Source organism: Flavobacterium algoritolerans, from assembly GCF_030010385.1.
Classification (GTDB): Bacteria; Bacteroidota; Bacteroidia; order Flavobacteriales; family Flavobacteriaceae; genus Flavobacterium; species Flavobacterium algoritolerans.
In genome coordinates, this window is sequence record NZ_JASCRZ010000010.1 from 1 (window position 1) to 50,323 (window position 50,323).

At 34.9% G+C, this 50,323-nt stretch carries 32 protein-coding genes; 13 read left to right on the forward strand and 19 right to left on the reverse strand.

What is annotated here, in order from left to right; translation table 11 throughout:
* The 3 genes from QLS65_RS15810 to QLS65_RS15820 form a co-directional block, all read left to right on the forward strand.
* Positions 1 to 592 (forward strand): type I restriction-modification enzyme R subunit C-terminal domain-containing protein (locus QLS65_RS15810; protein WP_282718637.1); only part of this gene is annotated, 592 nt, incomplete at its 5' end.
* A 197-nt stretch (positions 593 to 789) separates the two neighbouring features.
* Complete coding sequence (locus QLS65_RS15815; RefSeq protein WP_282718638.1) at positions 790 to 1,887, forward strand: nucleotidyltransferase-like protein; 1,098 nt, start codon at positions 790 to 792, stop codon at positions 1,885 to 1,887.
* Positions 1,887 to 2,594, forward strand: a complete 708-nt coding sequence (locus tag QLS65_RS15820; RefSeq protein WP_282718639.1) for an STING domain-containing protein — start codon at positions 1,887 to 1,889, stop codon at positions 2,592 to 2,594. Before QLS65_RS15815 ends, QLS65_RS15820 begins: the two co-directional genes overlap by 1 nt.
* A 280-nt stretch (positions 2,595 to 2,874) precedes the next feature.
* Here the strand turns inward: QLS65_RS15820 and QLS65_RS15825 are convergent, their stop codons facing one another.
* The gene (locus QLS65_RS15825; protein WP_282718640.1) at positions 2,875 to 3,750 is read right to left on the reverse strand and encodes a macro domain-containing protein; all 876 of its coding nucleotides are present in this window, start codon (positions 3,748 to 3,750) and stop codon (positions 2,875 to 2,877) included.
* Between the two features lie 2 nt (positions 3,751 to 3,752).
* Complete coding sequence (locus QLS65_RS15830; RefSeq protein WP_282718641.1) at positions 3,753 to 4,250, reverse strand: TIR domain-containing protein; 498 nt, start codon at positions 4,248 to 4,250, stop codon at positions 3,753 to 3,755.
* 208 nt (positions 4,251 to 4,458) lie between these two features.
* Between QLS65_RS15830 and QLS65_RS15835 the strand changes: the two genes are divergently transcribed.
* Together QLS65_RS15835 and QLS65_RS15840 are read left to right on the forward strand one after the other, a co-directional pair.
* The gene (locus QLS65_RS15835; protein WP_282718642.1) at positions 4,459 to 4,848 is read left to right on the forward strand and encodes a toll/interleukin-1 receptor domain-containing protein; all 390 of its coding nucleotides are present in this window, start codon (positions 4,459 to 4,461) and stop codon (positions 4,846 to 4,848) included.
* A gap of 123 nt (positions 4,849 to 4,971) precedes the next feature.
* A complete protein-coding gene (locus QLS65_RS15840; RefSeq protein WP_282718643.1) occupies positions 4,972 to 5,496 on the forward strand; it encodes a hypothetical protein in 525 nt (174 codons plus the stop codon).
* Positions 5,497 to 5,889: 393 nt separating this feature from the next.
* Here the strand turns inward: QLS65_RS15840 and QLS65_RS15845 are convergent, their stop codons facing one another.
* On the reverse strand, positions 5,890 to 6,645 hold the full coding sequence (locus QLS65_RS15845) for an NUDIX hydrolase (protein ID WP_099713527.1): 756 nt from the start codon (positions 6,643 to 6,645) through the stop codon (positions 5,890 to 5,892).
* A gap of 325 nt (positions 6,646 to 6,970) precedes the next feature.
* Between QLS65_RS15845 and QLS65_RS15850 the strand changes: the two genes are divergently transcribed.
* Positions 6,971 to 9,301, forward strand: a complete 2,331-nt coding sequence (locus QLS65_RS15850) for a glycoside hydrolase family 3 C-terminal domain-containing protein (RefSeq protein ID WP_282718644.1) — start codon at positions 6,971 to 6,973, stop codon at positions 9,299 to 9,301.
* A 219-nt stretch (positions 9,302 to 9,520) separates the two neighbouring features.
* Here QLS65_RS15850 and bglX read toward each other — a convergent pair whose 3' ends face one another.
* The 10 genes from bglX to QLS65_RS15900 all read right to left on the reverse strand — a co-directional run bounded on the left by bglX (position 9,521) and on the right by QLS65_RS15900 (position 25,365).
* Entirely contained in the window at positions 9,521 to 11,746 is a 2,226-nt protein-coding gene (gene bglX / locus QLS65_RS15855) for a beta-glucosidase BglX (RefSeq protein ID WP_282718645.1), read from the reverse strand.
* Between the two features lie 69 nt (positions 11,747 to 11,815).
* The gene (locus QLS65_RS15860; protein WP_282718646.1) at positions 11,816 to 13,555 is read right to left on the reverse strand and encodes a cellulase family glycosylhydrolase; all 1,740 of its coding nucleotides are present in this window, start codon (positions 13,553 to 13,555) and stop codon (positions 11,816 to 11,818) included.
* Between the two features lie 32 nt (positions 13,556 to 13,587).
* A complete protein-coding gene (locus tag QLS65_RS15865; protein ID WP_282718647.1) occupies positions 13,588 to 15,045 on the reverse strand; it encodes a glycoside hydrolase family 30 protein in 1,458 nt (485 codons plus the stop codon).
* 20 nt (positions 15,046 to 15,065) lie between these two features.
* Positions 15,066 to 16,472, reverse strand: a complete 1,407-nt coding sequence (locus QLS65_RS15870; RefSeq protein ID WP_282718648.1) for a glycoside hydrolase family 30 protein — start codon at positions 16,470 to 16,472, stop codon at positions 15,066 to 15,068.
* Between the two features lie 60 nt (positions 16,473 to 16,532).
* Complete coding sequence (locus tag QLS65_RS15875) at positions 16,533 to 17,378, reverse strand: endonuclease/exonuclease/phosphatase family protein (RefSeq protein WP_282718649.1); 846 nt, start codon at positions 17,376 to 17,378, stop codon at positions 16,533 to 16,535.
* Positions 17,379 to 17,493: 115 nt separating this feature from the next.
* Positions 17,494 to 18,582: a family 16 glycosylhydrolase gene (locus QLS65_RS15880; protein ID WP_282718650.1), complete on the reverse strand. Its 1,089-nt coding sequence runs from the start codon at positions 18,580 to 18,582 to the stop codon at positions 17,494 to 17,496.
* Between the two features lie 73 nt (positions 18,583 to 18,655).
* The gene (locus tag QLS65_RS15885; protein WP_099713531.1) at positions 18,656 to 19,612 is read right to left on the reverse strand and encodes a hypothetical protein; all 957 of its coding nucleotides are present in this window, start codon (positions 19,610 to 19,612) and stop codon (positions 18,656 to 18,658) included.
* 7 nt (positions 19,613 to 19,619) lie between these two features.
* Positions 19,620 to 20,717 carry a hypothetical protein gene (locus QLS65_RS15890; protein WP_282718651.1) on the reverse strand — a complete coding sequence of 366 codons (1,098 nt, stop codon included), beginning with the start codon at positions 20,715 to 20,717 and terminating at the stop codon, positions 19,620 to 19,622.
* A gap of 14 nt (positions 20,718 to 20,731) precedes the next feature.
* Positions 20,732 to 22,240, reverse strand: a complete 1,509-nt coding sequence (locus QLS65_RS15895) for a RagB/SusD family nutrient uptake outer membrane protein (protein WP_282718652.1) — start codon at positions 22,238 to 22,240, stop codon at positions 20,732 to 20,734.
* Between the two features lie 14 nt (positions 22,241 to 22,254).
* A complete protein-coding gene (locus QLS65_RS15900; protein ID WP_282718653.1) occupies positions 22,255 to 25,365 on the reverse strand; it encodes a SusC/RagA family TonB-linked outer membrane protein in 3,111 nt (1,036 codons plus the stop codon).
* A 337-nt stretch (positions 25,366 to 25,702) separates the two neighbouring features.
* Between QLS65_RS15900 and QLS65_RS15905 the strand changes: the two genes are divergently transcribed.
* The gene (locus QLS65_RS15905; protein WP_282718654.1) at positions 25,703 to 28,576 is read left to right on the forward strand and encodes a triple tyrosine motif-containing protein; all 2,874 of its coding nucleotides are present in this window, start codon (positions 25,703 to 25,705) and stop codon (positions 28,574 to 28,576) included.
* 63 nt (positions 28,577 to 28,639) lie between these two features.
* Here QLS65_RS15905 and QLS65_RS15910 read toward each other — a convergent pair whose 3' ends face one another.
* Complete coding sequence (locus QLS65_RS15910) at positions 28,640 to 29,926, reverse strand: UDP-N-acetylmuramoyl-tripeptide--D-alanyl-D-alanine ligase (protein ID WP_282718655.1); 1,287 nt, start codon at positions 29,924 to 29,926, stop codon at positions 28,640 to 28,642.
* 63 nt (positions 29,927 to 29,989) lie between these two features.
* Positions 29,990 to 31,675, reverse strand: a complete 1,686-nt coding sequence (gldJ, locus tag QLS65_RS15915) for a gliding motility lipoprotein GldJ (protein WP_282711842.1) — start codon at positions 31,673 to 31,675, stop codon at positions 29,990 to 29,992.
* A 220-nt stretch (positions 31,676 to 31,895) separates the two neighbouring features.
* Between gldJ and porU the strand changes: the two genes are divergently transcribed.
* The 5 genes from porU to QLS65_RS15940 all read left to right on the forward strand — a co-directional run bounded on the left by porU (position 31,896) and on the right by QLS65_RS15940 (position 40,299).
* Positions 31,896 to 35,732, forward strand: coding sequence for a type IX secretion system sortase PorU (porU, locus tag QLS65_RS15920; protein WP_282718656.1), 3,837 nt, complete (start codon positions 31,896 to 31,898; stop codon positions 35,730 to 35,732).
* 38 nt (positions 35,733 to 35,770) lie between these two features.
* A complete protein-coding gene (gene porV / locus QLS65_RS15925; protein ID WP_099713539.1) occupies positions 35,771 to 36,940 on the forward strand; it encodes a type IX secretion system outer membrane channel protein PorV in 1,170 nt (389 codons plus the stop codon).
* Positions 36,941 to 37,014: 74 nt separating this feature from the next.
* Positions 37,015 to 37,497 carry a cytidine deaminase gene (cdd, locus tag QLS65_RS15930; RefSeq protein WP_282718657.1) on the forward strand — a complete coding sequence of 161 codons (483 nt, stop codon included), beginning with the start codon at positions 37,015 to 37,017 and terminating at the stop codon, positions 37,495 to 37,497.
* Between the two features lie 143 nt (positions 37,498 to 37,640).
* Positions 37,641 to 38,639: a pyruvate dehydrogenase (acetyl-transferring) E1 component subunit alpha gene (gene pdhA, locus QLS65_RS15935; protein WP_282718658.1), complete on the forward strand. Its 999-nt coding sequence runs from the start codon at positions 37,641 to 37,643 to the stop codon at positions 38,637 to 38,639.
* Between the two features lie 7 nt (positions 38,640 to 38,646).
* Complete coding sequence (locus tag QLS65_RS15940) at positions 38,647 to 40,299, forward strand: pyruvate dehydrogenase complex dihydrolipoamide acetyltransferase (protein WP_282718659.1); 1,653 nt, start codon at positions 38,647 to 38,649, stop codon at positions 40,297 to 40,299.
* A gap of 56 nt (positions 40,300 to 40,355) precedes the next feature.
* On the opposite strand, the gene QLS65_RS15945 is transcribed toward QLS65_RS15940, so the two are convergent.
* A complete protein-coding gene (locus QLS65_RS15945) occupies positions 40,356 to 41,597 on the reverse strand; it encodes a glycosyltransferase (protein WP_282718660.1) in 1,242 nt (413 codons plus the stop codon).
* 110 nt (positions 41,598 to 41,707) lie between these two features.
* Here QLS65_RS15945 and QLS65_RS15950 point away from each other — a divergent pair, with 110 nt between their 5' ends.
* Positions 41,708 to 42,289 carry a MiaE family protein gene (locus QLS65_RS15950; protein ID WP_099713544.1) on the forward strand — a complete coding sequence of 194 codons (582 nt, stop codon included), beginning with the start codon at positions 41,708 to 41,710 and terminating at the stop codon, positions 42,287 to 42,289.
* A gap of 84 nt (positions 42,290 to 42,373) precedes the next feature.
* On the opposite strand, the gene QLS65_RS15955 is transcribed toward QLS65_RS15950, so the two are convergent.
* The 3 genes from QLS65_RS15955 to QLS65_RS15965 all read right to left on the reverse strand — a co-directional run bounded on the left by QLS65_RS15955 (position 42,374) and on the right by QLS65_RS15965 (position 50,052).
* Positions 42,374 to 44,239, reverse strand: coding sequence for an OmpA family protein (locus tag QLS65_RS15955; RefSeq protein WP_282718661.1), 1,866 nt, complete (start codon positions 44,237 to 44,239; stop codon positions 42,374 to 42,376).
* A gap of 19 nt (positions 44,240 to 44,258) precedes the next feature.
* Positions 44,259 to 45,176, reverse strand: a complete 918-nt coding sequence (locus QLS65_RS15960) for a PorP/SprF family type IX secretion system membrane protein (protein ID WP_282718662.1) — start codon at positions 45,174 to 45,176, stop codon at positions 44,259 to 44,261.
* Between the two features lie 61 nt (positions 45,177 to 45,237).
* Positions 45,238 to 50,052 (reverse strand): T9SS type B sorting domain-containing protein, encoded by a 4,815-nt coding sequence (locus QLS65_RS15965; RefSeq protein ID WP_282718663.1) that lies wholly within the window; start codon positions 50,050 to 50,052, stop codon positions 45,238 to 45,240.
* Between the last annotated feature and the right edge of the window lie 271 nt (positions 50,053 to 50,323).

Consider the following 50,323-nt stretch of genomic DNA (forward strand, 5'->3'; position numbering starts at 1 on the left):
TCGTGATTTAATCCAATTCCTAAAAGATGAAAAGAAACTCGATCCTGTTTATACTTCATTCACAGATGAACTTTCACAAGATGGCGTTGAAGAAGTAGATCTTTTGGCTACTTACACTTCACTTCAAAGTTATAAAGACCGTGTGGAAGCCTTTATAAGAAAAAACAAATCTCATTTAGTAATTGATAAATTATATAAAAATTTGCCCATTACTATGAATGAATTGGAAGTGTTGGAACAATTTCTGTTGAAAGAAGCTTTGGAAAGCAAAGACCGTTTTATTAAAGAATACGGTGAACAACCGTTAGGTAAATTTGTTCGAAATATCATTGGTTTAGACATCGAGGTCGCCAATCAATTATTTGCCGACTTTATCTCTAAAGGGAATTTGAATGCTAACCAAATTACATTCATTCATAAAATAATCCATTACCTCAATCAAAAAGGAGTAATAGAAAAACAATTACTGACACAAGCCCCTTTTAATGAACATCATGATCAGGGTGTTTTTGGTATATTCCCGGAAGAAGATAAAGTCATGAAAGTGATTCAAGTAATCAATCAAGTTAATGAAAACGCTATGTTTGCATAGTAATGATCTAGTTTACAAAAATATTTCCCTTCCCATTTGGACAGCCTTTTCATAGTGAAAAGCAATAGCGCTACTATTTTACAACACACATTTAAATCTTTACAAAACAATCTGTTTTGTATTTTACATAGAAGTGTGCACATACAATGCATAAACCTATTTCATCTTTGCAGTAGTAAACTTTAAAACTGTAACAGATGTCCAAAAACTATTACCAATTAATAAACAGAGTAGATCAACGTAGTAATCCTGATTTATTTCAAATGAAAGCTTTGTATGCAGAGGAAAATGCTACATCAAAACTTTTTGAAAACAAGAAATTAGCAAATGCTGTGGTATATATATACGTACAAAAGGCAATGAAAGGAGTTGCACCAGATTATACCACCAATAGCAAAATAGCAGCAAACCAAGTAGAGGCGCATTTAAAAAAGAGTCATGGTAAGGAGGTTCATTTTGAAAGGCAAGGTTCTGTAATGACCAATACGCACATCTTGAAAGACAATGACATTGATTTAGTGCAAATTACAAACAAATCAAAAGGTGTTGATCATGTAAGACTTCAAAGTACTTTAGCAAATCCCAGTTTATTAAATCCAATAGAACATAAAAATCTAAAAAAACATTCAGATGATTTTAGTCAATATGCAGGCAATCAATTATCTGATCTAAAGAATATACGAACACAATCGGAAATCATTCTACATTCAATATACAAAGAAGTTGATATACAAAAGGAAAATTCAATTTATGTATTGGTTAGTTCTCCCAAACGTGATGTAGATGTGGTTATCGCAACCTATTACAAAGGAATTGATTACATGAAAACCAATTTGGACCATCGAAGAGGTATTCAGATCTACAATAAAAAATTAGATAGCCTTTCAAACGTAGATTATCCATTTTGGAGTATAAAACGAATTAATGAAAGAAGTATCCTTACTAATGGGAGATTGAAAAACATGATACGCTTTATGAAAAATGTAAAATACGATTGTGATACTATTGATAATAAAGGAGCAATACGTAGTTTTCATATTAATGCAATTTGTTACAATATTGATGTGAAAAGGTATCAATACGCTTATTTTCTTGATCTTCTTCCAGTAATCAATGACGAATTAATTCAAATATTGAATAATAAATCATATCGCGACAATATAAAATCAGTAGATGGTACTGAAATAATATTTGAAAAAGACTGTGATAAAAAACTACTTGAAATTAGCTTTTTACAATTCGAAATCAGTCAGATACTAACAGATTTAGACCTTAAAAATAAAAATTTTATATAATGAATAAATTACAAAATTACATTTTAGAGTTAGCAATAAGTCATATCAAAATATTTACTTATTTCAGTTATATTTTAAACTTTTTAACAGCAACAATAATTTTGTTCTGGCTGTTAAAAAAGAGTATCCCAAATTTGGAGCATATAGATTTAGAAGCATTAGTTACTATCGTTTCATTTTTAGCAGTCACCTTAAACCAGTTAAATAGAAAGCTTTTTGAGAAAACGGAGTATTCACCGGCTGATGTTTTAGCATTAGGATATGTCAATAATTTTCTCGTTCCAGTCATAACACAACTGAAAGAAGATGGGATAAAAAAACCTAGTTTATGTATTTACAAACCCTATAAAATCAATGAACTTGAAGGTAGTAATATCGATGCTATTAAAGCTGAACTTAGAAATAAAGAGTATTCGTTGGTAGAGGTAAAACTAAATCTTAAACAAGCCAGAGCGAGAGATATTTTGACTATTCAGAAAAACGATAGTAACCAAATTTATTTTGATTTTCCAAATACGTTGCTATCATTGATAAGTTATATTGATTATAAAGCAGAGTCAAAAGCGAATACTTCGACAGACAAAATAAAAACAGAATTAGGAGTAAATCTAATTTTTGAATTTTATAAAAAAATAGAAGAACTTACTAAAGAAAAAAGGATCCATAAAAACATTAAATTTTGTACTGCAGATTTAAAACAATTTTAAAAGTTGGCCAAAAGTTGTTTTTTTTAAGTCTTGATAATTATTTTTTACACTTGACACTTTTATTACAGAGTCATTTATTTAATTAAAATCTTTTTTAGATGTTTATAATAATTGATATGGGTCACTTCTGAAATTTAGATTATTTTAAACTTTCAAAAAAGGTCAAAACAGGTATAATGTGTTCGATTCTAGCCCCTGACAGCCCACAGAAAGACAAACAAAGCCACTGGAAGACAGTGGCTTTATTTTTTTTTTAAATTTGTTTAGGATTGCCCATTATTTAGGGGAGATAATGATGTAATAAGTCTTTTACTTCGAATAGATTAAGACCTGATTTTTCTACATCTCCAGGATGTATTACTATAACTAATTTATCCGAAAAGATATTTTGTTCAGATGCATTAATAAATGATTGAGCAATAATGGCGATGAGCTTTTTTCTGCTTGTAGTTAACCTTCCTAAACCTGAGCCTATAAGCGGTATAACTGTATCAAGTTTTTCTCCTTTGGTTTCGATATAATCCCACAATCCATCAAGCGATTCATAAACATTTTTAAGAGTGGTTTTAGCTGTATTACTGTGATTGAGATCTGCCATTGCAAACCAATAAAATAGTTGGCCTGAAAGATTTAATTTTACAGTGGTACCGTAATTATAACGTTTAGTTTTACCAGCCTCTTTATTTATAATTGTGTGTTGCAGATTGGAAAGTTGCCGATCCAGCTCAACGTCTAAAGCAGGTAAATTTCCGGGATAAAATTTTTCAGTAAATTGCCCTTGTAAGCTTCTACTTGAAATTATACCAGATGCAATATCGGTGTCAAAAGTCGTATTGGTGCTTATTACCTTTTGCCCCGGTACTTCGAACAAATCCCCTATGCAAACTTCTATCTTAAGATCCTGTCCTGGATATTTATAAATGATCTTTTTTACTGGCCTTCTCGTAAAGACAACCACTAAAATCCCTAAAATAGCCAACGGGATTAATACCCAAAGTGATAACTTATCCTTTTCTATTATTTTTATTGTACTGAGAATATCAACGAAAAGCCAAATACCGCCTACAACAGCCATAAATGTTTTGACAGAGTCAACCGACAATAAAGCATACACCCAGTATGATTTGGTTTTAAATGATCTGAAATAATAGTTCATAGTTATAGACCTAAAACACTATAGACGGAGTCCTGGTAATAATAAGGACCGGATTCACCGGCAACTCTATGTCTTGATGCGCTCGAAGGCCAATTTTTAATTGCATAGTCAATAATCTTATGACCAAAAGGAACATGAATCGCTAATTCATTTCTTAGTATTGGTGGACATAGAACTGAGTTCATCCGCCTCTTTTTGTCTAAGTTGACTACTATTATGGAAAGCCCTAACTCAATAGAAACTTCTATTTCCCAGCGTACAAATTTATAGAGGTTCCTTGTACTTTCTCCTACCAACACAACTAAAACATCACTTGCTCTAAGTCTAGTTCTTAAACTTCTCTTTATCGTTTCTTCCGTACTTGAGTCGCGAGACTGCGTCAAATCGTGAGCGTTTATAAATGTGAAGTCAAATTTTTCATTTACATGCCATGCTTGCATCAAACGATAATAATGAATGTCGCTGTCGCCATCGAAACAGGCGTAACATGTTGTTGCCATTTTAGAGATTTATTAATTAACAAATTTTTCACATTCCTTTAGAGGCAAATATATTAATTTGCCTCTACTAAACGTCTGAAATTTCTTTTTTTTTGACATTCTGTCACATTAATACCTCCTTATTTTATCAAATATTTATCTTACATTTCTGATGATTCGGGAATATTCATTAATTACTTTATATTTGTCTAACTTATCAAATTTAATAATGAAAATCTTTATTTCTCATTCGTCGAAAAACGCGAACTACGGACAAGCAATCGTAGATTTGTTAGTAGCGGTTGGTGTTAACAACGAACAAATTATATTTACCAGTAATGACGCCTTTGGTATTCCTACTGGTCAAAACATATTCAATTGGTTGAGAGCCAGAATTACTGAAAAGCCACATGTCGTTTATCTGCTGTCTTCGGAATATTATTCCAGTGTTGCCTGCTTAAATGAGATGGGAGCCGCTTGGATTGTCGAAAACGAACATACAATTATATTCACGCCGGAATTTAAAGCCTCAAGCCATGAATTCCAAAGCGGAGCACTCGACCCTAGGGAAATGGGATTCAAAATAAATAATCACGATAGAGTAACAGGCTTTATTTAAACTCTTCGCGATTTATTTCCAATTTCGACCAAAACCGTTTTCGTAAGTCAAAAAATACGGGAATTTATCGAAAAGGTCAATTCGTTCGAAGTTCCCAAACAAAGTTTACCAGTTACCCAAATTGTGAAAAATGACAAACCCACAAATCCAATTATATTAACCAAAATAGAGGAAAAAATAATAGTTGAAGATTCTCCAAAAAAAATAATTGAAACCAATAGCAAAACTTCGCAAGTAAATAAGTTATTCAAAGATCTGCAAGAAGGAAAATTAAAGGATGAGGAAATAATCTTACTTCACTATTCTATAGAAACAGCGAGATTCAAACTTGGAGTTGGATGGAAAAGTTCAGGTGAAATTGAAAATATCAAAACTTGGGAAGATGTTAATTCATTAAATTCAAAGTTATCATCGGGATATGACGAAGTTATGCGTCGATTCGACTTAAAGAAGTTGACTGAAGTTACGGAGTTCACAAGTAGTAATAATCCGAGAGAGGTTGCGCTTATATCAGATTTAACAAATTTGTTACTTGAACTTCCTGAAGAAGCTAATTTAAAGATTGTAGAAGCTTTAGCAAGAAATGAAAAGATAATTCCAGAATCGACATGGAATACTTTGGAAGAAGATGATGATTTACCATTTTAAATAGAGACTGTCTCTAACATCACCTAATCAAAATTGCTTGTTTTGCATATATTAAACCAGTCTATTTAATAACTTCGTTCTTTGTGGTGGATAAAACTCTGCTTCGATCCCCACAACATCGGTTAGTTGCGAAACGTTACAATTACATCATTTTATATTCTCGAAAAATGTCAAGACAGGTATCAGGTGTTCGATTGCAATCCCTGACAGCCCACAAAAAACTCCATTAGAAATAATGGAGTTTTTTTATGTCAAATATTTTCCCCTCCTGTAATAGGATCAAGCTCAAAAGTTGGAGGTCATACAAAAAGATTAGATAACCTCAACAAAAAAATAGCAATACACAAAAAACTCCATTATTTCTAATGGAGTTTTTTATGTTTCTTTTTCAGATTACCAACCCTGCGTCAATCCGTTCTTAACGACTTCTTCGTATTTTTCTTTATCGAAACTATATAAATTTGGAGCTTTGTGCGCTACATTACTCTTCTTCTCGTCCAACTTTGTCAAGATTCCGATTGCCATAATCTTTCGCAGAAAATTTCTACGGTCGAGTTTTCGTCCCAATATGGTTTCATATAATTTTTGTAATTCCGGAATAGTAAATTTTTCGGGAAGTAAATTATATCCTACCGGCATCAAATTCAATTCCATGCGAAGGGTTTCCAATGCTGTATCCAGAATTTGTCTGTGATCCAAAATCAATTCCGGTACCGAATTATGGTCAATCCACTCCACAATTTCATTTTTGCCTTCAGGCTGCGGAACCGTTTGTAAAAAATCGACTAAGGCATAATACCCAACCGTTACAAAACGACTAGCATACCATTTCCCTTCGTCTAAAGGGATTCCGTAAAAATCCAGAACAGCATTACTAACATCAACACTACACCTTCTAGCAGCTCCGAAGGTAGAAAACTGCCTCAGAAAAATTCCTTTCAATCCTGTTCTGCCATGTAACACAGTTACAGCAGCCTCATCAATATCTTCATTTACAGGTACAAAACCGCCAGGCAAAGCCCATTTATCGCTGTACTTTGTTTTTATCAATAACACTTTGAGTTGATTGTCATGAAATCCGAAAATCACACAATCTATTGATAAACCCGGCTGATATTCTTCCTTGTTATCTAAAATGGTTTTTAACATGTGATTTATTCTAGTAATTAATATACCCTTTGAAAGACGCAATTTAGTTTATTTTTTTTAAGAAAATAAAAGTGCGCTCAATTTTGAAAACTCGTTATTCTTGCTTTTTGGTTTAAACCAAAAAAATATTTCGGCAAAGAAACAAATCCATTAAACAAGAAAACATATTTACACAAAAAAATAGTAAAAAAAAATCATTTACAAAAAAAATTGTGAAATTTTATAGTGAATGCATTGTGAATCAAAAAAAGATGTACATTGCGTCAAAATAACACATAAGATTATTATTTAAAATAGTTACCAAAAAACAACCAAATTAAAGACTATGAAAAAAATCATTTTACTACTTATTGGACTTGTATTGTCTTCACAATCGTATGCCCAAGCAGTAGATTATCGCGCTAAGGCAAAAAAATTAGTTTCTCAAATGACCTTAGAAGAAAAAGCTTCTTTGTGTTCCGGTGAAACTGCTTGGTCCACAAAAGCCATAACCAGACTAGGAATTCCTTCTATTTTTATGACTGACGGGCCACATGGTTTACGTAAAGCAGAAGGTTTTGACTTTACCAACAGCGTTCCTTCTACGTGTTTCCCAACAGCATCTGCACTTGCTTCCTCATGGAATCCTGCTTTGGCACAAAAAATGGGAGAAGCTTTAGGAATCGAATCTCAAGCTAACGATGTTCAAATATTATTAGGACCAGGAGTAAATATGAAGCGTTCCCCTCTTGGTGGAAGAAACTTTGAATATTTTTCTGAAGATCCAGTTCTAGCCGGAAAAATTGCTATCGGTTTTATAAATGGAGTTCAAAGTCAAGGTGTGGGAACTTCCATGAAACATTTTGCAGCAAACAGTCAGGAAGCTGAACGTATGTCTAATAGTTCTAATGTTGACGAACGTACCTTGAACGAAATCTATTTTCCAGCCTTTGAAATGGCCGTAAAAGAAGCACAACCTTGGACGGTAATGTGTTCATACAATAAACTTAATGGAACATACGCATCTGAAAACTCCTATTTATTGAATCAAATGCTAAAAGAAAAATGGGGCTTACAAGGTTTTGTAGTTTCTGATTGGGGCGCAGTAAACGAAAGAGCTCTAGGAGTTGGTGCCGGATTGCATTTAGAAATGCCTGCAAGCGGAGGCTTCAATGATAAAAAAATTGTTGAAGCGGTAAAAAAAGGAACTTTGGCGGAAGCCAGATTGGATGAAATTGTAACTGATTTACTTGCCATTACTTTAAAAGCAAAAGACAGCCACAAGAAAGGAATCGTTGTGGACAAAGTAAAACACAATGAATTAGCCAGACAAGTAAGTGGCGAATGTATTGTTTTATTGAAAAACGACAATGCTATTTTACCACTAAAATCAGCTTTAAAAAAGATAGCTATTGTTGGTGATTTTGCAAAAAATCCTCGTTATCAAGGAGCAGGAAGCTCACAAGTGAGACCTACACAAATTGTAAATGCACTGAATGAATTACAAAAAATGGCAAAAGGAACTCAATTTTCCTTTTCAACAGGGTATAATACTGCCGGAGAAACAGATGATGCTAAAATTGCTGAAGCAGTTCAAAATGCAAAAAAATCAGAATTAGTGATTGTTTTTGCTGGTTTACCGGACAGTTATGAATCAGAAGGTTTTGACAGAAACAACATGGACTTGCCTGCAGGTCACAACAAATTGATTTCAGAAGTAGCAAAAGTTAACAAAAACATTGTAGTGGTATTGATGAATGGCGCTGCAGTTTCTATGCCATGGAAAAACGATGTTGCTGCAATTGTCGAAGCGTATCTTGGTGGTCAAGCCGGTGGTGGAGCAATTGCTGACGTATTAACTGGAAAAGTAAACCCTTCCGGAAAATTATCTGAAACCTTTCCTGCACGCTTGGAAGACACTCCAACTGCAATGGATTTCCCTTCAAAAGATGGAAATGCAAATTATGGTGAAGGGATTTTTATTGGATACCGTTATTATGACAAAAAGAAAATCGAACCTAACTTTCCTTTTGGATACGGTTTGAGTTACACCTCTTTTTCGTATTCTGATATTAAAGCCAATACTACATCAGCTAAAGATTCTGATGCAATCACCATATCAGTAAAAGTAAAAAACACAGGTAAAATTGCGGGTAAAGAAGTAGTTCAACTCTATGTTCATGAACAAGAAAGCGAAGTGGCAAGACCCGAAAACGAACTGAAACACTTTGAAAAAGTAGCATTGCTAGACGGAGAAGAAAAAACAGTTACATTTCAATTGACTTCACGTGACTTTGCTTATTTCAATTCAAAATCTCATGATTGGGCTATAAAATCAGGGAAATTTGACATCCTTATTGGAAGTTCCTCTCGTGATTTGCCTTTAAAACAAACCATCACTATTGAATCTACAAAAGCTGCAAAAATAGTGCTGACACGTGAATCATTATTTAAGGAATTCAAAAAATCTCCAAACAGTCAAGCGATATACGAACAACTGGTTCAAAGTTTCACTGGTGCCAATAAAAAACCAGAAACGGAAGATGAGAAAAAAGCAGCTTCATTTTTAGAGGCAATGTTAGCCGATATGCCAATCAATAAATTTCTTTTATTATCAGGAGGAAAATTCACAGAAGAAAATCTGGATGGTATTTTGAAAGCTGTCAACCAAAATTAAAAATTGTTATTAATTGTTGTTAAAAAAGTATTGAAAAAGAATTTAATTGGATATCGTCTATAGAGCACATCTAAATTAAATTCCCTCTCATCAAGTCTATTTCCCTAATTAAATACCATAACTACAAGTTCGTTAGGCAATAGATGTAGAGTCAATACTTTTTTTTATTTTAGAACTCAATCGACAGTATTTCTAAGAATACTGTCGATTGAGTTTTTTTTATTTTACAAATTCAAAAGTCGTTTTCAAACGAATATCTGAAGAAGAAGAACCAATCATCAAATCAAAATCTCCTGGCTCAGCAATCCATTGTAGTGCAGCATTGTAAAAAGATAACTTTTCTTTGTCAATGATAAATTTGATGGTTTTTGTTTCACCCGCATTCAGTTTTATCTTTTGAAAATCTTTCAATTCAATTATTGGTCTGACAACTGATCCTACTTTGTCTCTCAAATACAGCTGAACTACTTCTTCACCAGCTACTTTTCCAGAATTTTTCACGTTTAATGAAACCGCGATACTTTCCGTACTCTTGATTTTATTTTTGGATAACTTCAAATCTGAATATTCGAAAGTGGTATAACTCAATCCATAGCCAAAAGGAAATCTAGGACTATTTTTTAAATCAGTATATGCAGAAACATAATTGAAAGCCGTTTCATTTGGAGCTGGTCTTCCTGTATTAAAATGATTGTAATAAATAGGAATTTGTCCTTCTTCCCTTGGAAAAGACATTGGTAATTTTCCCGAAGGATTGTAATCGCCAAACAAAACATCAGCAATAGCATTACCTGCTTCGCTTCCTAACCACCAGGTGTAAGCAATTGCTGGGACATTATCTGCAGTCCAATTAAAAACAAGCGGTCTTCCCGCGTTAATCAAAACCACGACAGGTTTCCCGGTTGCTTGAATCGCTTTTACTAGTTCTTCCTGAACTCCAGGCAAATGAATATTACTGCGACTTTTAGCTTCGCCACTCATATCTGCTCTTTCACCAATACTCAAAATCACAACATCGGCTTGATTGGCAACAGCAATTGCTTCCGCAAAACCATCTTTGTTATCCCCTTCAATTTCACACCCTTTGGCGTAAAGCAATTTAGTTGAATTCCCTATTTTATTTTGAACACCTTCCCATTGCGAAACCACTTGTTTATCATAATCCAGCTCAGGCAATTCTACTGCCCAAAAACCCATATTTTGTTTGTGTTCTTTAACCAAAGGCCCAATAAAAGCGATTGTTTTTGTGTCTTTGGAAAGTGGTAAAATGTTTTTCTCATTCTTCAATAACACGATACTTTTTGCCGCAATATCCCTTGCTGCTTTTCTGTGCTCCGGATTGTTCAATGCCGCTTGTTCTCTCTCCGGATTCGAGTATTTATAAGGATTATCAAAAAGTCCTAATTCAAATTTTTTGTGTAAAATTCTTTTTACGGCATCATCAATCAAGGCAATTGGTACTTTATTTTCTTTAACCAACTCCGCTAAATGGTATCGATACGCATTGCTTTCCATATCCATATCACTTCCTGCAGTTATGGCTTGTAACGCGGCTTCTTTATTGTCTTTTGAAAATCCGTGATTCACCATTTCTCCTATCGAACCCCAATCAGAAACTATAAAACCTTGAAAGTTCCATTTTCCTTTCAGAATGTCTCTTTGCAGGTATTTATTTGCTGTAGCCGGAATTCCGTTAATGTCATTAAACGAATTCATAAATGTTGCGGCTCCTGCATCTAGCGCTGCTTTGAAAGGAGGCAAATACGTTTCCCAAAGCATTCTTTCGCTCATATCAACCGAGTTGTAATCTCTCCCGCCAACAGCGGCTCCATAAGCAGCAAAATGTTTCACGCAAGCCATTACCGAATTGACATCACCTAAATTCCCCTGAAAACCTTTGACTCTGGCGTAGGCGATTCTCGAACCTAAATAAGTATCTTCTCCAGCACCTTCCATCACTCGTCCCCAACGCGGATCACGAGAAACATCAACCATGGGCGCAAATGTCCAGTGAATCCCACTTGCCGATGCTTCTATAGCTGCAATTCTTGCTGAAAGTTCCATCGCTTCTAAATCCCAACTTGCAGCTTCCGCCAAAGGAAGTGGAAAAGTAGTCTTGTATCCATGCACCACATCCTGACCAAATAACAATGGGATTTTCAATCGAGATTGCATCGCTAATTCTTGATACTGACGGGTATATTTAGTTCCTAAAACATTCAACATCGAACCAATTAAACCTTTTTTAATTTCGGTTTCCTTATTTGGATTTATGGTTATAGGTCCAGTCGCTTGATTGTTTCCCGTATATTGATTAAGTTGTCCAATTTTTTCTTCGAGTGTCATTTGCTTTAGCAAAGCATTCACTTTTTGGTCAATTGTTTTTTGTTGGGAAAACCCAATAAAACAAACCAATAAAAGAATTGTAGTTTCTATTTTTTTCATTTCAAATTTCTTTGTTGTTTCACTAGCTATTTAGAATAGTATGAAACGAGTTTATAGTCTTGTATGCTTTTATTTTTTTGCCTTTTTAAATTCCAAAAAGTTCAAATTGAAATTTCCTTTTTCAAAACGCACTTTTACTTTATTCGTTCCTTGTTTTAAAAGTACATTTTTTAAAATCACCGTTTTCCAATTATCCTTTCCGCCTGAAGATGGAATTGTTATTATTTCAGAGATTTTCCCGTTTTCATCTTCTAAATAAAGTTTTCCACCTGAAGCCTCACTCGCATAACGAATAGCAACATCAAAAGTAGTTTTAGCTTTCACCTCAACGGTGTATTGCAACCATTCACCATCTTCAATAAAAGCAACCTGAAATCCATTTGTCATTGTATCATTGCAAGACTCAATATCAACTCCATCATTTCGCATCATTCCGCCTTTGTTCCATTTAGTAAACTTTGTCCCGTCATAATTAGCGACATCTTTATCCAAATAAGCATATCCGTTTTGTCCTAAATCATATTCAGTTGCGAATACTTTCCCTGGCAAAGAATGGTTTTTGTATTTCTTAGTATCGGTTGTTTGAACTTGTCTGAACATGGCATCAATCACATCATATCTGATGGTCAGATTTTTCATTTTGAAGTTTTCAGCGATATCCATTACTCCTTTTTTGGCAAAATCTACAGTAGGCTTAGCTCTTTCATTATTCCAATATTTCAACAATTGATCGTATTCCGGAGTTTTTGTAACCGAAGTAACTCCAGCTAAATTTTCAATTTTTTTCATTGGCCAAAAAGCCCAACCAATATTATTTGCCTCCACTAAAGAAATAGCTTCCTTAAACCAAACATTAGAATTTTCACCACTTTCTCCCAACCAAATTGGCACATTGTATTGGGTTCTGTAATCCAACATTTTTTGTATCGAAGCTGTGTCATTTTGGTTCCAATATTTGTGAAAACTCAACGCCATATTTTCATCCCAAAGCGGAAACATTCCGTTGTAATTATTTCCCCAGCAATTCCCTTCAATGAAAATCAAATGATTTTTATCGATGGCTCGAATGGCATTTGTAACTCTAACCTGCAAAGCTCTTAAAGGCGCATTCGATGTTTCATCGCAACCATTTTGATTTGTTCCCGTAAAATCCCAATTGGGTTCATTGATAATATCATAAGCTCCTATCCAAGGATTGTCTTTGTAACGCTCTGCTAATTTTTCCCAAAGCGCCACCATTTTATCCTGATTGGCCGTACTTTCCCAAAGTGATGGTTTTGCAGAATCATAATCAGAGATATTAGCGTCTTTTCCTTGTCCACCCGGAGCTGCATGCAAATCCAGAATCAGATATATTTTATTGGCAGCACACCAGTTTAATAAATCATCGGTCATTTTGAAACCTTCCTCCAGCCAAGTATTCTGACCAGAAACCGCTTCTTGTTCAAGAGGCAATGTGTATAAATTGTAATGCATTGGCAAACGAACAGAGTTGAAACCCCAAGCCGCCAATGAATCAATATCTCTCTTTGTTATTCCATTTGCTTTATAGGCATCATAAAATTCTTTGGTGTTTTTGGCACCAATTAAATCCGTTATTTTTTGCTTAATTATATGTTGAGGGCCTGCAAATGAACCGGTTTGAAGCATATATCCTTCCTGAACCATCCATCCGCCCAATCCCAAACCGCGCAACACAATATTTTTCCCGTTTCCATCGACAATTTCTTGTCCATTTCTATGTAAAAATCCCTGTCCAAACGAGGCAATTGAAAAAGAAATAAAGACCATTAAAACTATTTTCTTCATAAAGTAGGTTTTAGAATAAGACCGTTTAAAATTTAATACACTAATGTTTGAATCCCATGAGCAGGAATTACAACAACCGTTTTCTCAGTAGCAATAATTAAATTATACGTAACACTTTTATCGCTATGATTCATTACTACAGTAACCATTTTTCCATCTTTATTCAGGAATGAAGTACTTATCAAACTGCTTCGGCTTACTGCTGTACTGACTCTTTTAGCATCTGGTCGAATGAATTTTGAAAAATGTCCGATGTAATAATACGAAGGTGTGTAAATTAATTCTCCTGAATTAGTATCTGCATGAATGGGTGCAAAACAAAAATTCCCTACGTGATTTGGTCCGCCATTTTGGTCCAAAAGAATATTCCAATCCGTCCAACCCACAGTTCCATTATTAAAATCATTAATCATAGAAGTTCCATATCGTTCTCCGTTTGCCCAAAATTGGTATTTCTTAGCATCAAATTTTTCGACGCAACCTTCGGTAAACATTAAATTTTTAGATGGATAGGCTTCGTGTACTTTTCGAACATTATCAAACATTGGTTCACCTCCTGCCCAAGTTTCGTACCAATGAAATCCCATTCCCCAAGCATATTTTGAAGCTTCCGGATCAGAAAAAATAACATTGGCTCTCTGGTTCATCAAATCACGGTTGTGATCCCAAACCACAATTTTTTTACTTCCTAAACCTTCTTTTTTCATTGTTGGCCCAAGGAAATTCTTCAAGAAATCTCTTTCGGCTTCTGCAGAATACACACATGATTCCCAGGTTTGGGTTGCCATAGGTTCGTTTTGAACGGTCAATCCCCAAATTGGCATTCCCTCTTTCTCATACGCTTTGATAAATTTCGTATAATAATTTGCCCAAGATTGATAGTATTCCGGAAGTAACGTTCCTCCTTTTAGCATGTTGCCATTGCTTTTCATAAAAGCGGGAGGACTCCATGGCGAAACATAAAGCAATAATTTCCCGCCAGCCGTTTTTATGGCTTCTTTAAGCATTGGAATGCGATATTGTCTGTCATGATCAATATTGAAAGTTTTTAAATCTTTGTCTCCGTCTTTGATATAGGTATAGCTTGCGCTCGAAAAATCAGAACTATGAATGGTGGTTCTCAATAACGAATATCCAATACCTTTTTCTTTATCATAGTAGGCATTCAAAAGTTCTTGCTGTTTCTCTTTGCTCAATTTTGCAAAAACCTCAGCACTTGCATCCGTGATTGCTCCACCGATTCCCATGAAGTTTTGGAATGTTTTAGTTGGTTCCACAAAAACAGAAATCTCTGTTTCTAAAGGCTGTTTGGAGCTGCTAAAACTCAATTTATCGGTTTGTGTTAATCGCAACTTTGTATTTTCTGCTGTAGTATAAACGGTAATCGTTTTGTCTTTTGTAGAAAAAGATTTGAGTTTAGCTTGGCTTTTTTGCTGAGAAAAAGCAAAAAAAGATGTTGCCAAAAGTACTACTGTCGTTATTCTTTTCATGATATTATTATCTATTTTATTTACCAGATATACGTTCCTACCGAACCTGCTTCGAGGGAAGTTTTTACCCAGTTTCCATTGTATTTGATATTGAAAATTTCGGAAGTATTTCCATCATTTTCAACAATTAAAACTTTTTTCCCACTAGGCGTTTTAAAAGCCACATTGTTTAAATTTCCACTAAAGTTACTCGAAATTCTCACAGAACCCGCAGGAACAAATTTAGAAGCGTGGGCAATGATATAATATCCTATATTTCTTGTGAAACTATCACTGCTGTTAATCGTCAATGCACCTTTACAAGTGGTACAACCGCCCGGAGTATTTGGTCCAAAAGAAGCATTATTGGCTAAGTTCCATTCTAATGCTGTTTTACTCCAATTACGCATCGAGCCGATAATTACATTTTTCACATGCCATTTCAAATCCCCTTCAAAACTTCCTGTTGAAGACGTGTATTGCTCCGTGAAATAGATGTTTTTATTGGGAAAAGCACTGTGAACTGTAGACAAAGCACTTATATCTCCTTCGTACAAATGAAATGCAGAACCATCAACATAAGGATTTGCTCCTGGATCATTCAGCACTGCAATAGGATATTCCGGTTTGTTGCAATTATGGTCGTATGCCACAATTTTAGTCGATAAGTTTGCAGTTTTGAAAGCAGGACCTAAATGATTTTTTATAAAATCAGCCTGATGCAATGCAATCATCAACATACTTGGATTGTTGCCCGGATGCAAGGGTTCGTTTTGAGGCGTAACAGCATCAATAGCAATTCCTTCGGCTTTCATAGTTTGAATGTATTTTACAAAATATTTTGCATAAACCGCATAATATTCCGGCTTCAAGCTTCCGCCAACAAAACCATTGTTGTCTTTCATCCAAACTGGAGGCGACCACGGAGTTGCCATTATTTTAATATTTGGATTGATTGCCACAATTTCTTTCAGCATTGGAATCAAATCCGTTTTATCTGGTGCTAAACTAAAATTATCTAGATTCATATCCGTTTGCCCGCTTGGTAAATCATCATACGTAAATGGCGCGGCATTCAAATCGGATGCGCCAATGCTAATTCTTAAATAGCTTATTGCGATAGAATTGTCATTAGTTCCAAATAATTCTTTTAATAATTCTTGCCGCTTTTGGGTATTTAATTGATTTATAACCTGAGCGCTTCCTCCAGTTAAGGTATATCCAAAACCATCGATTGTTTGAAACACTTTAGAATCGTCAACCTCAATATTAGCATAGGTATTATAGGCTGTGCCAAATGATAAAACTGATGTTTGTTTTTGAAGTGTTACGCTCTGATTGCCTTTTGTCAACCAAAAATCCATTTCATTTGTGACTGCCACTGGCGGAGTTGGCGTAGGTGCTGGAGCCGGATCAACAGTATCTCCAGACGGAGAACACTTTGACATAAGCAACGTAAGGGTTAATACAACTAAAAATTTCATAGTGTTTTTTATAGTGTTCATAATTTATTTAAAGTTTACTTCAACATAAACCGGCAAATGATCTGATGGATATTTCAAGTCTTTTGAGTCGCTCAAAACGGCATATTTTTTTACTTTCAAAATGCTATTCTTCGAAATAAAAATATAATCAATCAATTTAGTTACGGGTTCGTTGTGTTTAAAATTATTAAATGTTCCATAAGGCCCGAAAGGTTTCTCTTTCGAAACTTCTCTAGCGTCATCCATTGCTTTTTTAAGCAGTATTATTCTGTCCTCTTTAGGCTCTGAATTTAAATCACCCATAAGAATCACAGGATATTTTTTTGTGTTTAGTTCCTTAATTTTAGAAAGAATTAATTGGATTCCTTTGGTTCTGGCTTCTTCGCCAATGTGATCCAAATGTGTGTTAAAAACCCAAAAGAATTGTTTTGTTTTCAAATCTTTGAACAGTGCATACGTACAAACTCTATTGTAGGCAGCGTCCCAACCTTTTGAAATTGTATTGGGTGTTTCAGAAAGCCAGAACGTATTGCTTCCTTTAACTGTAAATCTTTCTTTTTTATAAAAAATATTGGACGATTCTCCTTGCCCAATTCCGTCTCTTCCAATACCTACATTATTATATTCCGGAAGTGAAGTTGTAATATCAACAACCTGATTGGGTCTTGCTTCTTGGACTCCAAAAACATCAGGATTGTAAAATTGAATTTGAGAAATGAAATAATCTTTACGAAGACTCCAAGCATTCTCTCCGTCACTGGCAACATCTAAGCGAATATTATACGTCATCACTTTCAATGTTTGCCCATTAGAAAAAATTCCCATTAGCAGAAAAACTACCGAAACAATTATTTTTTTTACCTGATTCATGTATACTATTTTTTGATGAATTAATATTTGATACCAAATATAACACTTCATTAGAGCTTCTATCCAACTTACAAACAGAAGCTCCCAATGAAGACCTAACTAAACAAAAATATAATTAATTGTAAACCCTAATATAATCGACTTCAAAAGTAGAAGCCGTAAAATTAGGATCTATTGCTCCGCCAAAATTCCCTCCCATTGCACAATTTATGATTAAGAAAAAATTCTGATTAAAAGGAAGACTAGCCGAGTTTGCAAACGTATAAAACAATTGATTGTCAACGTAAAACTTAATTGATGTAGCTGACCAATCTATAGAATAAATGTGAAACTCTGTTGAAGCATTAGGAACCATAACCGTGCTTGTATCAGGTGTATTTCCTGAACGCCCGGGAGAATGCAAAGACCCATGAACCCTGTTTTGGCTGTTGCCAACATGTTCCATAATATCAACTTCCCCACATGCGGGCCAAGCAGTTGTGCTTATATTACTTCCTAACATCCATAAAGCAGACCAAGTTCCAGCACCCAAAGCCAGTTTTGCCTTAATTTCCACTCTTCCGTATTTGAATGAAAATTTATCTTTTGAAAGAATTCGAGCCGAAGTATAATTGCTTCCGCTAAAACTTTCTTTCAGCGTTTTAATTTTTAACAAACCATCCTGAACAATTACATTTTCCAGCCTGTTCGTGTAATATTGGGATTCATTGTTTCCCCAGCCACCAGCACCTAAATCATAACCCCATTTTGAACTATCGGGAGCGCCATTGACATTAAACTCATCTGACCAAACTAAAGCAGAATCCACAAAAACCGTTACTGAAATAGTGGAAGAAACAAATTGCCCTGAATTATATGCTGACACATATATAACATAGGTATTTGTACCCGCTGTTGTATAGGTATAAGTAAAACTTCCATTTGTTAGCTCTTTAGTTTCTCCATTACCAAGTAAAATTTTATAAGAAGTCGCATTAGTTGCACTGATGTTAAAATTTACTGTTCCGCTTCCATCGCCGTTTGGATTTTGTGCAGTTGCACCAGCTACTGTTGCTGAAACCGAAAGGTTTGAAGGCGCAGTTACCGTTTCTTCTTCGGTATTATTAGTACCACTGCATGAAAACAACATGAAAAAATTAGCCAAAGCCAATAAAAACATATAATTTTTATTTTTCGAAAATTGAAGTACCATATTATTTCCCATCCTTTAAAAGCTTTTTATGATTAAAATAAAGCTCAGAATTTTTGACAATTCTGAGCTTACATTTTATAATTTATTAAAGTGCCGGTTTCAATTTTAGATACCAAGCATTTCCAGTTTCGGTTCCTTGTACTCTAAGATACATGTAAGTTGATGTAATAACCAAGATTTCATATTCTTTTTGAACTGCACCATATCCTATGAAAGTATCTACACCTGACAATAAAATACTCGTTTGGGTAGACGTTGAATTATCAGCATTAGTAACGACTACCGGTGCACCTGATGATGCGGGTACAAAACTAAAAGCAGAAGTTCCGCCTCCGTAATTATAACATCCTTCATCTCCTGAACCCGGAATACCCGGAAGAGTTGTTAGTGAACCTGTTTTTGTAAATGCACCGTCCGGAGTAGTAACTTGCAAGGAGTATGTTCCCGAAGCTGCAACTTTAGCAAAAGTAAAAGTGGCTGTGTAAAAACAATTTGCAGAAGCTACTTTTTCATTAACACCACCGGCCCACCATTCTGGCCTGATAGAAGCTACATTCCAAGGACCAACGCCAAGATGACCTGCTACACTTTTATCTACTACCCACCTTTTTGAAGCATTATTCGTTAATGCAGTAACAATTTCAGGAGCAACAGTAAAATCACTTCTTACAGTAACGTCTTTAGTAACATTAGTAGAAGATCCTCCTTTGCCATAAGCTACAACAGTTATTCTATAAGTGTTTACCCCAACAGAAGTGTATTTCTTAGTAGCCTTACCCGTTGGTAAATAAACTAAATCCAATGGAGTACTTGCATCATAATCGATTTTATACGAAAGAGCATTGTCTCCTGTCACCGAAATTTTTACACTTCCAGAACCATCACCGTTTGGATGCGTTGCATCTACTCCGACAACCTCAGCATTTATGACAACATTTGCTGGTGCCGATAATTCGCCCAAACTATACTCTTCTTCGTTGCAGCTAATAAATGTTAGTGCTACTATGAAAAGCCCTAAAATGTATTTGATATTTGTTTTCATATTTTTTTTAATTAGTTAATCTAATATTGTCTATATAAATTACTTCTCCTGATCCTTTTGCTGAATCATCGTATCTAAATACAAGTTGAGTAAATTTGGCATTAGCCGGAATTGCTGCAATTGTACTGAAATCAAATACTAATTCTTGCCAAGAATCAGCAACAGTATTGGCTACTTTTAAAACTGCAACACCATTTGCAGGAGTTCCGCCTACAGCCCATTCTAATTCTACATTTAGATTTTTACCCACTTCGGTTGCATACATCAATAATTTGATTTTATTTCCAGTTGCAAAATCTATTGGAGAATCCAAAGGAGTATAAGTTCCACTCCAAGTTTCTGCTCCTGTTGATTTTGTATATTTCCAAACTGTAGCACTAGTGTTCAATCCTGTTGGAAAAGGATTTGCTATTACTGCAGTTGAAATTCCACCAAAAGTTCCACCAACTCCATAATTTTGAGTTGTTAATTCATAGGTAATTGGTAACCCGTACGCATTGTAAATAATAGTTGGTGTCGTTTTTTCCGTTTTGGCAGCGCCACCGCTTAACGCAACAACTTTTACATTATACGTTCCGGCAACGGCATAATCATGAGCAACTTCTCCATCAGTAGCTAATGGTGTTCCAACCTCATTAGGAACATCTCCAAAATAAACTAAATACGATTTTGCATAATCCGCTTTGGCTTTTACTTTTAAATTGTGAATGTTTTTATTTAAAGTAACAGCTAAGTTTTCTGGCGCTCTATACACAACATCTAACGGGAATGTTTGCTCAGTTGTCGCTCCAGAAATTGATGTCGCAGTAATTTTTATCGTATATTTTCCTTCTGGATAAACATGGGTTGTACTTGCTCCAGGAGCTACTTTAACTGACGATACTGTTCCATGTCCGTATTCTACTTTGAAAGAAACAGCACCATCTGCAGTAGGAGTTATTGTTACTTTTCCTGAATTATCAGTGCTGATATCAAATATCTTATTGAGATTAGCCGATGATTCCGCACCTAAAAGAGCAGTATCTTCGTTGATTCCCTCCACAGTACAACTTATAGCTACAAACAGTACTAGTATAAAGCTGAAAATTAATTTTATCTTTTTCATAATTTTATCTTTTATTAATTATAGCCAGGGTTTTGTTTCAATTTAGTTCCTTGAAGTTCTCTTACTGGTATAGGAAAAATTTCATCTTTACCGGCAACGAAACCTCTGTTTGATAATTTAGACGCTGCATCACCCCATCGAACAAGATCAAAAAATCGGTGTCCTTCACCTGCAAGTTCCATTCTTCTTTCATTTTTAATGGCTGCAAGTGTAACCAGAACAGAAGGCAAACCAACTCTTGATCTAACTGCATCAAGTAAAGCTTGAGCTCTTGCTCCTGAACCTAATGCTTCGGCTTCCATCAAATAAGTATCTGCTAATCTAATGATATAAGAATTTTGTCTGTAATTCAATTCTGCTGCTCCACCACCAGTTCTTACATCTTCTTTTCTAGGAAGGAATTTGTTTAAGAAATATCCTGTATCTTGATATCCACCAATATAATCAGCTTTACCAGCTGCTTTTAAAGCTTTTAAATCTAATATTGTAGCACCAAATCTTGGGTCCAACTTAATGGCGTCATATAAATCTTGAGTGATAACATTAAAACTCCATCCTGATGGTAAATCAGGTGCTGTTGAACCTGATGGTCTTGAATAACTTCTAGGACCTACCATAACATTCAATGAATTCCCTTCGTCTCTACCTGAACCCCAGAATCCCCAGTCAGAATTACCGGCACTAGTGTGAGAAACTTCAATAAGTGACTCCGTATTAAACTTATTAGAAACTACCCATAAATCACTAAAATTGGTCAGCAATTTATTCCCATATTGATTTGTTCCACCCGGCGTACCATTTACTAAGGCAAGAATAGCTGCTGCTTCGGATTTTTTACCTTCTTGTAAATACACTTTTCCAAGCAATGCCTGTGCAGCACCTTTTGTTAGACGTCCAGATTCTGTATCAGCAGGAACAGTTGTTGGTAAAGTGGCTATTGCCTCAATCAAATCTTTTTCTATTTGAGCATAAACTGCTTCTGATGTCGCTTGCTCCACTTCATACATATTAGTAGCGGTTAAAGGCTCCAATAATAATGGAACATTCTTGAACAATCTAACCAAGTTGAAATAATACATGGCTCTCAATGCTTTTGATTCTCCGGCAAATCGCGCTTTCACATCATCTGGCATAGCAACACCCGGTAATTTCAATAATAAAGTGTTTGCTCTAAAAATTCCTTGGTAATGATCATTCCAAAAACTTCCCGGAACTATTGTACCTGTAAGTGTATGCGTAGAAAAACCCTGTATTCCTGCTCCATCTGTAGAACCACCTCCACCTGCGTAGAAGTCATCAGAACCAGCATTCATCATACCAACCATGTTTTCAAAACCACCCGTGTTTTTTCTAATCGCATCATAAACTCCTACCAAAGCTGCTGTAGCTTGGTCTTGATTCGCATAATAGTTATCTGAAAGAAATGACCCCTTTGGCGTTATATCTACAAATTCTTCCGTACAGGAACCGAATGAAACCACAGCTGCTGCAATAAATAAATATTTAAATTTTATCGTTTTCATAATTCTTGATTGTATTAAAATTGTAAATTAGCTCCAAGCATAAATGTTCTAGCTTGTGGATAAATTCCTTTGTCTATCCCGAATACACCTCCACCAATTTCTGGATCATAACCCGTGTATTTAGTAATAGTCAATAAGTTCTCGGCAGTTAAATAAAAACGTACTTTATTCGCTCCAATTTTACTCACCACACTACTAGGCAATGAATATCCAAGTTGAACTAGTTTCAGTCTAAGATAATCTCCTTTTTCCAAGTAAAAATCTGACATCTTTCCAAAATTTCCATTGGTATCATCATTAGTTAGTCTAGGATAATCATTTGAAGTTCCTTCACCTGTCCATCTGCTTAAAGCAATCGTTTGATAGTTTGCATTTCCTACATCCAGTCTTCGCAAGCCCTGGAAAATTTTATTTCCTGCTGCTCCTTGAGCAAATGCCATCAAATCGAAGTTTTTATAATCTAAATTTAAGGTCAGACCAAAAGTGTATTTTGGAATATTACTTCCTAAAAATTGTTTGTCATCATCTCCAATTGAACCATTACCGTCTGTATCTACCCAACGGAAATCTCCCGGACGGGCAGCTGGCTGAATCAAACCTCCAGATGAATTTGTATAAGCATCAATTTCTGCTTGATTTTGAAAAATACCTGCTGTTTTAAATCCGTAAAATGAATTATACGATTGCCCTACTTGCGTTCTTGTTACTGCGCCCATAGATTGAAAAGAAGCATCACCCACTAAATAATTAGAATCTGCAGCCACATAAGTAACTTTGTTTTCTAAGTAAGCAACATTCCCATTAGCAGAGAAATTAAAATCACCAAAAGTCTTTTTATATCCTAATTCAACCTCGATTCCTTTATTGTCCATATCGGCAACATTACCTATTGGACTTGCAGTCACACCTACATAACCCGGAATATTTATTGGACGTAAAATCCCTTTGGTTGATTTTTTGTACAAGTCTACAGTAAGACTTATGTCATTAAAAAGTTTGGATTCAAAACCAACATTTGCCTGAGAAGTTTCCTCCCATCTCAAATCTGGGTTATCAAGTGTAAGGTTAGCATAACCAGTCGTAATTGCCCCTGCGTTTCCAAAAGAATAATTATAACCACCTTCAACTAGAGAAAGGTATCTAAAATCTGGTATGGCATCATTTCCAACGACTCCGTATCCACCTCTTATTTTAAAAGTATTAAGTACTTTGCTTTCTTTCCAAAAATCTTCTTTGGTTAAAACCCACCCTAAATTAAACGATGGAAATACACCAAATTTATTGTTACCACCGAAACGTGTAGAACCATCACGACGAATAATCCCAGTAAACAAATATTTCTCTTTGTAATCGTAATTCACACGTGAAAATAAAGAGTTCAATTTATGATGTGTAGAATCGTACGTATAACTGCTTCTGTCCGATTGTGGTATATCAAAGTTAAAAGAGGCATCTTTATAATTGGTCACAGGCAATCCAAACAATGTAGCACCAAGACCTCCGCCAATATTATCAACGTAAGATCCCTGACCCAATAAAACCGTTAAGTTATGATCCCCAAATTGATTTGTATACGTCAATATGTTTTCAACATTCCACGCAAAACTTTTGTTTTCATATTTGCTGTAGTTATTTTTTAGCACATTTGAAGTTGCACTTAAATAGAAAACAGGTGTGAATCCTTGACCTCCCCATGTTGCTAATTTTGCTCCAAAAGTTGATCTCACTTTTATATGACTTGTTATAGCCGCTTCAATATACGCGTTACCAACGATATCATCTGAAGTACCATAACTTCCTAATCTTGTTTTGGCATAAGCCAAAGGATTCGTCATTTCTTGACCAACCAAACTTGAAATTCCATAAGGATTTCCGTTTGCATCACGAATTACAGGATTAGTAGCATAAGGTGCATCATTCGCTTTTACAGGATCCGTTTCTACCAAAGGAGTAGTTGGGTCTAAGTTGATTGCTGAACTTAACGGCCCACCAAACTCGCTGTTTGTATTTCCAATACCAATTGTTTTTTGTCTCGAGAAACCTAATGTTTGTCCGAAAGTAAATACTTTAGATATTTTATGTGTTGAGTTTAAACGGAAATTCTTTTTGCTGTAATTTGATATTTCTGTTGAAACAATTCCTTCTTGTTCCTGAAGTCCAAAAGAAGCATAAAAATTAGAAACATCAGATCCACCGCTGATACTCAATTCATGTGAATAACGGAAAGCGCTTGTATTAAAAATCGCTTTCTGCCAATCTGTACCAACTCCTAAAGCAGATAAATTAGGAAATATTGCTGGACCGCCGGCGGCAACTGATTTTTCATTTAACAAAGCACCATATTGTGTGGCGTTCAGTAAATTTAAAGTTTTTTCTGGAGATGAAATTCCTGAAAAACCATTGTAGTTCACAGAAATTTTTCCTGATTTTCCTTTTTTGGTTGTCACCAAAATTACCCCTGTTGCAGCACGAGTACCATAAATTGCAGCAGAAGCAGCATCCTTAAGTACTTCAATCGACTCAATATCAGATTGATTAAGGAATCCTATTCCACCACCATCTACAACAACTCCGTCTACAACCCAAAGTGGATTATTACCACCATCGCCAAAAGTAGTTACCCCTCTGACACGGATTGTGGATCCAGAACCTGGTTGACCAGAACTAGCAGCAATAGTAACACCGGAAACTCTACCTTGTAAAGCTTGCTCGATACGACCATTTGGTACTTTCTCAAGATCTTTTGCTTTTACGCTCGATATTGCTCCAGTAACAACACTTTTCTTTTGAGTTCCGTAACCTACAACGACAACTTCCTGCAAGTTCTCTGTTGAAGATTTAAGTTTAACATCAACTCGACTTCTTCCATTGATAGCTTCCTTTGAAGTAATATAGCCTACATAGCTAAACTCTAAAGTGGCTTTTGAATCAGCCTTAATTTGATAGTTCCCATCAAAATCCGTAGCCGCAGCTTTGGAAGTTCCTTTAATTAAAACGCTTACTCCTGGGATGGGCAGCCCGTTTTCGTCATATACTTTTCCGTTTACAGTAACATCTTGTGCTTGTGCATAAACTGAGAATAGAATAGATAAAAGACAAAAAATGAACAGTTTTGTAAATTTCATATTTCTAAAAATTTTGGTTAATTAATTAGTAATTTGAAGCAATATTATCACTATTTTTTCTATATTCATTTTAATTATTTACTACAAAAACACATCAAATACATTTTTAATACTTAACAAAAACACATCAAAAAATTTATAAATACTTGTTTTTAAACAGATTAAATATTTTTTTGCTTTGTTATTTAAATGTTAATTTAAATAAAAACCACTACATTTATGAAATAAAGAGAAATTGCGTTTTATTTATTGAATTCATTGAAAAACCATCGTTTTATAAACAATAATAATTGCCCTTTTTTAATAACAATCAACTCATTACACTTAGACTTCAATTATGAGATTTACCAAACTCCATATTCTATTTTTTTTGATTTTATCATCCTTTACAACAATCTATGGACAGGTGAAAAATATTGGCTTGCCGGAAATTAGAAACTATAAAAGAACCGACTATAAAGGAGGCACTCAAAACTGGAACATAGATCAAGATAAAAACGGCAATTTATATTTTGCGAATAATAATGGTCTTTTCCAATTTGACGGATCATCATGGAAAAAATACAGTTTACCAAATTTATCTGCCATCAGGTGTTTGAAGATTGATGACTCCGGAAGAATTTTTGTCGGAGGCTATGATGAATTTGGATATTTCGAAGCTAATTCTAAAGGAAAACTGGTTTATTTTTCAGTTTCAAAACTAATAAACAAGGACAATATCAAAGCGATTGACTTTATCTGGAAAATTCATATTCACAAAGGAGAAGTACTATTTCAATCGTTTACAAGAGCCTATATTTTCAAAAACCAGAAACTTAAATTACTGGAATCCCCAAACAGATTTCAATTTTCATTTCAGGTAAAGAACCAACTTTATTTTCAGGATATTTCTGCAGGAATATTGGAATATAAAAATGGAAAATTGTTTCCGTTAAAAGAAACTACCGTTTTGAACACTACAGAAATCTGGGGAATGTTTCCAATGCCGGATAATAAAATCCTTATTACAACTTTAGACAAAGGGCTTTTTATATATGACAATGAAAAAATTACTTCATGGAATACCGAAGCAAATTATTTCATCAAAAAAAACAGTTCCCTTGGCGGGGTAACTATAAAAGATAAGTTCATCATTCTGAATTCCGTATTAGACGGCATGATTATTTGCGACTTGAACGGAAATATAATTCAGCACATCAATCATAAAAAGGGATTGCAAAACAACACCGTACTGACTTCATTTATTGACAACAAAAACAACCTTTGGCTGGGACTAGACAATGGAATTGCCTTTATTAATGAAAATTCTCCATTTACCTATTTTGGTTTCAGTTATGATTTAAGTACGGTTTACGCTTCTGTAGCTTATAAAGGAAACCTTTACGTAGCCACTAATCAAGGTCTTTTTTACCATTCTTGGAGCAATAGCATTAAAGAAGACACTTTTAAACTTGTTGAAGGAACCACAGGTCAAGCTTGGAATATTCAAGTGATAGACGATCAGCTAATCTGTGCTCACAATAGAGGCGCATTGTTGGTTTCGGGAGGAAAGGTTATTAAAACATTAGACAACAAAGGGCATTTTGGCTTTAAGCCAATTCCCAACCGCCCTAACTACTTAATTGGGTCAACCTACTACGGATTTACTATATTTGAAAAAAAATCCGGCGGATGGAGCTATAAAAATCAAGTAGAAGGATTTGACCTATCGGCCAATACATTTGAAATAGATGAGCTTAATTTGTGGTTAAAAAAAGACAATTTACTTTACCAGCTAACCCTATCAGATGGTTTAAACAAATTTAAATCTATAAAAACACATAAAAATCTATCCAACTCAGTTAAAGGAATAGGGAGTTTACAACGAATGAAAAACAACGTATACTTCCAAACAGATAATCGTTTTTATAAATATTCACAAGAACAAGATTTGTTTTTTGAAGATAAAAAAATTAGTGCGGTATTTAAAGATGTTCCAAAAATATATTCTTTAACTGAAGATAATTATGGCAATATCTGGTATATTTTCAGCGAATCATTAGGCGTTTTAATGAAACAGAAAAATGGCACTTATAAAAACTCTATTGCGCCTTTTTCCAGCTTAACAGGCAATCTCGTAAACAACTACATCTCCGTAAACACGATTAATCCTGAAAATATATTAATTGGTTTAACCGATGGTTTAGCCCATTATAATCCGAAACTACAGAATTATTCCGTGTCAAAACCAACAGCATTTATACGAAGTTTTTCTTATCCGGGAGATACAATAATCTTAGGAAACGGACAAAATAAGATTGACATGCTCAAAATACCTTATTCAGCAAATCGCGTGAAATTCACATTCTCGTCTCCAACTTATGAAAATCTGGAGAATGTAGAATTCTCTTATCAACTGGAAGGTTTTGATGATCGATGGAGCGCTTGGTCTTCCATTTCAATTAAAGAATACACTAACTTAAGAGAAGGTGATTACAAAATGAAATTAAAAGTGAGAAACAGTCATGGGATTCAATCGCAAGAAGCAATTGCTACTTTTACTGTTTCCCCACCTTGGTACAGGCATTTTTTGGCATATTTATTTTATCTTTTACTAATAGTTGCTTCTGTATTTTTCATTCGCAACAGAGTAAAAATGAAGATACGAAAAAACAAATATTACGAAACAATAGAGCAGCGAAGACTATATTTAGAGAAAGAATCTAAAATAAGACAGGAACAATACGAACTGGAAAAAGAAATCGAAAAATTAAAAAGTGACAAGTTACAAATTAAGATTTTAGCTAAGGACAAAGAATTAGTCAATAATTCGCTGCAAGTAGTTAAGAAAAACAAAATCCTAAATGGCATCATTTACAAATTAAAAGATATCAATGTCGAATCTTTTGATGATTCTACCAAGTTTCAATTTACAAAATTGAATAAAAGCATCACCAAAGAAGTTAACGCAGACAAAAGCTGGAAAGACTTAGAAAAACACATTAAGAATGTACATTTTGATTTCCTTAAAAGATTAAAAGAAAAATATCCTATAATATCTCCCCGAGAATTGGATTTATCAACCTATCTATTAATGAATATGTCAACGAAAGAGATTGCCGAAATCATGAATATATCAAACGGAGGAGTAGAACTGGCACGTTACCGATTGAGAAAAAAACTAGGACTCAATAAAAAAGAAAATCTGATTGGATTTCTAATGAGCATTTAATAAAAACCAAAATGCCATCATAAATTACTATGATGGCATTTCTATGATAAAAACAGCTGTTCGTTATGTCAAGAAATTTAAAGTTCGCTCCAATGCCATTCCCCTGGATCCTTTTATCAAAATAGTACAATTATTGAATTCAGTCATTGGCAAATCATTTGAAAATTCTTCAAATGTATTGTAAAACCAAAAGTTACTTTTTTCAAATTTATTGGCATAAAATGCTGAACCGATAAAATAACATTTCACGTTATCTTCATTCGAAAGCAGGTCAACTATTGCTTTATGCTCTTCCTGACTTTCCTGTCCCAACTCAAACATGTCTCCCAAAATCATTGCTTTATTTGAACTCTCTAACTGCAGAAAATTCTCAATAGCAACAGCCATACTGCTTGGGTTTGCATTATAGGCGTCCAGAATAATTTGGTTAGTTCCTTTTGTCAATAACTGCGATCTGTTATTCTCAGGCACATAGCTTTCTAAAGCTTCTTTTATTGCGATATCATCAATTTTAAAATACTTTCCTATAGTTAGCGCCGCATTTATGTTATTGGCATTATACAAGCCTATTAAATGCGTTGAAATAGTTAGATCAGAATAGTTTATTGCCACAAATGGATTTGCTTTGACTGAGGTAATATTTACATCCGCATCCGTTTTACTTACGCCAAAAGAATAGGTCTTTAACGACCTTGACTTTTCAACTTGAATGGGGTCTTCCAGATTTATGAATGCAAGTTTATCATTTGCCGAAAGGTACTGATACATTTCGCTTTTTCCTTCAATCACTCCTTCCACACCACCAAAACCTTCTAAATGCGCTTTTCCAAAATTAGTAATGTAGCCATAATCTGGCTTTGCTAATTCACATAGAAATTTAATTTCTTTTTTGTGATTCGCCCCCATTTCAACAATTCCAATTTCTGTTTCTGAATTAAATGAAAGCAATGTCAACGGAACGCCAATGTGGTTATTAAGATTTCCAACGGTAGCTTTGGTATTGAATTTTTTAGAAAGAACGACATGAATCAGTTCTTTGGTTGTTGTTTTACCATTACTTCCCGTAAGCGCTATTATAGGTAGTTTCAAATATTCTCGATGAAATTTAGCCAGTTCCTGTAAGGTTAGTAAACTGTCATCAACTAAAATTGTTCTTTGGTCAATAAAATACGATCTATCGTCAATTATAACATAAGAAGCACCTTTATCCAATGCTTCTTTAGCAAATGTATTCGCATCAAAACGCTCCCCTTTTATAGCGACAAATAAGGAATTCAACTCAATTTTCCGGGTATCTATCGATACCGATTTACACTTTAAATACAAACTATGAATGTAACTAATATCCATTTGAAACGATTTAAAAAAATAAAAGCCCTAATCAAAGGGCTTTTATTTTTATTTTATAAAAATTTAATTTCTAGCTGATTTTTTCTTATCGGCTTTAGGACCTACTCTAGACATTGCACATCTAAAACCGATGTAATCTGTAGCCATATCTTGTGGAAAATACCTTCTTTGTGCAGGATCTAACCAATAAGCTCTATCTCTCCAAGAACCACCTTTATAAACTCTAACTTCGTCATTTATTAAAGTTGTTCTCTTGCTTGACTTATCATATTTTCTAACCATTTTACCTAAACTATCAGTAGTAACATTATGTTTAGGAGAGTTATACATGATTTTCTCATCTTTTTGTTTTTCGGTGTCAGATTCAGAAGATCCAAAGTTATAATATCTTGTAGATTGCTTATCACCATCTCTGTAATTAGTATTATCACTTTTGTCGAAATTCTGTCTCAAATACGTTTCTTTTTCATCAACAGGAACTTGAGCAATTTGACCTGGGAATTTTCTAGCAACAATCCTACCATTGCTTAAAGTATCAAATTTCATATTCTCTTTAGTAACAATTTCAACTTTACCGTCTGCACCAATCTTATTTTTAGTGTATTGATTTCCTCTAAAGTAATTGAAATCATTCGCTTCATTATCAATTATTGGTCTGTAAACATCTTGCACCCATTCGGCAACATTTCCAGCCATATCATACAATCCAAAATCATTTGCAGGGTATTTTTTAACCTCATTTGTGATATCTGCACCATCATCGGACCAACCTGCAATTCCACCGTAATCTCCATTACCTTGTTTGAAATTGGCTAACTGATCTCCTTTACTTTGTCTTTTACCTGAACGAGTATAACCTCCTGACCAAGGGTATTTTTTCTGGCCTTTATAGATATTGTATTCTCTTTGTCCTACATCAGCAGCAGCTGCATATTCCCATTCTGCTTCAGTTGGCAGTCTGTATTCAGGAAGGAGTATTCCAGAAGAGCGTTGTGCATAAACATTTTTAGGTTCAATAACTTTACCGTCTTTTCCAGCTTTTGGAGTTTTTTTACCTCCATTTTTCCCTTTTAATACAATTTCTTCATTTCCACCGTATGCCAAAGTAGGTGAATTCAAATACGTTTCAGTATCAAAATTACTGTCAGCAGTTACATCTAATGTTTTTGCATTCTTTTTAAGATATCCATTTTTTTCTAAAAGCGCTTCATTTACACGTTGGGTTCTCCAGTTACTGAATTCAACTGCTTGAATCCAATTTACTCCTACAACAGGATATTCTGCATAAGAAGGATGTCTCAAATAATTATTAGTCATCGTTTCATTGTAACCTAATCTATTTCTCCAAACCAACGTATCAGGTGAGGCGCCTTCGTATATATTTTTATAATTTTCTTCTGTGGGTGGGTAAACACTTTTCAACCAATCTAAATAATCTAAATACATAGAATTAGTAACCTCAGTCTCATCCATATAAAAAGACTGAACGTGTTGTTGTGTTGGGGTATTATTCCAATCATGCATAACATCATCCTCTACTTTTCCCATAGTAAACGTACCACCTTCCACAAAAACCAAACCTGGCCCTGCTTGTTGTTTTTTACTTGAACCTGCTTTTTTGCTGTCCATATTCCAACCGGTTGCTCTTGAGGTGTTTTTGGAGCTGGACTTTTTACTGCAACTGGAAAAACCAATTACTAACAGGATTGATATCAACAATCGTAAGCCCATAATTTTGTTTGCTTTCATACTCTTTAGTAGGTAATAATAGTAGGTAATAATTTAAGTGCCGCAATATAATAATTAACCATTAATCAACATCATACTTTTAAATAATTTTCGTCGGTATAGTTTTAACAATAAATTATATATCAAAACGCAAATTTATAATATTTATTATTTAAATCACACGAAATGGTTTATTTTTACTGATAAATAATAACCCACTATTAATCACGTTAAAAAAACGATGAGAAAAATACTTTTGGCTTATTTAAGCTTTATTCCTTTTGTTTCTTTTGCCCAATTTAAAGGTGACGCAGTCATTGAATGGACAGATAAAAAAGAAATGTCCTATGGCAATTTCAAAGTCATTATCCCTCAATTTACAGGAAATAATTTTCATTATGATGCTTCCCAAAAGGCATTGCTTTATACCCTAAAAATAAAAGAACCAATCTCTTTTAACGAAGGGAAAGTCACAATCACAAATGTAACTTACGAAACAATCACAACTTCGCAACTTGGCGATTTGGCTTCCGAAAATATCCCTAAAGCAATAAATGCATCTCTAAATGTAAGCATTTCAAGAGATATCAGAGACGCTTTTATCAATCTTTCACCTATAATTAAGGACGATTTCGGTTTTAAACGCATAAAGTCTTTTTCCTATGAAGTAGATGCCAATACTACCAGAATATCACAATCCAGCAAAAGCGCAAGCACAAATAGCATCATCAATTCTGCTTTAGCAACAGGCAACTGGTATCAATTTTATGTTGAAAAATCCGGTGTATATAAAATCACTAAAACTTTTTTACAACAATTAGGATTAGACCCAAATACATTAGACCCGCGAAAAATAAAAATTTATGGTAATGGCGGACGAATGCTTCCGCTATCAAACAGTATTTTTTATCCAAACGACTTATCCGAAAACGCAATTCAAATCAATGGTGAATCTGACGGAATTTTCAACAACGATGATTATATACTTTTTTATGCCGAAGGGTTAGACACATGGAATCCCGAAAGCCTAACTTTTACTAATTTGTACGATACAAAATCCTATTATTACATTACTGTTCAAGGTTCCGATGGAAAAAGAATCACTCCTATGGCTCAACCTTCCGGAAGTAGTACTTTAAACATCGCTTCTTTTGATGACCATCAATACCACGAAGTAGACCTTATTAACATAGCGCGATTGGGTCGCCAATGGTTTGGCGAATCATTTGAGGTCAAAGACGAACAGGAATTCGATTTTAATTTCCCTAATATTGATCCTTCAACTCCTGTAAAAGTTTTATTAACAGCTGCTTCAGCTGCATTTACCCCAACTACTTTAAATGTCACTGCAAATGGAACCACAGTTGGCACCATATCTTTTCCTGCATTAAACAATAATTCCGAAACGGAGTTTTATTTAGGTTCTTTACCAAATAACACTAGCTTTAATGGTGCCGAAAACATAAAAATAAAATTGAAATACAATAATAATGGTGTTCCGGGTTCCAAAGGTTTTCTGGACAACATCAGGCTTATCGCCAAGCGAAAACTGCAAGGCTACGGAAAACAGTTTCATTTTCAATACGATCAATCCAATTCAAGTTTTGGAATTGTGAATTACAGCCTTTCAAACACAACAGATATTCCACAAATTTGGGATGTCACCGATATTTATAATGTAACCACAATCGAAAACTCAAATCAGAGCACAATAAATTTTAAAGCAAACTTGGGAGAACTCAGAAAATATATTGCTTTAGATGCTACGGACTATTACACACCTTTAAAAGACAGCAAATCTAAAATTGCGAATCAAAACCTAAAAGGAACAGTATTAAAAAACGGACAAGGTCAATTCCAAGACATCGATTATGTGATTATCACGCCTACTTTTTTAGCCACACAAGCTGAAAAATTAGCCACTTTCCATCGCACCCATTCCAATTTAAAAGTAAAAGTAATTTCATTGGAGTCCATCTATCAAGAATTTTCTTCTGGAAAGCAAGATGTTGCTGCAATCCGAAATTGCATTAAGTACATCTATGAAAATGCTTCAGCACCGGAGAAAAGAGTAAAGTTTATCAATCTTTTTGGAGATGCCTCTTATGATTTTAAAAATAGAATCACAAACAACACTAATGTAGTCCCTATTTACCACGCCTTAAACAGTAGCACTACGGGTGAATCCTCTTTTGCTTCAGATGATTTTTTTGGATTAATGGATGCTACAGAAGGAAATGTTGTTTCGTATTTTGGAGGAATTGATATTGCTGTGGGCAGAATGCTGGTGAATGATGCCAAACAAGCTGACGAAATGGTAAATAAAGTCATCGAATATCACGACTTAAAGTCCTACGGAAGCTGGAGAAATAACTTCGCATTGGTTTCTGATGATTCAGATATAACATCTGATGCCAGTTTACAAAACAGACAAAACAGCCTTGCAAATACAATTGCTTCCGAAAAACCATTTCTAAATGTGACTAAAATTCTTTTAGATTCTTATGTCCAAGAAGCATCCGCAGGAGGTTCCAGATATCCAAAAGCAAGAACGGACTTCTTCAATGCTTTCGAAAAAGGGGCTTTGGTGTTTAATTATTTAGGACACGGTGGCGAAGATGGTTTATCAGGCGAACGCATTTGGGAAAAATCAGATGGACAGAACTTGAGCAATCAATACAAGTATCCTTTATTTATAACCATCACTTGTGAATTTTCCCGTTTTGACAATCCTTTAAGACCAACCGCTGGAGAATACACCTATTGGAATCCTAAAGGCGGAGCAATCGCAATGATTACTACCATTCGATCCATTGGACAATTCAGTGCAGAAAATTTCAATGACGCTCTGACAAAAAATTTATTATCGTACAATTCGAACCAATATACTTCAATTGCTGAAGCGCTGCGAATTTCAAAAAACAGCAATCCAAATTCAGCCACCAATGTTGTTTTTTATATTGGCGATCCTGCATTGATGCTTGCTATTCCAAAGCCAAAAATTAGATTAACTAAAGTAAATGATATTCCGGTCACCCAAACCATTGACGACTTCAAATCATTGGCAAAAATGAAACTGACAGGAGAAGTTACAGATGAAAACAATAACTTGTTAACGAATTATAACGGAGAAGTTTCCACGACTATTTTTGACAAAACAGTTTCAAGAACAACATATAACAATGACGGTAATAGTCCGCCTATTAATTTCAATGTTTTAGGCGAAACAATATTCAGAGGAAACGCATCAGTCACTAATGGCCAGTTTGAGTTTAGTTTTGTTGTACCAAGAGACATTAGAGTCCCATTGGCCAACGGAAGGATTAGTTTTTATTCCAAAAAAAATCAGTTATTACAGAACGAAACCGGATACGATTCAACAATAAAAATAGGCGGAATAAATGAAAATGCAACCGCAGACAATATTAGTCCAAGAGTTAAGTTATATATGAATGACGAGACTTTTGTTTCTGGCGGAACAACTAATGAATCCCCATTTCTTGTTGCACTGCTTGAAGATGAAAACGGAATAAATACGGCAAGCGGAATAGGTCATGATATTGTTGCTATTCTTGATGGAGATGTAAGCAATCCCTTTGTACTGAATGATTATTATCAAACAACATTAGACGATTTTACAAGTGGAACTCTCCGGTTTCCGTTGCGCAATTTAGCTCCGGGATTACACACTATAACATTCAAAGCGTGGGATGTATACAACAACCCGATAACCGCTGAGATTCAGTTTATTGTTGTAGGTGATGAAACGATAACATTGACACATGTGTTGAATTATCCAAATCCGTTCGTTAATTATACTGAGTTTTGGTTTACACACAACAGACCATTTGAACCATTGGACGTTCAGGTTCAAGTAATGACAATAACAGGAAAAGTGGTTTGGACAAAAAATCAAATTATCACAACTGAAGGATTTTTATCAAAAGAAATCACTTGGGATGGCAAAGATGATTTTGGAGATAAAATAGGGAAAGGCGTTTATGTCTACAAACTAACCGTCAAATCAAGTCTAACAAATAAGAAAACTGAAAAATTTGAAAAACTTGTTATACTTTAATAAAATACTATATTTGTTTAATAAAACTTCCTACAATAATGAAAAAAATAACATTACTTTTTATCTTTTTATTTGTAATTTCTTTCACAAAAGCACAAGATAGAGTTATAAACCCGGGGGTTCCCTTTTTATTAGTTGCAGCAGACGCTAGAGCTGCAGGTATGGCAGACGTAGGAGTTGCAACATCAGCTGATGCTTTTTCACAACAATGGAATCCGGCAAAATATGCTTTTGCAACGGACCAAAAAGGATTTTCGATAAGCTACACACCTTACCTTACTGACCTGGTTAATGATATATCATTAGGACAATTGACCTATTATCAAAAATTAAATGAAAGAAGTGCCTTTGCAGGAAGCCTTCGTTACTTTGGTTTAGGTGAAATTGAATTACGCGAAACAGGTGATCCTAACGAAGCACCTAGAATAGTTTCTCCAAACGAGTTTGCTATTGATGGTTCTTATTCCTTAAAGCTAAGCGAGAAATTCTCTATGGCTATTGCAGGAAGGTTTATCAATTCAAATCTAAAAGTGGCTTCAGATAATAACGATGCATCATCTGCAAGTACATTTGCTGTTGATGTAGCCGGTTTTTACCAATCCGAAGAAATAGCGTACAACGAATTCAACGGAAGATGGAGAGCAGGATTTAATATTCAAAATTTAGGTCCAAAAATCAGTTATGACAACGATGACTTTAACAACAACTTCATACCTGCCAATTTAAAAATAGGAACTGGTTTTGATTTTATTTTAGACGACTATAACAAGGTTGCTGTCAATGTTGAATTTAACAAACTATTAGTTCCTACACCACAAGATCCTGATTTAAACGGTGACGGAACCGTAACAACTGAAGAACGCAATCAAAACAACCAGAATTACCGTGCTATTGGGTGGACTTCCGGTGTTTTCGAATCATTTGGTGATGCTCCTGATGGATTTAGCGAGGAATTAAAAGAAGTTACTTATGCTGTAGGCGCCGAATATTTGTACCAAGATTCCTTTGCTATGCGTTTGGGATATTTTCACGAAAGTCCTTTAAAAGGAGCTCGTCAATTTTTATCGCTTGGAGCAGGTTTCAAATACAATGTTGTCAAAGTAGATGTTTCGTATTTATTCTCGGCATCAAAAGTAAAAAACCCTTTAGAGAACACGCTTCGTTTTTCTCTTACCTTCAATTTTGGAGACAAATATGACGAATATTAAACATAAATAAAATCCACAAATAACAATCCAAATTTCAACACTATGAAGTTTGGATTTTTTTTCCTTAAAAAAGCATGAAAGAAATAACAATTACCACTCAATTCAAAGTATTCGATTCTATTCAAGATTTACCAAATGACATTCAGGAATTAATGACGCAAGCCGTTGAAGTCCGAAAAAATGCTTACGCTCCCTATTCAAAATTCAGAGTTGGAGTTGCAATTGTTTTAGACAACGGCAAAACGGTATTAGGTTCAAACCAAGAAAACGCAGCTTATCCATCCGGACTATGCGCGGAACGTGTCGCTATTTTTTATGCCGGAGCAGTGTATCCGGAAGCCAAAATTTTAAAAATGGCAATTACAGCTGCTTCTGACTCGAATCAAACTACAGCTCCGATTCCACCTTGCGGATCTTGCAGACAATCTATAGCCGAATACGAAATCAAACAAGAGACCCCTATCGAAATCTATTTTATGGGAGAAATTGGTGCAATTTACAAATCCGAATCCCTGAAAAACTTGCTTCCATTTATGTTCGATAAAAAATTCTTGTAAAAATTCCAAAAATTGCCTATTAAATTTTAGTTCTTACTTGGAATGTCTTATTTTTGCATTTCGCAAATTTGTGGGAGGAAACTATTTTGCGTTATAGGTACAAATTGATAATACAATAACACTTTAGCAAAAGAAAAATTCAGATGAAAGAAGTTACAAAAGAAGTATATTTAAAGTGGTATGAAGATATGCTGCTTTGGAGAAAGTTTGAGGACAAACTTGCAGCATTATACATCCAACAAAAAGTTAGAGGATTTCTACATTTATACAATGGTCAAGAGGCCGTATTAGCTGGTGCATTGCACGCAATGGACTTGACAAAAGACAAAATGATTACTGCTTACAGAAATCACGTTCAGCCAATAGGTATGGGAGTTGATCCTAGACGCGTAATGGCAGAACTTTTAGGAAAAGTTACCGGAACTTCAAAAGGTATGGGTGGTTCTATGCACATCTTTTCAAAAGAGCACCGTTTTTATGGTGGTCACGGAATTGTAGGAGGACAAATTCCTGTAGGTGCAGGATTAGCTTTTGCAGACAAATATTTTGAAACTGGCGGTGTTACTATGACTTATTTTGGTGATGGTGCAGCACGTCAAGGATCTTTACACGAAGCTTTTAACATGGCTATGTTATGGAAACTTCCAGTGGTTTTCATTGTTGAAAACAATGGTTACGCTATGGGAACTTCTGTAGAAAGAACAGCCAATCATACTGATATCTGGAAATTAGGTTTAGGATACGAAATGCCTTGTGGACCAGTTGACGGAATGAACCCTGTAAAAGTTGCTGAAGCAATGACTGAAGCAATTGACAGAGCACGTCGTGGAGACGGACCAACTTTTCTAGAAATGAAAACATACCGTTATAGAGGACACTCTATGTCGGATGCACAATTATACCGTTCGAAAGAAGAAGTAGAAGAATACAAAAAAATTGATCCAATTACTCAAGTTTTAGATGTGATTAAAGATCAAAAATATGCTACAGAAGAAGAAATCGAAGTAATCGATCAAAGAGTAAAAGATTTAGTGGAAGAATGTGTAACATTTGCCGAAGAATCTGAATACCCTCCTATTGAACAGCTATACGATGTAGTATACGAACAAGAGAACTATCCATTTTTACCTCATAAACTATAAATCAATTATGGCAACAATAATTACAATGCCTCGTTTGAGCGATACGATGACGGAAGGAACGGTAGCGACTTGGCTAAAAAAAGTAGGTGATAAAGTAAGCGAAGGTGATATCCTTGCAGAAATTGAAACTGACAAAGCAACAATGGAATTTGAGTCTTTCAACGAAGGAACACTTTTACACATAGGAATCCCTGCAGGTGAAACTGCACCGGTTGACTCATTATTAGCAATTATAGGAAAAGAAGGCGAGGACATTTCGGCATTACTAGCAGGAAAACCAGCTGATGCAGCTCCAGCTAAAGAAGAAACAAAAGTTACTGAAGAAACAGCAACTACTCCTGAAGTTACAAAAGCTGCAGCACCTGCAACAGCTTCATTACCAAAAGGAGTTGTAGTTATCACGATGCCGCGTTTAAGCGACACCATGACAGAAGGAACAGTAGCTACTTGGTTGAAAAAAGTAGGTGATAAAGTAAGCGAAGGAGACATTCTTGCTGAAATCGAAACCGACAAAGCAACAATGGAATTCGAATCTTTCAATGAAGGAACTTTATTATACGTAGGAATCGAAGAAGGAAATACTGCACCAGTTGATAGTCTTTTGGCAATCATTGGACCTGCAGGAACTGATATCAGCGGAATTGCTGAAAATTATAAAACTGGTGGAGCGCCACAAGCAGCTCCTGCAGTAGCAGAAGAAAAAGAAGTTGCTTCAACAGAAAAAGCTTCGGAACCAATCGTTCAAGAACCATCAACTGACGGTCAACGAATTTTAGCATCACCATTGGCAAAGAAAATTGCAAGTGACAAAGGAATTCAATTGACTCAAGTAAAAGGTTCTGGTGAAAACGGACGTATTGTAAAAAGCGATATCGAAAACTTCACACCACAAACTAGCGCTGCTCCAGCACCGACAAGTGCTACCCCAGCGAAAGCAGAAACTGTAGCTGCTGCAAAACCATTTGTACCTGCAGGAGAAGTTTTCACAGAAGAAATCAAAAATTCGCAAATGCGAAAAATCATTGCAAAACGTTTAGCAGAGTCTTTATTCACTGCGCCACATTACAACTTAGTAATTGAGGTAACTATGGACGAAGCAATGAAATCAAGAGCTATCATTAACAGCGTTCCTGATACAAAAGTATCATTCAACGATATGGTGATAAAAGCGTGTGCATTAGCATTGAAAAAACATCCAAAAATAAATTCTCAATGGAGAGAGGATGCTATCATCATCAACCATCACGTGAATATTGGAGTTGCTGTAGCTGTTGAAGACGGATTAGTAGTTCCTGTATTACGTTTTACAGATGCTATGAGTTTATCTCAAATTGGCGGAAGCGTTAGAGATCTTGCAGGAAGAGCTAAAAACAAAAAATTATTGCCTACAGAAATGGAAGGAAGTACTTTTACAGTTTCTAATCTTGGAATGTTTGGTATTACAGAATTCAACTCTATCATCAATCAACCTAATTCTGCTATCCTATCCGTAGGAGCTATTGTAGAAAAACCGGTTGTGAAAAATGGTCAGATTGTTGTAGGAAACACAATGATGTTATCTTTAGCTTGTGACCACAGAACAATTGATGGTGCAACTGGAGCTCAATTTTTACAAACATTGAAACAATTTATAGAAAATCCAGTTACGATGCTTGCGTAATAACTCGGTTCTTAAAATACAAATCCCGTCTTGTTTCAAAAACTTGACGGGATTTTTTATTTATTCTTCTCCTCAATCCAACGAGACATATATTTGGTACTTTTTAAAGTATGATGTTGCAACATAGCTCCCATAAAATTGCTCAACCGATGTTGCTCAAAATTAGATCGTAAAAATTCTATTTTAGTACTAAAGTCCGTTTCGAACAAACCTTTAGAATATCTTTGATTGACAATCTCAATTCCGTTTTTTTGGGCTTTAACCCAAATTGTTTTGTCTAGATACAATTGTACTGCTGCATCGACAAAATCAGCTACATCATCCGTAATAAAGCCATTCCAAGGCAAATCCCCGTGCATGGATTCTGAACCAATAGTAGTCGTTACGCTTGGTGTTCCACATTGCATCGCTTCCAATAACTTCCCTTTAATACCTGCGCCAAAACGCAAAGGAGCCAAAACAACTCGCGCTTCCGTAACTACGTCTTGAGCGTTACTAGCTCGTCCCATAATTAAAAAACTATCTTTGCCATTATTCAATTGTATTACTTTTTGTGAAGGATAAGCACCATAAACGTTCAAAACAGCTTCTGGCACTTGCTTTTTTATTAAAGGCCAAATCGTTTCCTTTAAATACTGAACCGCATTCCAATTGGGCTCATGAAGAAAATTTCCGATAAAAATAAAGTCTTTTCGATTTTCGAAAGAAGGCAGTTCCTCTATTTCAGAACTGATGATTGGTTCCAATAAAAAAGGCAAATAATACAATAATGCTTTATCTATTTTGAATGTAGATTCTAATAATTCCATTTCAAATTCGGAAATCATCAAAGACAAATCACAACGTAAAATACTGGCGATTTCGCGTTTCGCAACCTCTTCTACAAATAAATCAGTTGTACTAAAAGAACGATTTTCCTTAAACGCTTTCTGGCGAGCCAATCGCAAACAATGTAAATCTTCAGTATCTAATATTCGTAACGCATCCGGGCAATTTTCAACTACACGCCAACCAAATTGCTCCTCCATCATAAAACGATCAAACAAAACTACAGCTGGATTCAGTTCTTTTACAAAAATATCAAAACTGGAATTGTTCAGTTCGATTGATTTTTTATCCACTTCATATACACCTAAATCAACCATGAAATCGCTGTTTTGCGCAGGACTGGCAAACGTAACACTAAAACCTTGTGCTTTAAAAAGTGAAATCAGCTGCATCATCCTTCCTCCTGCTGCGGACGAATTTGGCTCCGGCCAAACAAAACCAATAATTAAAAGCTTTTGAACCTGATTCATATTATTATAAATTTCAATTGCAAAATAATGCTATTTTGTGTTCAATCCCGTCATTTGGACAAAAAATAGATTAGAAAACACTAATTTTGTTCTAAATAAATTTCAGTACCATGTTAGGATTAAAATTAGCCACAGACCCTCGTTGGGTAAATATAGTCGAATCGAATATAGAAGAAATCTTGACGGATCATGCTTGGTGTGAACAAAAGGCAGCATCAAATGCGATAAGTCTAGTTACTTATAACTCTGAATTAGAAGAATTAGTAACCGAGATGCTGATTATTGCAAAAGAAGAATTAGATCATTTGCAATTAGTTCATAATTTAATCAAAAGCAAAGGACTGACTTTAGGCAGAGAGAGGAAAGATCATTATGTAAATGAACTTTTTAAATTTATGAAAAAAGATGGCAGCCGAAAAGACGCTCTTTGTGATCGATTGTTATTTTCAGCTATGATTGAAGCCAGAAGTTGTGAACGGTTTAAAGTTTTATCAGAAAACATAAAAGATGTCGAATTAGCCACTTTTTACAGAGACCTCATGATTTCCGAAGCAGGACATTATACCACTTTCTTGGGTTTCGCTCGAAAATATGCTGACAACATTGATGTAGACAAACGCTGGAAGGAATGGATTGAATTTGAAACTTCGATTATCACGAATTATGGTAAACAAGAAACGATCCACGGTTAATTAAAAAACTACCAAAATAACATTAAACGAAAAACAGGATGCTCAACGGCATCCTGTTTTTTAATATTTACAATTCTAAGTAGCTTATTTCACAATCATAAACTCAGAACGTCTGTTTAAGGCATGTTCTTCTTCGGTACAATTTTCCTGACAATCCACTTTAAATTCTGATTTGCCAAAACCTTTTCCAGTTATTTTATCAACACTAATTCCTTTTGAAATAATGTAGGCTACAGTAGCATTTGCTCTTCTCTCTGAAAGATCTAAGTTAAATTCATCAGTACCTCTGGAATCAGTATGTGCCTTAACATAAATTTTCAGCTTATCATTTTGAGACATTACATAAACCAATTTATCAAGTTCTGCAGCACCATTCTTAGTTATATTGCTTTTGTTGTATTCGAAATAAATAGGATTTAAAATAATCTCTGTCTCTGTAACTATTACTTCAATTGGATCAATTACTGCATCAACGGTAACTTTCCCTTCACTAATTTTAGCTACAGGAAAAGATTTTGAAACATAACCATCTTTAAAAACTTCTATAGTATATGGTTTTTGACATTCTACGTCATAAAGAACTTCTCCATTCATATTAGACATTTGAGTATATAAAACTGTGTTAGTCGCATCTAAAATAACAACTTTAGAATTAGCTAATAACTCACCAGTTTTGGCATTTTTTACCACACTAAGAATCTGCCCTTTACATACTGGAATAGAACTATAGATATGGTCTACACCACTACGATTACTGGATAAATACCCAATGTTTTTTTCTTTATTAAATGTAAAAGCAAAATCATCTTTCTCCGTATTTACAGGTTTTCCAATGTTATATGGTTCCTCATCTTTATTTAAATCAACAGAAAAAACATCTAAGCTTCCAAAACCAGTCAAGCCGTTTGAAGAAAAATATAAAATAGCATCATCTGTTACAAAAGGAAAATTTTCGTCACCAGCTGTGTTAATTTTATTCCCTAAATTTTCTGGCGCGCCATATGTTCCATCATTATTCACTGTTACTTTCCAAATATCAGTTCCTCCTACAGAACCAGGCATATTAGAAGCAAAATAAAGAACCTTCCCATCTGCATCTATAGATGGGTTCCCCATAGAATAACTTTTACTATTGAATGGCAGTGGAGTAATAGATCCCCATTTACCGTTTTCTTTAACAGCTTTGTAAAGATTCACTTGACCAAATTTCAGCTTGTGTGTTTTATCTTTCTCGAATAATTTATCTTTGAAACTTTCGCTTGAAAAATAAACAACATTACCGTCTTTGGTCATTGTAACAGGACCTTCATGAAACCTACTGTTTAATTCATCTACAGGAATTGGCTCTGAATAGCTTCCATCAGCATTATAAGTAGACTGATAAATGTCTAAATAAGGTTCGTTATTCCAACCGTATATTTTATTGCTTTCATTTCTGGCACTTGCAAAATAAAGTATATCTCCATAAAGACTTGCTCCAAAATCTGATCTTTGAGAATTAACTGAAATTTTATCTACAACAAAAAGTTTTTCTTTATTCAATAGCTCCGAAAGGTAATTTGGATTCTTATTGAATTGTTTAGCTCTCTGATCGTCTGGTGCTAAAGCTGAAAATGATTTCATTTGAACATTAGACTCCGTGTATTTACCGTTAGATTTCAACATTTGAGCGTATCTATAATACGTTTCTGCATCTTGTTTTGTTTGTACAGCTTTGGCGTACCATTTTTCGGATTCTACGGTATTGTGCATATAATAATAACTATCACCAAGTTGTTTAGTCACATAAGCATCTGTATTTCCTTTTTCAACTAAAGCTAGATATCCTTCAGCAGCTTCAACATAATCGTAGCTTTCAAATAATTTATCTGCATTTTTAGTCTCTTTATTTTGTGCACAAAGTGAGAAACCTGCCAGCACAAAAAACAGTAAAAGTGTATTTTTTTTCATTAATTATAAAAATTAAATTTTAGAAAAATCTAGGAGAACGTGAAACTTTTTTCGATTCAAATAAATCATATAACAATATGAATTCATGTGATGATGGAGAAGTTACTTTCAAATCTGAAATAATATGATCGTAAGCATACCCAATTCTTAATTCAGGTGTGATAGCAAAATTGACCATTCCGCCAAAACTGTCTTCCAATCTATAAGTTGCTCCAATCTCAAATTTTTCTTGATATAAAAAATTAGCAGAAACATCTAAAGACGGAGATACATTAAACGCCGATTTTAACATTAACGAAGGCTTGAATTTCAATTCATAATTAAGATCAAAAACATAACCTGCGGCTAAAAAATAGTGAGACACATCTGAACCATATTCACGTCCATTATAATCTAAGTGCGCTGATTTAATCATATTTGGAATCGAAAAAGACACGTAATATTTATCTGTGTAATAAAACAACCCTGATCCTAAATTAAATGATGTATCGTTGATGTCTTCTCCAAAAATACCTTCATTAGGGTCTGGCAAACTGGATTGAATATCCCTGAGTCCTACTTTGTGAAAAGAGACTCCAGCTTTTAAACCAAATGCCAATCTTTGTGTGTCTCCTAATTTCAAAGTATAAGAGAAGTCTCCAAATACATTTTGCTCTGTTACCGGTCCAATCTTATCTGATATAAATGATAGACCAACACCTACATTCTTTCCCGCTGGAGTATGACCTGCGAAAGTAAATGAAGCTGGTGAATCTTCAATGTTTACCCATTGTTTTCTATATAAAAGACCAAAAGAAATACTCTCATTAGAACCTGCATAGGCTGGATTAATAACATTCATATTATACATGTACTGAGTATAATGTGGGTCTTGTTGCGCTTTTACATCCATATAGGCAATAAGAATTAAAAGAGACATCAATATTTTTTTGTTCATATCTATTTATTTTTCGGTTTATTGGTCTATTTAAAAATTTACAGACAAATAAATTTATTAATTACTGTTTTTCTCTGATTAAATAAATCCAACCTGTTTTTGGTTCTCCGCTATTGAATTCTATCACATAATAATAGGTAGCACTTGGAAGATCTTCTCCTTTGTTTGACTGACCTTTCCATTGGTCTGTATAATTCGCCTGATTGTAAACCTTGATACCATATCTATTAAATATTTCCAGTTTTTTAACATCCATCAATCTTAAATCAAAGAAGTCATTTGAACCGTTACCATCAGGAGAAATTCCTTTTTGGATATTACAATAAACAGACTCTATAACTACATTATTTGATGTTTCACAACCCGTATTTGTAGAAGTTACAGTAAGGGTATATGTTACAGGAAACACTACTTGTCCGCTTGGAGTTGATGCTATCACATCAGTTACGTTTAACACATTTGAATTAGTTCCGATAGGAGCTCCAGTATTATCCTTCCATTGATAAGACACATTGTTTGGATCATATGAGCCTAATAGTGGATTTGCTGTTATAACATATTCTTTATTTTCGCAATCACCTATTGTTTCAAATTGAATTTGTGGAGGAATCGCGTTTATAGTTATTTCAGCACCTATAGTTATACAGGCAATACTATTTGTAAATCGCACACTCATTGTATATTTCCCTGGCGCCAAATTATTAAACACATTGCTGTTTTGATAACCATTACCTAAACTGTACTGAACGTTTGCTTGAGTACTAATTGTAATGCTTCCTGATGGTACTAAACATGTTGGTTGTACAACTTGAACCAAAGTTGGAGTTGACGGTAATAAAGGAAGTGGATTAATAGTTACACTTGTCAGACTTTGAACTGAACATGTATTATCAGCAATATTTCTAACATATAATATATAATTGTTTGGAGCTAATCCCGTAAATGTATTTGAAGCTTGATAAGTTGTACCATTCAAACTATATTCTACTCCAGATTGAGTTGCTATCACAATAGTCCCAGATGTAACGGAACATGTTGGCTGAACAACGCTAGAAGTTGTTGGAACTACGGGAGGAGTTGGAATTGCATTAATCGTTACCGCAGATGTTGATGTATTTAAACAGCTAATATCAGCTGTGTTTCTTACATACAAGGTATAATTACCCGGAGCCAATCCTGCAAATGTATTTGAAGCCTGATACGTTAAACCATTTAAACTATACGCAACTCCAGGTTGTGTTGTTACTACAATAGTTCCTGATTGCACAGCACATGTTGGTTGTACCACGCTAACCGCTGTTGGCACTAGCACTACTTGTATAGGATTAATTGTTGTTGTTGATGCCGAAGAAGTGACACAAGTAGTATCAGAAAGATTTCTTACATACAAAGTATAAGTAGTTCCTGGAGTCAATCCTGTGAAGAGATTTGAAGCTTGATACGTTGTACCATTCAAACTATATTCTACTCCTGTTTGTGCTGTTATGGTAATGCTTCCTAATGGCATTCCACACGTAGGTTGAGTTACACTTGCCGTTGTTGGAACTACTGGTGGAGTTGGAATTGCATTAATTGTTGTTACAGATCCAGATGAAGTTACACAAGTGTTATCGGCTGTATTTCTAACATATAATGTATAAGTTCCAGGAACTAATCCTGTGAACGTATTTGAAGCTTGATATGTTGTACCATTCAAACTGTATTCTACTCCAGTTTGTGTTGTTATTGTAATACTTCCTGATGGTATACCACAGGTAGGCTGAACTACACTTACTGTTGTTGGAACTACTGGAGGAGTTGGAATTGCATTAATCGTTATTGGAGATCCAGATGGAGTTATACAAGTATTGTCAGCAATATTTCTAACATACAAAATATAAGCACCCGGAGCCAATCCGCTAAAAGCATTTGAAGCTTGATACGTTGTACCATTCAAACTATATTCTACACCTGTTTGTGTAGTTATGGTAATGCTTCCTGATGGTGTTCCACACGTTGGTTGTGTAACACTTGCCGTAGTTGGAACTACTGGAGGAATTGGAATTGCATTAATTGTTGTTGCTGAAGACGATGAAGTTACACAAGTAGTATCGGCAGTATTTCTAACATACAAAGTGTAATTACCCGGAGCTAATCCGCTGAAAGCATTTGAAGCTTGGTAGGTTATACCATCTAAACTATATGCTACCCCAGATTGTGCTGTTATGGTAATACTTCCTGATGACGTACCACAAGTTGGCTGAGTAACGCTTGCCGATGTAGGAACTGCTGGAGGGTTTGGAATTGCATTAATTGTTGTTACTGACCCGGAAGAAGTTATACAAGTATTGTCCGCTGTATTTCTAACGTATAATGTATAAGTAGTACTTGGAGCTAATCCTGAGAAAACATTCGAAGCTTGATATGTTGCACCATCCAAACTATACTCTACCCCAGATTGTGTTGTTATGGTAATGCTTCCTGTTGGTGTTCCACAAGTAGGCTGAACAACGCTCGCTGTTGTTGGAACTACAGGAGGAATAGGAACTGTATTAATTGTTATTGCTGACCCAGATGGAGTCACACAGGTATTATCAGCTGTATTTCTAACATACAAAGTATAATTCCCAGAAGCTAATCCATTGAAAGTATTTGAAGCTTGATACGTTGTGCCGTCCAAACTATACATTACTCCTGCTTGTGTCGTAATTACGATACTTCCAGATGGTGTTCCACACGTTGGTTGTGTAACACTTACTGTAGTAGGAACTACAGGAGGAGTTGGAACTGCGTCAATTGTTGTTGCTGAAGCTGATGAAGTTACGCAAGTAGTATCCGCTGTATTTCTAACATACAAAGTATAAGACCCCGGAGCTAGCCCATTGAAAGTATTTGAAGCTTGATAGGTTATCCCATCCAAACTATACTCTACTCCTGCTTGTGCCGTTATTACGATACTTCCAGATGGCGTAGCACACGTAGGTTGAGTAACACTCATCGTTGTTGGAACTACTGGTGGATTTGGAACTGCATTAATTGTTGATACAGATCCAGATGAAGCGGCACAGGTATTATCTGCTATATTTCTAACATACAATGTATAACCTCCTGGAACTAATCCCGTAAAAGTATTTGAAGATTGGTAGGTCGTACCATCCAAACTATACTCTACTCCAGTTTGCGTTGTTATAACTAAACTTCCAGATGGCATAGCACACGTAGGTTGAATAAGGTTTGCCGCTGTTGGAACCACTGGAGGAGTTGGAATTGCATTAACAACAGCAGGAGTAGCTGATGAAAGCACACAAGAATTATCTAATTTATTTCTAACATATAAGGTGTAATTCCCAGGTACTAATCCCGAAAATGTATTAGAATCTTGATAAACAGTACCATTTATACTATACTCAACCCCAGGTTGTGTTGCAATTACAATAGTTCCGGTTTGCATAGCACATGTTGGTTGTGTAATGCTGGCCGTTGTAGGGATTGAAACAAAATTCATTGTAATATTTGCCTCTGAATAACAAGGTGTTAATGCAGCTGAGGCAACAACTACAGGATTTGGATCTTTAAGATTATAATCTATGGAAGCAATCCCATAATCTAGATTACTAGTTCTTTCCGGACTCAAAAATGAATTAGTAACCGACTGACTTCCATCTTCTTTATCATTCATTGTCAATGCAAAAAACTTAATATCTCCTGTTGTATAACCAATAAGAGATTTTAAAAATTCTACTTCAAAACCAAGATTATAATCATTAATCCCACTATTATTTTTATTAACACCCATTACTGCTGAAGGAAAACCTGTCGCAGCACTTCCTAAATAAGTTTTAACAGATGCACCTGTTCTTAATTCAATAACGTTAGCATAATAATTCGTTTCGGCTGCATCTGTAGAAATAACTAAACAATAATCAGCCTGAAAATAAGAATCGAAAGTACTAGGATTATTATTAAAAATATTAAAGGCTCTAACTAATGGATCAGAACCTGCTTCATCACCATAATTTGAAACATTAAATCCTCCATTTTTAGTATCCAGAAACAACAAAATACTTCTATTATTTAAAACTTTACCTGCAATCCCTAAAACTACCTTATCTTCTAAAGCACTTATTTTTAAAGAATTTAAATATCCTGTTGAAGCATTCGCAGATAATGGAGCGGAAAGAAAGTTATCCTCTAAAGCTCCCGTTCCCCATGAAGTCTCAGTAATAGATCCATCCATAGTAACTGCATATCTAGTCCTTACTTTAACAACTTGACCATCAGTTAAAGCATTAGTTGTAAACACTCTACTAGTTGACATGCCTTGCATAACAACACCATCAACAGAAAACTCGAATAAATCTGCTCCACCTGAAGCAGTAAAAGTAACTGGTGTTCCTAAACATAAAGGACTTGTTGTATTATTTGGTGGAGAAGCTGTCAAAGTAACCGCTGAAGGCGCTACATAAATTGATGCGACAACCGGTACACGTGTACTAATATCACTTCCAGACCTACTACGCACATAATACGTTCTAGTTGAACTAATACTTGGACTGTAAATAGTTCCAGTGTAAATAGGGGTTACTGAAGTTTGAGAAGTAAACCATTCAATAGTTTCTGTACCATTAGCTCCAAATGCATAAACATTAACCTGCATTAAACTAACACCATCGCCACAAGAACTACCAGCAGTAGTTGAAGGTGGTGGTAAAACAGCTTTGGCTTTTGAAATCCTTAATGATTTTTTATTTTTTTTTATTGTATCTGCAGAAATCAATTTTGAAGAAACATCAAAATTCACATCATGTAATTTCACAAGATGCTTTAAATTTTTCGAACTTAATGTAAACCCAAATAATAAATGAAATAGTAAAAATAAAAGTAATTTTTTCTTCATAAACTGATTTTTATAGTTAATATATTACAGTGTAATATTCTAATCAATAAAAGTATTGTTTTATTTTCAATGAACAAATCAAATTTTAATAAAAATTTAACTATTTAAAAATAAAGAGATTGAATAGCTAATATATTTAATTTAAAATAGATTCAATAATTCAATTGAGTAAACGCAAAAAATCCTCATCAAATTCATGATGAGGATTCTTCAAAGAAAGGCGACGACATACTCTCCCACATAACTGCAGTACCATCTGCGCAGGCGGGCT

Coding starts and splice junctions, on each gene's coding strand:
- QLS65_RS15815 (WP_282718638.1), top strand. CDS start 790: ATGTCCAAAAACTATTACCAATTAATAAACAGAGTAGATCAACGTAGT.
- QLS65_RS15820 (WP_282718639.1), top strand. CDS start 1,887: ATGAATAAATTACAAAATTACATTTTAGAGTTAGCAATAAGTCATATC.
- QLS65_RS15825 (WP_282718640.1), bottom strand. CDS start 3,750: ATGAACTATTATTTCAGATCATTTAAAACCAAATCATACTGGGTGTAT.
- QLS65_RS15830 (WP_282718641.1), bottom strand. CDS start 4,250: ATGGCAACAACATGTTACGCCTGTTTCGATGGCGACAGCGACATTCAT.
- QLS65_RS15835 (WP_282718642.1), top strand. CDS start 4,459: ATGAAAATCTTTATTTCTCATTCGTCGAAAAACGCGAACTACGGACAA.
- QLS65_RS15845 (WP_099713527.1), bottom strand. CDS start 6,645: ATGTTAAAAACCATTTTAGATAACAAGGAAGAATATCAGCCGGGTTTA.
- QLS65_RS15850 (WP_282718644.1), top strand. CDS start 6,971: ATGAAAAAAATCATTTTACTACTTATTGGACTTGTATTGTCTTCACAA.
- bglX (WP_282718645.1), bottom strand. CDS start 11,746: ATGAAAAAAATAGAAACTACAATTCTTTTATTGGTTTGTTTTATTGGG.
- QLS65_RS15860 (WP_282718646.1), bottom strand. CDS start 13,555: ATGAAGAAAATAGTTTTAATGGTCTTTATTTCTTTTTCAATTGCCTCG.
- QLS65_RS15865 (WP_282718647.1), bottom strand. CDS start 15,045: ATGAAAAGAATAACGACAGTAGTACTTTTGGCAACATCTTTTTTTGCT.
- QLS65_RS15870 (WP_282718648.1), bottom strand. CDS start 16,472: ATGTCAAAGTGTTCTCCGTCTGGAGATACTGTTGATCCGGCTCCAGCA.
- QLS65_RS15875 (WP_282718649.1), bottom strand. CDS start 17,378: ATGAATCAGGTAAAAAAAATAATTGTTTCGGTAGTTTTTCTGCTAATG.
- QLS65_RS15880 (WP_282718650.1), bottom strand. CDS start 18,582: ATGGGAAATAATATGGTACTTCAATTTTCGAAAAATAAAAATTATATG.
- QLS65_RS15885 (WP_099713531.1), bottom strand. CDS start 19,612: ATGAAAACAAATATCAAATACATTTTAGGGCTTTTCATAGTAGCACTA.
- QLS65_RS15890 (WP_282718651.1), bottom strand. CDS start 20,717: ATGAAAAAGATAAAATTAATTTTCAGCTTTATACTAGTACTGTTTGTA.
- QLS65_RS15895 (WP_282718652.1), bottom strand. CDS start 22,240: ATGAAAACGATAAAATTTAAATATTTATTTATTGCAGCAGCTGTGGTT.
- QLS65_RS15900 (WP_282718653.1), bottom strand. CDS start 25,365: ATGAAATTTACAAAACTGTTCATTTTTTGTCTTTTATCTATTCTATTC.
- QLS65_RS15905 (WP_282718654.1), top strand. CDS start 25,703: ATGAGATTTACCAAACTCCATATTCTATTTTTTTTGATTTTATCATCC.
- QLS65_RS15910 (WP_282718655.1), bottom strand. CDS start 29,926: ATGGATATTAGTTACATTCATAGTTTGTATTTAAAGTGTAAATCGGTA.
- gldJ (WP_282711842.1), bottom strand. CDS start 31,675: ATGAAAGCAAACAAAATTATGGGCTTACGATTGTTGATATCAATCCTG.
- porU (WP_282718656.1), top strand. CDS start 31,896: ATGAGAAAAATACTTTTGGCTTATTTAAGCTTTATTCCTTTTGTTTCT.
- porV (WP_099713539.1), top strand. CDS start 35,771: ATGAAAAAAATAACATTACTTTTTATCTTTTTATTTGTAATTTCTTTC.
- cdd (WP_282718657.1), top strand. CDS start 37,015: ATGAAAGAAATAACAATTACCACTCAATTCAAAGTATTCGATTCTATT.
- pdhA (WP_282718658.1), top strand. CDS start 37,641: ATGAAAGAAGTTACAAAAGAAGTATATTTAAAGTGGTATGAAGATATG.
- QLS65_RS15940 (WP_282718659.1), top strand. CDS start 38,647: ATGGCAACAATAATTACAATGCCTCGTTTGAGCGATACGATGACGGAA.
- QLS65_RS15945 (WP_282718660.1), bottom strand. CDS start 41,597: ATGAATCAGGTTCAAAAGCTTTTAATTATTGGTTTTGTTTGGCCGGAG.
- QLS65_RS15950 (WP_099713544.1), top strand. CDS start 41,708: ATGTTAGGATTAAAATTAGCCACAGACCCTCGTTGGGTAAATATAGTC.
- QLS65_RS15955 (WP_282718661.1), bottom strand. CDS start 44,239: ATGAAAAAAAATACACTTTTACTGTTTTTTGTGCTGGCAGGTTTCTCA.
- QLS65_RS15960 (WP_282718662.1), bottom strand. CDS start 45,176: ATGAACAAAAAAATATTGATGTCTCTTTTAATTCTTATTGCCTATATG.
- QLS65_RS15965 (WP_282718663.1), bottom strand. CDS start 50,052: ATGAAGAAAAAATTACTTTTATTTTTACTATTTCATTTATTATTTGGG.